General features: G+C 32.4%; 57 protein-coding genes and 4 pseudogenes (1 of these 61 running past the window's edge). 45 read left to right on the forward strand and 16 right to left on the reverse strand.

All coding sequences use genetic code 11. From position 1 onward, the window contains the following. The 8 genes and pseudogenes from IDG65_RS06425 to IDG65_RS06460 all read left to right on the forward strand — a co-directional run. Positions 1–479 (forward strand): annotated as a pseudogene (locus IDG65_RS06425) (transposase); the annotation flags it as partial. 165 nt (positions 480–644) lie between these two features. Continuing rightward, positions 645–812, forward strand: a complete 168-nt coding sequence (locus IDG65_RS06430; RefSeq protein WP_001789205.1) for a hypothetical protein — start codon at positions 645–647, stop codon at positions 810–812. Positions 813–866: 54 nt separating this feature from the next. Further along, positions 867–1,553, forward strand: coding sequence for a dethiobiotin synthase (gene bioD, locus IDG65_RS06435; protein ID WP_001217920.1), 687 nt, complete (start codon positions 867–869; stop codon positions 1,551–1,553). Further along, a complete protein-coding gene (gene bioA, locus IDG65_RS06440) occupies positions 1,531–2,889 on the forward strand; it encodes an adenosylmethionine--8-amino-7-oxononanoate transaminase (protein ID WP_001110077.1) in 1,359 nt (452 codons plus the stop codon). Before bioD ends, bioA begins: the two co-directional genes overlap by 23 nt. 1 nt (position 2,890) lies before the next feature. Continuing rightward, positions 2,891–3,898: a biotin synthase BioB gene (gene bioB, locus IDG65_RS06445; RefSeq protein WP_001046645.1), complete on the forward strand. Its 1,008-nt coding sequence runs from the start codon at positions 2,891–2,893 to the stop codon at positions 3,896–3,898. Continuing rightward, positions 3,876–4,991, forward strand: a complete 1,116-nt coding sequence (locus tag IDG65_RS06450) for an aminotransferase class I/II-fold pyridoxal phosphate-dependent enzyme (protein WP_000971538.1) — start codon at positions 3,876–3,878, stop codon at positions 4,989–4,991. The genes bioB and IDG65_RS06450 overlap by 23 nt, the downstream gene beginning before the upstream one ends. A gap of 10 nt (positions 4,992–5,001) precedes the next feature. Continuing rightward, complete coding sequence (locus IDG65_RS06455) at positions 5,002–5,694, forward strand: 6-carboxyhexanoate--CoA ligase (RefSeq protein ID WP_000286887.1); 693 nt, start codon at positions 5,002–5,004, stop codon at positions 5,692–5,694. A gap of 10 nt (positions 5,695–5,704) precedes the next feature. Continuing rightward, on the forward strand, positions 5,705–6,172 hold the full coding sequence (locus tag IDG65_RS06460; protein ID WP_000200948.1) for a QueT transporter family protein: 468 nt from the start codon (positions 5,705–5,707) through the stop codon (positions 6,170–6,172). A gap of 51 nt (positions 6,173–6,223) precedes the next feature. On the opposite strand, the gene hlgB is transcribed toward IDG65_RS06460, so the two are convergent. The 4 genes and pseudogenes from hlgB to sbi all read right to left on the reverse strand — a co-directional run bounded on the left by hlgB (position 6,224) and on the right by sbi (position 11,447). Beyond that, complete coding sequence (hlgB, locus tag IDG65_RS06465) at positions 6,224–7,201, reverse strand: bi-component gamma-hemolysin HlgAB/HlgCB subunit B (RefSeq protein WP_001056916.1); 978 nt, start codon at positions 7,199–7,201, stop codon at positions 6,224–6,226. Between the two features lies 1 nt (position 7,202). Further along, entirely contained in the window at positions 7,203–8,150 is a 948-nt protein-coding gene (gene hlgC, locus IDG65_RS06470) for a bi-component gamma-hemolysin HlgCB subunit C (protein WP_000916694.1), read from the reverse strand. A gap of 567 nt (positions 8,151–8,717) precedes the next feature. Beyond that, positions 8,718–9,646, reverse strand: a pseudogene (hlgA, locus tag IDG65_RS06475) (bi-component gamma-hemolysin HlgAB subunit A). Positions 9,647–10,136: 490 nt separating this feature from the next. Next, on the reverse strand, positions 10,137–11,447 hold the full coding sequence (gene sbi, locus IDG65_RS06480; protein ID WP_000792575.1) for an immunoglobulin-binding protein Sbi: 1,311 nt from the start codon (positions 11,445–11,447) through the stop codon (positions 10,137–10,139). 94 nt (positions 11,448–11,541) lie between these two features. Between sbi and IDG65_RS06485 the strand changes: the two genes are divergently transcribed. The 3 genes from IDG65_RS06485 (at position 11,542) to IDG65_RS06495 (ending at position 14,024) form a co-directional block, all read left to right on the forward strand. Continuing rightward, the gene (locus IDG65_RS06485; RefSeq protein WP_001789935.1) at positions 11,542–11,646 is read left to right on the forward strand and encodes a hypothetical protein; all 105 of its coding nucleotides are present in this window, start codon (positions 11,542–11,544) and stop codon (positions 11,644–11,646) included. A 498-nt stretch (positions 11,647–12,144) separates the two neighbouring features. Then, positions 12,145–13,011 (forward strand): cation diffusion facilitator family transporter, encoded by an 867-nt coding sequence (locus IDG65_RS06490; protein ID WP_000019126.1) that lies wholly within the window; start codon positions 12,145–12,147, stop codon positions 13,009–13,011. Between the two features lie 326 nt (positions 13,012–13,337). Continuing rightward, a complete protein-coding gene (locus IDG65_RS06495; RefSeq protein WP_001125208.1) occupies positions 13,338–14,024 on the forward strand; it encodes a 2,3-diphosphoglycerate-dependent phosphoglycerate mutase in 687 nt (228 codons plus the stop codon). 153 nt (positions 14,025–14,177) lie between these two features. Here IDG65_RS06495 and IDG65_RS06500 read toward each other — a convergent pair whose 3' ends face one another. Beyond that, positions 14,178–14,282: a putative metal homeostasis protein gene (locus IDG65_RS06500; RefSeq protein WP_000762708.1), complete on the reverse strand. Its 105-nt coding sequence runs from the start codon at positions 14,280–14,282 to the stop codon at positions 14,178–14,180. A gap of 173 nt (positions 14,283–14,455) precedes the next feature. Here IDG65_RS06500 and mdeA point away from each other — a divergent pair, with 173 nt between their 5' ends. The 4 genes from mdeA to IDG65_RS06520 all read left to right on the forward strand — a co-directional run bounded on the left by mdeA (position 14,456) and on the right by IDG65_RS06520 (position 18,223). Then, positions 14,456–15,895, forward strand: a complete 1,440-nt coding sequence (gene mdeA / locus IDG65_RS06505; RefSeq protein ID WP_000038949.1) for a multidrug efflux MFS transporter MdeA — start codon at positions 14,456–14,458, stop codon at positions 15,893–15,895. A 120-nt stretch (positions 15,896–16,015) separates the two neighbouring features. Further along, positions 16,016–16,795, forward strand: coding sequence for a transporter substrate-binding domain-containing protein (locus IDG65_RS06510; protein WP_000825938.1), 780 nt, complete (start codon positions 16,016–16,018; stop codon positions 16,793–16,795). Next, positions 16,776–17,495, forward strand: coding sequence for an amino acid ABC transporter permease (locus IDG65_RS06515; protein WP_000479573.1), 720 nt, complete (start codon positions 16,776–16,778; stop codon positions 17,493–17,495). Before IDG65_RS06510 ends, IDG65_RS06515 begins: the two co-directional genes overlap by 20 nt. Continuing rightward, entirely contained in the window at positions 17,492–18,223 is a 732-nt protein-coding gene (locus IDG65_RS06520; RefSeq protein ID WP_000615455.1) for an amino acid ABC transporter ATP-binding protein, read from the forward strand. Before IDG65_RS06515 ends, IDG65_RS06520 begins: the two co-directional genes overlap by 4 nt. A gap of 84 nt (positions 18,224–18,307) precedes the next feature. On the opposite strand, the gene fmhA is transcribed toward IDG65_RS06520, so the two are convergent. After that, positions 18,308–19,558 carry a FemA/FemB family glycyltransferase FmhA gene (fmhA, locus tag IDG65_RS06525; protein WP_001012231.1) on the reverse strand — a complete coding sequence of 417 codons (1,251 nt, stop codon included), beginning with the start codon at positions 19,556–19,558 and terminating at the stop codon, positions 18,308–18,310. Between the two features lie 254 nt (positions 19,559–19,812). On the opposite strand from fmhA, the gene IDG65_RS06530 reads away from it, so the two are divergent. The 22 genes and pseudogenes from IDG65_RS06530 (at position 19,813) to nreC (ending at position 39,850) form a co-directional block, all read left to right on the forward strand. Next, positions 19,813–20,175, forward strand: a complete 363-nt coding sequence (locus tag IDG65_RS06530) for a DUF4467 domain-containing protein (protein ID WP_000819843.1) — start codon at positions 19,813–19,815, stop codon at positions 20,173–20,175. A gap of 18 nt (positions 20,176–20,193) precedes the next feature. Further along, a complete protein-coding gene (locus IDG65_RS06535; protein WP_000162810.1) occupies positions 20,194–20,793 on the forward strand; it encodes a DsbA family protein in 600 nt (199 codons plus the stop codon). An 18-nt stretch (positions 20,794–20,811) separates the two neighbouring features. After that, positions 20,812–20,901 (forward strand): annotated as a pseudogene (locus tag IDG65_RS06540) (hypothetical protein); the annotation flags it as partial. Between the two features lie 162 nt (positions 20,902–21,063). Then, positions 21,064–21,315 (forward strand): type II toxin-antitoxin system Phd/YefM family antitoxin, encoded by a 252-nt coding sequence (locus tag IDG65_RS06545; protein ID WP_000584499.1) that lies wholly within the window; start codon positions 21,064–21,066, stop codon positions 21,313–21,315. Next, positions 21,315–21,581 (forward strand): Txe/YoeB family addiction module toxin, encoded by a 267-nt coding sequence (locus IDG65_RS06550; RefSeq protein WP_000113261.1) that lies wholly within the window; start codon positions 21,315–21,317, stop codon positions 21,579–21,581. The genes IDG65_RS06545 and IDG65_RS06550 overlap by 1 nt, the downstream gene beginning before the upstream one ends. Positions 21,582–21,615: 34 nt before the next feature. Beyond that, on the forward strand, positions 21,616–21,687 hold the full coding sequence (locus IDG65_RS14805; RefSeq protein ID WP_223200558.1) for a hypothetical protein: 72 nt from the start codon (positions 21,616–21,618) through the stop codon (positions 21,685–21,687). Positions 21,688–21,874: 187 nt separating this feature from the next. Continuing rightward, entirely contained in the window at positions 21,875–23,425 is a 1,551-nt protein-coding gene (adcA, locus tag IDG65_RS06555; protein WP_000727760.1) for a zinc ABC transporter substrate-binding lipoprotein AdcA, read from the forward strand. A gap of 185 nt (positions 23,426–23,610) precedes the next feature. Further along, complete coding sequence (locus tag IDG65_RS06560) at positions 23,611–24,078, forward strand: SRPBCC family protein (RefSeq protein WP_000153345.1); 468 nt, start codon at positions 23,611–23,613, stop codon at positions 24,076–24,078. Between the two features lie 86 nt (positions 24,079–24,164). Then, complete coding sequence (locus tag IDG65_RS06565) at positions 24,165–24,347, forward strand: hypothetical protein (RefSeq protein WP_000250735.1); 183 nt, start codon at positions 24,165–24,167, stop codon at positions 24,345–24,347. 202 nt (positions 24,348–24,549) lie between these two features. Continuing rightward, complete coding sequence (locus IDG65_RS06570) at positions 24,550–25,374, forward strand: formate/nitrite transporter family protein (RefSeq protein ID WP_000594640.1); 825 nt, start codon at positions 24,550–24,552, stop codon at positions 25,372–25,374. 233 nt (positions 25,375–25,607) lie between these two features. Continuing rightward, positions 25,608–26,144, forward strand: coding sequence for a GNAT family N-acetyltransferase (locus IDG65_RS06575; RefSeq protein WP_000169319.1), 537 nt, complete (start codon positions 25,608–25,610; stop codon positions 26,142–26,144). A gap of 232 nt (positions 26,145–26,376) precedes the next feature. After that, a complete protein-coding gene (locus IDG65_RS06580) occupies positions 26,377–27,108 on the forward strand; it encodes a sirohydrochlorin chelatase (protein WP_001014060.1) in 732 nt (243 codons plus the stop codon). Positions 27,109–27,172: 64 nt separating this feature from the next. Further along, positions 27,173–29,578: a nitrite reductase large subunit NirB gene (gene nirB, locus IDG65_RS06585; protein WP_001118711.1), complete on the forward strand. Its 2,406-nt coding sequence runs from the start codon at positions 27,173–27,175 to the stop codon at positions 29,576–29,578. A gap of 3 nt (positions 29,579–29,581) precedes the next feature. Further along, positions 29,582–29,896, forward strand: coding sequence for a nitrite reductase small subunit NirD (nirD, locus tag IDG65_RS06590; RefSeq protein ID WP_000448227.1), 315 nt, complete (start codon positions 29,582–29,584; stop codon positions 29,894–29,896). After that, positions 29,887–30,864: a uroporphyrinogen-III C-methyltransferase gene (gene cobA, locus IDG65_RS06595; RefSeq protein ID WP_000109715.1), complete on the forward strand. Its 978-nt coding sequence runs from the start codon at positions 29,887–29,889 to the stop codon at positions 30,862–30,864. The genes nirD and cobA overlap by 10 nt, the downstream gene beginning before the upstream one ends. Before the next feature lie 303 nt (positions 30,865–31,167). After that, complete coding sequence (locus IDG65_RS06600) at positions 31,168–34,857, forward strand: nitrate reductase subunit alpha (RefSeq protein ID WP_052997650.1); 3,690 nt, start codon at positions 31,168–31,170, stop codon at positions 34,855–34,857. After that, complete coding sequence (gene narH / locus IDG65_RS06605; RefSeq protein WP_000692652.1) at positions 34,847–36,406, forward strand: nitrate reductase subunit beta; 1,560 nt, start codon at positions 34,847–34,849, stop codon at positions 36,404–36,406. Before IDG65_RS06600 ends, narH begins: the two co-directional genes overlap by 11 nt. After that, positions 36,399–36,974, forward strand: coding sequence for a nitrate reductase molybdenum cofactor assembly chaperone (gene narJ / locus IDG65_RS06610; RefSeq protein WP_000606763.1), 576 nt, complete (start codon positions 36,399–36,401; stop codon positions 36,972–36,974). Before narH ends, narJ begins: the two co-directional genes overlap by 8 nt. After that, a complete protein-coding gene (gene narI / locus IDG65_RS06615) occupies positions 36,967–37,644 on the forward strand; it encodes a respiratory nitrate reductase subunit gamma (RefSeq protein WP_000934152.1) in 678 nt (225 codons plus the stop codon). The genes narJ and narI overlap by 8 nt, the downstream gene beginning before the upstream one ends. Before the next feature lie 19 nt (positions 37,645–37,663). Then, positions 37,664–38,116 carry a nitrate respiration regulation accessory nitrate sensor NreA gene (nreA, locus tag IDG65_RS06620; protein WP_000186930.1) on the forward strand — a complete coding sequence of 151 codons (453 nt, stop codon included), beginning with the start codon at positions 37,664–37,666 and terminating at the stop codon, positions 38,114–38,116. Positions 38,117–38,139: 23 nt separating this feature from the next. Then, positions 38,140–39,174, forward strand: a complete 1,035-nt coding sequence (gene nreB, locus IDG65_RS06625; RefSeq protein WP_000606549.1) for a nitrate respiration regulation sensor histidine kinase NreB — start codon at positions 38,140–38,142, stop codon at positions 39,172–39,174. Positions 39,175–39,196: 22 nt separating this feature from the next. Then, complete coding sequence (nreC, locus tag IDG65_RS06630; RefSeq protein ID WP_000706314.1) at positions 39,197–39,850, forward strand: nitrate respiration regulation response regulator NreC; 654 nt, start codon at positions 39,197–39,199, stop codon at positions 39,848–39,850. A 254-nt stretch (positions 39,851–40,104) separates the two neighbouring features. Here the strand turns inward: nreC and IDG65_RS06635 are convergent, their stop codons facing one another. Both IDG65_RS06635 and IDG65_RS06640 read right to left on the reverse strand, forming a co-directional pair. After that, positions 40,105–40,845, reverse strand: coding sequence for a MerR family transcriptional regulator (locus tag IDG65_RS06635; protein WP_000332060.1), 741 nt, complete (start codon positions 40,843–40,845; stop codon positions 40,105–40,107). Next, entirely contained in the window at positions 40,824–41,738 is a 915-nt protein-coding gene (locus IDG65_RS06640) for a DUF2268 domain-containing putative Zn-dependent protease (RefSeq protein ID WP_000276756.1), read from the reverse strand. The genes IDG65_RS06635 and IDG65_RS06640 overlap by 22 nt, the downstream gene beginning before the upstream one ends. 369 nt (positions 41,739–42,107) lie before the next feature. Between IDG65_RS06640 and IDG65_RS06645 the strand changes: the two genes are divergently transcribed. Continuing rightward, positions 42,108–43,277 (forward strand): nitrate/nitrite transporter, encoded by a 1,170-nt coding sequence (locus IDG65_RS06645; protein ID WP_000278556.1) that lies wholly within the window; start codon positions 42,108–42,110, stop codon positions 43,275–43,277. A gap of 107 nt (positions 43,278–43,384) precedes the next feature. On the opposite strand, the gene IDG65_RS06650 is transcribed toward IDG65_RS06645, so the two are convergent. Together IDG65_RS06650 and IDG65_RS06655 are read right to left on the reverse strand one after the other, a co-directional pair. After that, positions 43,385–43,813, reverse strand: coding sequence for an Hsp20/alpha crystallin family protein (locus IDG65_RS06650; RefSeq protein WP_075583661.1), 429 nt, complete (start codon positions 43,811–43,813; stop codon positions 43,385–43,387). Positions 43,814–44,027: 214 nt separating this feature from the next. Continuing rightward, positions 44,028–44,474 carry a MarR family winged helix-turn-helix transcriptional regulator gene (locus tag IDG65_RS06655; protein ID WP_000289212.1) on the reverse strand — a complete coding sequence of 149 codons (447 nt, stop codon included), beginning with the start codon at positions 44,472–44,474 and terminating at the stop codon, positions 44,028–44,030. 396 nt (positions 44,475–44,870) lie between these two features. Here IDG65_RS06655 and IDG65_RS06660 point away from each other — a divergent pair, with 396 nt between their 5' ends. Together IDG65_RS06660 and IDG65_RS06665 are read left to right on the forward strand one after the other, a co-directional pair. Further along, positions 44,871–45,236: a DUF3139 domain-containing protein gene (locus IDG65_RS06660; RefSeq protein WP_000727541.1), complete on the forward strand. Its 366-nt coding sequence runs from the start codon at positions 44,871–44,873 to the stop codon at positions 45,234–45,236. Between the two features lie 181 nt (positions 45,237–45,417). Continuing rightward, entirely contained in the window at positions 45,418–46,695 is a 1,278-nt protein-coding gene (locus IDG65_RS06665) for a cation:dicarboxylate symporter family transporter (protein ID WP_001173165.1), read from the forward strand. 498 nt (positions 46,696–47,193) lie between these two features. Here the strand turns inward: IDG65_RS06665 and IDG65_RS06670 are convergent, their stop codons facing one another. The 4 genes from IDG65_RS06670 to IDG65_RS06685 all read right to left on the reverse strand — a co-directional run bounded on the left by IDG65_RS06670 (position 47,194) and on the right by IDG65_RS06685 (position 52,297). Continuing rightward, positions 47,194–47,550: a DUF4889 domain-containing protein gene (locus tag IDG65_RS06670; protein WP_000791210.1), complete on the reverse strand. Its 357-nt coding sequence runs from the start codon at positions 47,548–47,550 to the stop codon at positions 47,194–47,196. Positions 47,551–47,827: 277 nt separating this feature from the next. Next, a complete protein-coding gene (locus tag IDG65_RS06675; protein ID WP_000071901.1) occupies positions 47,828–48,250 on the reverse strand; it encodes a pyridoxamine 5'-phosphate oxidase family protein in 423 nt (140 codons plus the stop codon). Positions 48,251–48,320: 70 nt separating this feature from the next. After that, positions 48,321–50,426: an AraC family transcriptional regulator Rsp gene (gene rsp, locus IDG65_RS06680; RefSeq protein WP_052997651.1), complete on the reverse strand. Its 2,106-nt coding sequence runs from the start codon at positions 50,424–50,426 to the stop codon at positions 48,321–48,323. A gap of 1,487 nt (positions 50,427–51,913) precedes the next feature. Then, on the reverse strand, positions 51,914–52,297 hold the full coding sequence (locus IDG65_RS06685) for a YbgA family protein (RefSeq protein WP_000664362.1): 384 nt from the start codon (positions 52,295–52,297) through the stop codon (positions 51,914–51,916). A 182-nt stretch (positions 52,298–52,479) separates the two neighbouring features. Between IDG65_RS06685 and IDG65_RS06690 the strand changes: the two genes are divergently transcribed. Beyond that, a complete protein-coding gene (locus IDG65_RS06690; RefSeq protein ID WP_001107109.1) occupies positions 52,480–53,922 on the forward strand; it encodes a sucrose-specific PTS transporter subunit IIBC in 1,443 nt (480 codons plus the stop codon). 85 nt (positions 53,923–54,007) lie between these two features. Here IDG65_RS06690 and IDG65_RS06695 read toward each other — a convergent pair whose 3' ends face one another. Both IDG65_RS06695 and IDG65_RS06700 read right to left on the reverse strand, forming a co-directional pair. Further along, the gene (locus IDG65_RS06695) at positions 54,008–54,952 is read right to left on the reverse strand and encodes a magnesium transporter CorA family protein (protein WP_000633068.1); all 945 of its coding nucleotides are present in this window, start codon (positions 54,950–54,952) and stop codon (positions 54,008–54,010) included. A 45-nt stretch (positions 54,953–54,997) separates the two neighbouring features. Next, positions 54,998–55,621, reverse strand: a complete 624-nt coding sequence (locus tag IDG65_RS06700; RefSeq protein WP_000656762.1) for a TetR/AcrR family transcriptional regulator — start codon at positions 55,619–55,621, stop codon at positions 54,998–55,000. 229 nt (positions 55,622–55,850) lie between these two features. Here IDG65_RS06700 and IDG65_RS06705 point away from each other — a divergent pair, with 229 nt between their 5' ends. From IDG65_RS06705 to IDG65_RS06720, 4 genes and pseudogenes are all read left to right on the forward strand, one after another. Next, positions 55,851–56,135, forward strand: coding sequence for a hypothetical protein (locus tag IDG65_RS06705; protein ID WP_000134547.1), 285 nt, complete (start codon positions 55,851–55,853; stop codon positions 56,133–56,135). Between the two features lie 150 nt (positions 56,136–56,285). Further along, positions 56,286–56,606: a DUF961 family protein gene (locus IDG65_RS06710; RefSeq protein ID WP_000805734.1), complete on the forward strand. Its 321-nt coding sequence runs from the start codon at positions 56,286–56,288 to the stop codon at positions 56,604–56,606. A gap of 13 nt (positions 56,607–56,619) precedes the next feature. Beyond that, positions 56,620–56,922 (forward strand): hypothetical protein, encoded by a 303-nt coding sequence (locus IDG65_RS06715; RefSeq protein ID WP_000386891.1) that lies wholly within the window; start codon positions 56,620–56,622, stop codon positions 56,920–56,922. Positions 56,923–57,096: 174 nt separating this feature from the next. Further along, positions 57,097–57,671 (forward strand): annotated as a pseudogene (locus IDG65_RS06720) (replication initiation factor domain-containing protein) (it continues 518 nt past the right edge of the window).

Here is a 57,671-nt window from a genome sequence, read left to right on the forward strand (position 1 = left end):
ACTTAGTTGAAGAAAAAATAATACCAGAGATAAAAGAAGATGGAGATAGCGATTTAACAATAGAAGAAATAGATTTAATTGGTAGTCATTTAGATAAAGAAATCGAAGATTTAAATCATTCTATTGAAAACGAAGATTGTGCTCAAATTAGAAAACAGACCCGTAAAAAAAGAACTGAGATTAAGAAGTTCAAAAAGAAATTTGATGATTATTCCGAAAGAAAAAGTAAATATGAAGAACAAAAATCGATTCTTAAAGATAGAAATAGCTTTTCTAAAACTGATCATGATGCAACTTTTATGAGAATGAAGGAAGACCATATGAAAAACGGCCAACTTAAGCCAGGATACAATTTACAAATAGCGACAAATTCTCAATTTGTTTTATCCTATGACCTATTTCAAAACCCGACAGATACTAGAACTTTAATTCCATTTTTAACAATGATTCAAAATACCTTCGGTTATTTACCGGAGTATAAATCCCCTCACTAGGGCAATAGTGAGGGGATTTGGTGTATTTAGATGTTCAATTTATTATGTAACTAATTATATCATTGATGAACAAGGCGCTCAACGTAATATTACAATTAATGGATTGTTTCACAACATGGTAAAGCTAGGATGTCTTTTTATTAAGAAATAATGCAATTATTAATTTTAACTGACATATTTTATCGAATCGCTGTTTATATCTGCCCGAATTCCGTAAGAAGCCTTAGTCATTTCAATAGCAAGGTCAAAATTTTGCCAAAATTTATAGTTATACTGAGAAGTTTAAATTCATGTTTTCTTGAAAAACATGCGCCTTAAATGTAAACTTATTAATTATAAAAGTTTACATTCGGATTGAGGTGCTTATTTTTTATGAGGATTTTTATTACAAGTACGAATACTGATGTAGGCAAAACCTATGTTACAAAGCATTTATACCATGCTTTGAAAACACGTGGTCATCGTGTTTGTGTTTTTAAACCATTTCAAACTGAGGAACGCCAAGACGGGACATTTCCAGATTTAGAAGTATTTAAAAATGAATGTGATTTAAGCTATGACATAACGTCACTTTATACTTTTAAGCAACCTGTATCACCACACCTTGCATTTAAAATGGCAGATCAAATTTTTCTAAATAAGCAGCGTGTATTAGATAAGGTAAAAGTTTTAGATAAGGAATTTGATTTTATCTTAATTGAGGGGGCTGGGGGAATTGCCGTACCAATATATGAAGGTACAGATGATTTCTACATGACTAAAGATCTAATCAATGATTGTGCAGATTGTGTCATCAGTGTGTTGCCATCAAAATTAGGTGCTATTAGCGATGCCATTGTTCACCAAGATTATGTTAATCAGAATGTATCAGCGAGTAATTTTTTAATAATGAATCGCTATACAGACAGCTATATTGAAAAAGACAATCAAATGACGATTGGAAAATTAACAAATAAAACAGTCTATACATTTGAAGAACATGCCACGTATGAAAATTTCTCAGAAGCATTTTTAAAACAATTAATAGGAGTTAAAAATGAATTACACACAACAACTTAAACAAAAAGACTCAGAATATGTTTGGCATCCATTTACACAAATGGGTGTATATAGCAAAGAAGAAGCAATCATCATTGAAAAAGGAAAGGGTAGCTACCTTTACGATACGAATGGCAATAAATATTTAGATGGTTATGCATCGTTGTGGGTCAATGTGCATGGTCATAATAATAAATACTTAAATAAGGTAATTAAAAAGCAACTCAATAAAATTGCCCATTCTACGCTGCTAGGATCATCAAATATTCCGTCAATAGAACTTGCGGAAAAATTAATCGAAATCACGCCAAGTAATCTAAGAAAAGTATTTTATTCTGATACAGGCAGTGCGTCTGTTGAAATCGCAATAAAGATGGCATATCAGTATTGGAAAAATATTGATAGAGAAAAATATGCCAAGAAAAACAAGTTTATAACGCTAAATTACGGTTATCATGGGGATACGATTGGTGCGGTAAGTGTTGGTGGTATCAAGACCTTTCATAAAATATTTAAAGACTTAATATTTGAGAATATTCAAGTAGAAAGCCCATCTTTCTATCGCAGTAATTACGATACTGAAAATGAAATGATGACAGCTATTTTAACGAATATAGAGCAAATTCTAATTGAAAGAAATGATGAAATCGCAGGGTTTATATTGGAACCGTTGATTCAAGGTGCGACAGGCTTGTTTGTTCATCCTAAAGGCTTTTTGAAAGAAGTCGAGAAATTGTGCAAAAAATACGATGTCTTATTAATTTGTGATGAGGTAGCTGTTGGTTTTGGGAGAACTGGAAAGATGTTTGCATGTAATCATGAAGATGTTCAACCGGATATTATGTGTTTAGGTAAGGCGATTACAGGTGGCTACTTACCACTTGCAGTTACATTGACATCTCAAAAAATATACAATGCATTTTTAAGTGATTCGCATGGTGTGAATACCTTTTTCCATGGTCATACATACACCGGAAATCAAATCGTTTGTACGGTTGCATTAGAAAATATAAGACTTTATGAAAAACGTAAGTTATTGTCACATATTGAAACGACATCATCAACACTTGAGAAACAGTTACATGCGCTGAAGCGTCATCGAAATGTTGGTGATGTAAGAGGACGAGGCTTAATGTTTGGAGTTGAATTGGTTACAGATAAAGATAGTAAAACGCCGTTAGAAATTGAAAAAGTTGAACGTATTGTACGTAATTGTAAAGAAAATGGGCTAATGATTAGAAATTTAGAAAATGTCATTACGTTTGTGCCAGTGTTAAGTATGTCAAATAAAGAAGTGAAAACGATGGTACGTATTTTTAAAAAGGCAGTACATAACATTTTAGATAGGAAGTGTTAATATGAATTTGGCTAAACGCATATTACAAGGGGAACAATTAACAAAAGAGACTGTATTGAAAATTTATGAGGATACTAATATTGATACCTTAGATTTATTAAATGAGGCGTACATTTTAAGAAAACATTATTTCGGTAAAAAAGTAAAATTAAATATGATTTTAAATGCTAAAAGTGGTATATGTCCTGAGAATTGTGGGTACTGTGGACAATCACGAGATATTAAACAAAAACAGCGATATGCTTTAATTCCAGAGGAACAAATTATCGATGGAGCAAAGGTAGCACATGATAATCATATTGGAACATATTGTATTGTTATGAGTGGTAGAGGGCCGAGCGATAAAGAAGTTGATCATATTAGTAACACTGTAAGAACGATTAAATCTCAACACCCGCAACTAAAAATATGTGCATGTTTAGGATTAACGAATGACGAACAAGCTAAGAAACTTAAGTCTGCTGGTGTAGACAGATATAACCACAATATTAATACAAGTGAAAATTACCATGATAACGTCGTGACAACGCATAGTTATAAAGATAGAACAGATACGATAGAACTAATGAAAGCGAATAATATATCACCATGTTCTGGCGTGATTTGTGGTATGGGAGAATCTAATCAAGATATTGTTGATATGGCATTTGCTTTGAAAGAAATGGATGCCGACAGTATTCCGATTAATTTTTTACATCCAATTAAAGGTACAAAGTTCGGTAGCATGGATGATTTAACACCAATGAAATGTTTAAGAATCGTAGCATTATTCCGATTAATCAATCCTACGAAAGAAATTCGTATTGCTGGAGGAAGAGAGGTCAACTTACGTTCGTTACAGCCATTAGCATTAAAAGCGGCGAATTCAATATTTGTCGGTGATTATCTAATTACTGGTGGGCAACCGAACCAATTAGACTACGATATGATTAATGATTTGGGCTTTGAAATTGATTATGACACTTGTGAAAATAAGGAAAACAAGAATGATGTTTCAAGAGCAAATTGATTTATTACAACAGAAAGGGTTATATCGGTCGCTTAAATCGGTAGGGTATATAGATAGACAGTATATTGAAGTAGAAAATAAGCGATGTACGAACTATACATCTAATGATTATTTAGGATTAGGACAAATAGCGTTTGATAAGGATGATTTCGAAAGATTTATGCGGAAGTATAGTTATCACTTATCAAGTTCAAGATTAATTAGTGGAAGTTCGACAGCTTATGAAGAGATTGAAACAATGTTAGCAGGTTGGCTCGGATATAATGCATGTACTATCTTAAATAGTGGTTATGATGCTAATTTGGCGTTATTTAATATTTTCAAAAATACAAATTGTGTCGTGTTTTCAGATCAAGAAAATCATGCGAGTATTATTGACGGTATTAAGTTAAGTGGTTTAGAAAAAGTGATATATAAGCATCTAGATATTGCTGATTTAGAAAAAAGGTTAGCGGAATACCCTAATCAAAATATACAAAAAATAATCATATCTGATAGTGTATTTTCAACGAATGGCGACGTTGTGGACATTGGTCAATTAGTCTCATTAAAGCATAAATATAACGCAACACTGATACTCGATGTTTCACATAGTTTTGGAATAGAGAATTACTCGAATTATCAAGGCATAGATATACTCACTTCTAGTTTATCTAAAGCATGTGGTGCATACGGGGGTGTGATTTTAAGTTCAAATGATGTGAAGGATATGTTAATTAATCACGGTAGACCACTCATCTACTCAAGTAGTTTGCCAATTTATAATTTGTATTTTATAAAAAGAAATATTGAAAAGTTAATAAATGCTGATGATAGACGCACTAAATTAAATAGTTTGATTAAATATTTTAACCAAAAGTTAAAAACACTCAATGTTAATTATAATAGTTCAAACTCGCCGATTAAGTTTATTGAGTTTGATGACATAGAAGCGGCTAAGAACATTCATCAAACATTATTAAAGCATCATGTGTTTACAAGTTATTTAAGGTATCCAACTGTGACTAAGCCAATGTTAAGAATATCATTGTCGTATTTTCATACTGAACAAGATGTAGATAGGTTGTTTGAAATTTTGCATCAAGAAGATTGAGGTGATCGTCATGTATAGTATAAAAATGCGTTCTAGCAATCAAGATGTTCATATTAGTGGTGCTGAAACGATTTGTGAGTTTGACAAAATAGAACAGACGGTACGAAGGTTTTATAATAAAGGTTTTTTTCATGAAAATGGGCAACCGGATTTTCTCAATATAAAAATACAAAAAATCATGGAACCGATTCAACAAATAAAAGCATTACAAATTACTGAGGATGATAAAGCAAATCTCCAACATTTAACACAAGAATGTGGTGTCACTGAACAAGCGCTAAATCAAGGGATGACATATATTAAAAATGAAACGGTTTATACAGGAGCTATTATTCTATCTGCTATATCTGGTAAACGTTTAGATTCATTTGGACAAAGAGGGATTAGGGCAACGCATTTTTCGTTTGAAGATATAAATAATAAAGGTGATCTTAATGAAAGAGTGACTGATGCCTTAGCAATTGCTAGTTGTATCAATGCGCATCCATATGTCAAAGGAGAACTTTGTGTGTCCGATGACTTAACGTATACGACAGGTTATTTTGCCTCTGCTAAAATTGGTTACCATCGATTATTTGATATTAAACCAGTTAATACGAGATATGGAGGCAGAATAATATTTGTGGACGATCGTATTGATTTAAATCATTACATATCATTTTTAGAAAGCACACCGAAGCAAGTTGTTTATGAAACGGTATAGGGGTTTTAGTATGACATCAAAAGATATTACTCAAATTAGTGTCATTGCTGCGATTTTAACCATTTTGGCAGTTTTGAAAATACCATCCATTATACCAGGTTTAGATTTTCAATTATCTGCACCGGCAGCATTATTGATATTAGCTTTCTTTGGAATTAAAAAGTACTTTTTAGGTGGATTATTATCTAGCCTATTATTACTAGTATTTGGTGTATTTAATCCAATTAATGTGATTATCTCTATTATATTTAGAGTTATAGCTATTGCAGTTGTTTATTTATTGAAAATAAATGTACTATCATTAGTTTTAGCAAGTGTATTAGGCAGTTTGGTATCTAGGCTACTATTATCTATTATTTTAAATTTACCTGTGTGGGTAGTGTTATTAAACGCGATTCCAGGCGTAATATTCACTTTAATTGTAGCTATTCCTTTATATCTCACATTGAGAAAAAGAATGGCAGTCTTACTAAGATAATAAATCAAAACACGGTCGTCACAATTATTGTTGGCGACCGTGTTTTACTAGCTATTTATTGTTTTCAGTTTCTTTTGTACCTAACAATTTCACTTTGTGATTTTCCCAATCAATTTCATATGTTGATTTAAATGTTCTAGTTTTAAAGTTTTTATAATTTGCGCCTGCCCAGTAGAACCCATTCCAACGAATTTGGTATAAATCCATTTCACGTTGATAAGTTACTGTAATTTTAGATTTTTTAGCGCCATCTTGTCTGTGTGATAGTACGCTTAAAAATTCTGGATTGAAGTTACTTCTAGATAATAATGGCATTTGGTGTTGCGCTATGAAGTTTTGGCCTGCATATGAACTGCTTTGTCTACCAGCTAAGAAGATTTCATTGCCATATGTTGGATGGAAGCTATCTCGGCCATAGGGGCCCCAACCATTATTCATAATTTTATGTGCTTCTACACCCCAACCGACATTTTTATAATTTGTGTTGCGACTTAAAGTTGTTCTGTAACTTTCTTGTTTGTAGTTAATTGTTTCAGAAAAAGCAGTGTTTCCGTTAAGTCCACCAGATAAACCATTAGAGATACTGATGTCACCACCAAATGTGTATCCTAAAGTGTTTTGCACTTGAAATTCTTCATTTTGATTTTTAGGTGCATAGTCTACTACATTAACCGAATCATTAGATTGTGAACTGATAGACACATTGTATTTTGCACCCCAATATATTTTTGAAAAGTCATAGTCTTTAGGGTTTGGTCTTTCATAACCTGAGTTAATATTACCTGCAGCTTTAAGTACTAAAGTATCTTTATCATAACTTTTATCTTTGATGAAATTAAATGTTAAAATCTGTGAAATTTTGAATTTATCTGAATCTGCTGTAGCTGTAGTTTTGTATAAAGTAACTTTATCATCTACTTTTTTGACGCTAACTGGTGTGATTTTGCCTTCAGCATTAGCAGTACCAGAAAGTAATAATAATGCCATAGATGTAGCAACGGATGATTTGACTAATTTATTCATGTTCATATCAATTCTGTCCTTTCACTTTGATTTCGTGTGTCTTCCAATTGACTTCATATTTCACAGTGTAGTTTCTATTTTTAAATGCATTATGGACTCTGTGACCATCTAAATAACTGTTGCCATAATGTGTTGATCTTTTAATGGCATGAGTGACATCCATATTTCTTCCATAAGTGATTTCAAATTCGCTCGTGTCGCCTGAACCTTTTTCATGAGATACTGTTGCGATAAATGAAGGGTTAAATCCACTTTGCACAAGAGGTGGTAATTCGCTGTCTGGAACAAAATAATCTCTTGGATCTTTGCTATTTGGTTTGTATCCTACGAATAAATCACTATCAAATGCTGACTTTTGACCTGATGCAGTGACGAATGAATTCGCTTTGACACCCCATAAAACACTTTTTGAGTTTTGTTGTTCCACTTCACTGACATAATTTTGTTGTGTATAGCTAATCGATTTAGAGTAGTTAAAGGATCCATTACCACCGAGTGATGGGGCTGATTGGAAATTACCGCCGATATTGTATCCTAATGTCTGGCTCACATTTGTAGATTCAATTTTATTTTTCGGTAAATAATTGATTAAAGAAACATTTGGATCATTTGTTTTTAACCCAATATTATATTGGAAGGGCCAACGCATAGATTTAATATGATTTGTATTTTTATAGTTATAATATGTTGTTCGAGAGCTAATGAATCCTTGCATCTTTAGGATCAAAGCATCTTTGTTATATTTTTTATCCTTCACAAAGTCGAATTGGATATTTTGAGTCACTCCCCATTTATTACTTGTTTTATCTTCTGTCCTTTTGATAATTTCTACATCGTTTCCTTTACCGATGTCTTCAGTATCATTGGCAGCTTTAGCATTTTCTAATAACGGATTGGCAAGAGGGGCAAGTAAGCTTACAGATATAGTTGTAGCTAATATTTTATTTTTAAGCATAAGTTTCACTTTCTTTCTATAATTTTATTTAACTTAATTAAATAATAATATATTTTGAACGTTATTATAATTAACTGTTCATTAACAATTGACCATTATCAACTTTTTTTACAATGGCTTTAAAAATGTCATAATTCCGTTCGATTTAACCTTTTTTGTTTGGAATGCTAAAAGCTAATTTTGTGAGAAATATAGTTAATAAAACCTTGGTATTGTTGACAGTTGTAAACAATTTAAGGTAACCGATTGCACGAATGTTTTGCTTTCATTTTTAATTAATGTTTGTAAAATACAAATTGTGCTTTTTTACGATTTTTGATGAATCCATCTAAAAGTTAATTGTTTATTAACTTGAGAATATTAATTTAAGCTTTCAACTTAAATTGCTTCATTTGTATTATTTGTGTATCTACTATGGTGCGATACTTTGTTCTTATAAAAATCAGTTGTTATTATTAAATTTAATGTACGATAAAATAATTTAATGTTATGAGGCTGATTCAATATGTTAAAAAATCCTGAGACAAGTATGAAGTGTCCCAGGATTTTTTAAAATGATTGAACTGTTTACTTAGGTGTGATGCTTTTAATTTTTACTTCATGTGTTTTCCAGTTCACTTCATATTTAACTGTAACGTTTCGGTTTTTAAAAGCATCATGTTTTCTATCAACGGCTAAACGATGTCTTGTCACGTAAGCATATGTAGCATCCATGTTTCTGCCGTAAGTGATTTCAAACTCGCTTTTATCACCTTTACCTTTTTCGTGTGACAATGTTGTAATAAATGATGGATTAAAGCCACTTTGAATTAAAGGAGGTAGTTGATTATCTGGGACGAAATAGTCTCTTGCTGCTGGACCAGTTGGGTCTTGGGCAAATAAGTATTGATCATATGCAGATACTTGACCATTCGGTGTAACGAATGAATTTGCTTTCACTCCCCATTTAACACCTTTAGAGTTCTGACTTTCTACTTCAGTAACATAGTTTTTTTGATTATAACTAATTGTTTTAGAGTAGTTGAATGAGCCACTGCCTCCGATTGATGGCGCTGATTGGAAGTTTCCGCCGATATTATAGCCTAATTTTTGACTAACATCTGCTGAATCAATTTTATTTTTAGGAAGATAATTGATTAAATCAACATTAGAGTCTTTCGTTTTCAAACTGATATTATATTGAAATGGCCATATCATTCTTTTAATATATGGATATTTTTTAAGTCTGAATATGTTGTTCTAGAGCTGATGAAGCCTTGCATCTTAACAACTAGGGCATCTTTGTTATATTTTTTATCTTTTACAAAATCAAATTGAATGTTTTGAGTTATAGCTAATCGTTTGCTAGTAATGTCTTGTGTTCTTTTGATGATTTCTGCACCTTGCCCGATATCTTCTATCTTATTTTCTGCTTTAGAAATTTCTATAAATGGATTAGCTAAAGGGGCGATTAAACCAACTGCTAAAGTTGCTGTTAATATTTTATTTTTAATCATAGAAATCACTTTCTTTCTATTTAATTTTAAGTTCATATATATAATAATCTATTTGTAAGCGTTTTCGAATTAACTGTTCGTTAAAAGTTAATTACTATCAACATGTATTGAAGAGACATTTTTAGCATTGTTAAATGATGTTTTTGCATTATGTTATGTTTAGAAGATTTATTGGTCGCAGGCGTTTATATAGCGACATAACTATGTTTTGCAAGTCTTATTCTATTGAATTAATGTTTAATTAAGGTGCTTGAAGTGGAAGGGGAATGAATTGCGCAATAGTTTGTGAAAATTTGAAGTTAATAAAGTTGAGCTGATTCAACTAAATGATGAACTATTCGTTAACGATGTAAGGATTATTTAACAAGTTGCAGGTAAAAAAGTGGGCTGACAAGTAGCGAAGAAACATTTAATTGATGGAAAATGAAAAAAGAACCGTAGATTCGATTGAGAATCAACGGTTCTTTTTAATCACGGTTTATTACGAAAATTATTTAAAAAATGATGTAAAACTAGAGAAGATATTTTTGATTGATGTTGCTGTTTCAGCTGTAGTTATAGCAGCTTTAACTACTTTTGGATTTTGATAAAATGCATATAATACTTTACCTGTGTTTAAAGTTTCAGTTACATAGTTTCTTACTTGTGCATATGATTTAGATACATAATTTTTTTGATCTTCAACTTTTAATGGTTGGATGTATGATTTGTATCCATTACCAAAAACTGATAGTACAGTTTTATCTATTGTACCTTTATATTTAAAATATTTATCAGTGTAGTACTTTGCTGTATCATATTTTTCTTTATAGCTTTTATAAGTATCTGTTAAATACTTGTAACCATAGTTAAATGAATCTTTTAATGATTGGTAGTAACCTAATAATTTAGATTGAGGAACCTCAACTTTTGGCGATTGAATTTGAGGGACTTCAACTTTTGGTGATTCTGCTTTAGGTTTTTCAATTTGTGGTGATTGAATTTGAGGAGCCTCAACTTTTGGCGCCACTTTCTTTTCAGCATCTTTTTGAGCTACTAATGCGTCTAATTGTTTCTGTAAGTGCTTTTGTACATCCATAGGTGCTTTATTAACTTCACGTTGTGCTAAACGTCTGTTTTCAATTGAATCATTTTTTTGTAATTTAGTAATGGCATCGTTTGCTGATTTCACACGCTCATCATGACGAACGATCGCTTTTTCAATTGAAACTTTTTCTACAAAGCGGTTATTTTTATCACGTAAATCTTTAGGTAATTTTGAGTTAGCTTCATATGCTGCTGATTTATCGTGTGGTGCTTTGTTATCTTGGAAATCTTTAATTGCTTTATCCGCATTTTCAATATTTTGACGTTCTTTAGCTTTAGAAGATTGTACTGATTCTACCCAAACTTGTTGGCTTCTATCAGGGTTTTCTTTAATTTGTGCAATGTAATTATTTTTTTCTTGTTCAGTTAAGTTATCATTTTTAAGAACATTGTAAAAAGCGTTTTGTTGTGCAACACGTCGGTCTGGGTTCTTGCTGTCTTTAAGTGATTCAGAGAATACTTCTTGTGCACGTTCTGGGTGTTCGCGTAATGTTTTGATGTATTGGTTACGTTGTTCTTCTGTGATACCTTTTAGGTGTAATACTTGATAAAAAGCTTTTTGTTGATCTGTTACGTAGTTGTTTTGAGTTGTTTGGTGCTTAGTTGAAGTTTGTTGCGTGTTTTCACTCGCTTTTGCTTCCCCATTTGAAATCATTGTAGCTAAAGTAATTGTTGCTGCCCCAACTAGCAACTTCGAGATATATTTATTTTTCATGTGTATTCCCTTTCTTTTTACATATTAAATTTATTGTATGCTTTTAGAATTTATCACATGAGAATACAAATGGAAATTAACTAATTATTAACTAATGTTAACTAATAGATTAACTAGTGTTAACTATGTAAAAAAGCGTTTAATTCAGAACATTCAGCGTATTTTAAGTAAGGAAGTACTATATGGAGAAATGCAATAGTTTGCTAATAAATAGAGGAGAAAATTGTGTTTCGAAGAGAGTTTGGTAGAGTAGAAATCTCATTTGATTTGTCACTGATGCACTTTTTCTTCTATATAATTAGGTCACGACATTAGATAGCTTCGCAACTAATGCATAGGGTCCCAACATAGCAACTTTCGAGGCGAAAGTTCACAAACAGGGAGAGTTGGGCGCCTTTCTAACAAATAAATTTGAAGAAGACGAAGGAACGCAGTTGGACGTAAAACGTCAACTGCATAAGCCTTTCTAGCTCATAAAATTCGCAGAAAATAAAGGAACGCATTAGATAGCTTCGCTACTAATGCATAAGCCTTTCTAGCTCATAAAATTCGCAGAAAGGCTAAAAAATATTTTTAGGGGTTGCGAATGAATAAATTAGTTTTATTTTATAAAAATTTATAAAAATTAAAAACGTTGTAAAATTAAAATAAATCATTCATAATATTGTTACTATACTAATTCAAGGTGGTTCAACGCATGTCTCATAATGAAAATCTTAAATTGGCGCAACGCGGTGCTTATTTGAGTTTGATTGTATATATAATCTTATCTATTGTTAAGTATGTCACAGGTTTTGTCTTTAACTCTGCAGCTGTAAGAGCCGACGCATTAAACAATATGACAGATATTATCGTTTCTTTAGCTGTTATTATTGGATTGAAAATTTCAATTAAACCTGCCGATCGAAATCATCCTTATGGCCATTTGAAGTCTGAAAATATTTCTTCATTATTGGTGTCATTTGTCATTATGTTTGTAGGTATCCAAGTAGTTATTCAAAATGCACCTCGTTTGTTCAAAGAAGATGACGTTGTACCTAACGCAATAACAATTATCGTCAGCTTAATCAGTGGTCTTGTAATGTTGATTGTATTTGCAGTCAATCAAAGACTAGCGAAAAGAACGAAAAGTAGTTCTTTAAATTCTGCCGCCAAAGATAATTTATCAGATAGTTTAGTCAGCATTGGAACGGCGATAGGATTAATTTTTACGCAAATCGGTTTCCCAATTGTCGATATTATTTTAGCAACATTGCTAGGCTTACTAATCGTTTATACTGGTTTTGGTATTTTTAAAGAAGCAATTTTTATGTTGAGTGATGGTTTCAATGAAACTGAATTAGAAGCGTATCGCAATGATATTTTAGAAGTTGATGAAGTACAAGAAGTTAAAAGTATTAAAGGGCGTTACCATGGAAGTAGTGTGTTTATTGATGTCACAATTGTTGTAGATGCTAACCTTTCCTTAGTAGCAGCGCATCAAATTTGTGACAATGTCGAACATCATTTGCACAAAAAAGGTATTTCCTCAGTATACGTTCACCCAGAACCAGACCATCTATAATGTATTTAAACGTCTTCATAGATATATAAATATCTGAGGAGGCGTTTTTATTACATTTATTTTTAGGTGCACCTAAAAATATTTTTTAAACCTTAGAAAAATGGCGAACAAAGGTGTATAATATGATTTGTTATTAGGTGGTTATTGATTCATTTATGAATTAAAAAATGAAAATGGGGAATAGGATTTATGTATTTAATGTTTAGTGATAATTGATTTAATCATTGAATTTTAAAACATATTGAAAAGAAAATTGCTAAGATTAAATCATCTTAAAATATCCCTGAAATAACGTCCTAAAGATTAAAGGAAAGAGGTTATAAGTTATGCCAAAATTAATTTTATGTCGTCATGGACAAAGCGAGTGGAATGCTAAAAACTTATTTACTGGATGGGAAGATGTTAATTTATCTGAACAAGGTATTAATGAAGCGACTAGAGCAGGTGAAAAAGTAAGAGAAAATAACATTGCCATCGATGTAGCTTTTACATCGTTATTAACACGTGCTTTAGATACAACGCATTATATTTTAACTGAATCTAAACAACAATGGATTCCTGTATATAAAAGCTGGCGTTTAAATGAACGCCACTATGGTGGATTGCAAGGCTTAAATAAAGATGATGCTAGAAAAGAATTTGGAGAAGAACAAGTACATATTTGGCGTCGTTCTTATGATGTGAAACCGCCTGCTGAAACCGAAGAACAACGTGAAGCTTACTTAGCTGATCGTCGATATAATCATTTAGATAAACGTATGATGCCTTATTCTGAAAGTCTGAAAGATACTTTAGTTCGAGTGATACCATTTTGGACAGATCATATTTCACAATATTTGCTAGATGGTCAAACGGTATTAGTTTCTGCACACGGAAATTCAATTCGAGCATTGATTAAATATCTTGAAGATGTGTCAGATGAAGATATCATTAATTATGAAATTAAAACAGGTGCACCGCTTGTTTATGAATTAACCGATGATTTAGAAGTTATAGATAAATACTACTTATAAAAAAAGAGCTGCATGTACACAAGGAGTGAGTGTATATGCAGCTCTTAAATATGTGAAGTAATGTAAGGAAATAGTTAAGTATAGAGTTTATATTAACGAGCTAGGGATACTCGAAAATATAGTTAGACATACAATATAGTCAAATTAAAACAATTATTTCGCTCTTTTGTGTTGCTTAATAATCTTTAAAGCACGCTTTCTTGTTTTAATGTTAGGGCTATTTAAATTACGACGAGCAGTCTGTAAATCTAATTTCATCTCTATCCCTCCTTGTAAATATATTATGACCGATAACTACTCATATGTAAATAGTAATGATTACGTTTTAAAGAAATTGTAATAAAGTCGTGCTAATTTTTTTGAAAATGGGTATAATTACCGGATATCTAAAAATGTGTGTCGTTTTTTAGATGGTGAGGGGGAAGCTTTAAATGTCGAAGAAACAAAAATTAACGATGATTATTACTATGCTGATGGGTGGATTTTTTGGATTATTAAATGAAACACTATTAGTGACGGCTTTACCAAGTATTATGAAAGATTTTGAAATTTCATATACACAAGTTCAATGGCTGACAACAGCTTTTTTATTGACTAATGGGATTGTTATTCCTTTGTCCGCGCTTGTTATACAACGTTATACAACAAGACAAGTGTTTTTAGTGGGTATTTCTATCTTTTTCTTAGGTACATTACTCGGCGGTTTGAGTCCACACTTTGCAACATTATTAGTTGCTAGAATTATTCAGGCGTTAGGTGCTGGAATTATGATGCCTTTAATGATGACAACGATTTTAGATATTTTTCAACCGCATGAGCGTGGTAAATATATGGGCATATTTGGCCTCGTTATTGGTTTAGCACCAGCTATTGGACCTACTCTTTCAGGTTACCTTGTTGAATATTTTAACTGGAGATCGCTTTTCCATGTTGTCGCTCCAATTGCAGCTGTGACATTTTTAATTGGATTTAAAACGATAAAAAATGTTGGAACTACAATTAAAGTACCTATTGATTTTATTTCTGTCATTTTTTCTGTACTAGGTTTCGGCGGGTTATTGTATGGAACGAGTTCAATTTCGGAAAAAGGTTTTGATAATCCTATCGTATTAGTTTCGATGATTGGAGGCGTTGTTTTAGTCGCATTATTTGTATTACGTCAATATCGGCTATCAACACCATTATTAAATTTTGCAGTATTTAAAAATAAACAATTTACAGTTGGTATCATTATTATGGGTGTCACAATGGTATCAATGATTGGTTCGGAAACGATTTTACCAATTTTTGTGCAAAATTTATTGCATCGTTCAGCTTTAGATTCTGGGTTAACTTTATTACCAGGAGCAATTGTTATGGCATTTATGTCGATGACTTCAGGTGCCTTATATGAAAAGTTCGGTCCAAGAAAATTAGCTTTAGTCGGTATGGCAATCGTTATTATTACCACTGGTTACTTTGTTGTAATGGATGAACAGACATCGACAATTATGTTGGCAACGGTTTATGCGATTCGAATGGTTGGTATCGCCTTAGGTTTAATTCCTGTTATGACGCATACAATGAATCAATTAAAACCTGAAATGAACGCACACGGTTCATCTATGACAAACACAGTACAACAAATTGCTGGTTCTATCGGAACAGCTGCATTAATTACTATTTTATCTCATGCAAGCAAAAACTTTTCTCCAACTATGTCAGACTATAATGGCATGAACAAAATTGAGATGATGAATCAAATTAAAGTTGATACGATGTTACATGGTTATCACGCTGGATTTTTATTTGCACTATTGATTACAGTGATTAGTTTCTTTTGTTCATTTATGTTACAAGGAAAGAAAAAAGAAGTTGATTCACATCAATAAATATAAGTTGCTAGCTATATAAAGCTTTTTAGCAAAAGTTCAACATATTGACTTATCCGGCATTTCAGATTAAAATATTTTTATTCCGATTAGAATAATAAGAATAAGGAGATATATTCTATGAAAAGACTTTTATTTGTGGTGATAGCTTTCGTTTTCATATTAGCTGCATGTGGGAACAATTCGTCTAAAGACAAGGAAGCTAGTAAAGATAGCAAGACAATTAATGTTGGTACTGAGGGGACTTATGCACCATTTAGTTTCCATGATAAAGATGGTAAATTAACTGGTTACGATATTGATGTTATTAAAGCAGTAGCTAAAGAAGAAGGTTTAAAACTTAAATTTAATGAAACTTCTTGGGATTCTATGTTTGCAGGTTTAGACGCAGGGCGTTTTGATGTAATCGCGAACCAAGTGGGTATTAATCCTGATAGAGAAAAGAAATATAAATTTTCTAAACCTTACACATTCTCAAGTGCTGTTTTAGTTATTCGTGAAAATGAAAAAGATATTAAAGATTTTGATGATGTTAAAGGTAAGAAGTTAGCACAAACATTCACATCTAATTATGGTAAATTAGCTAAGGATAAAGGTGCTGATATTACAAAAGTTGATGGCTTTAACCAATCAATGGATTTATTATTGTCTAAGCGTGTTGATGGTACATTTAATGACAGTCTGTCATACTTAGATTATAAAAAACAAAAACCTAATGCTAAGATCAAGGCAATCAAAGGTAACGCTGAACAAAGTAAATCTGCATTTGCATTTTCTAAAAAAGTGGATGACGAAACAGTTCAAAAATTCAATGATGGCTTGAAAAAAATCGAGGAAAACGGTGAATTAGCTAAAATAGGTAAGAAATGGTTTGGTCAAGATGTTTCTAAATCTAAATAGTGAACAACTACATGCACTTGATGCCGCAAAACAAGCTTTTGGGCCTATGCTCGAAGGTCTGGTGAAATATTCAATTCCGATTACCCTCGTAACATTTGTATTAGGGTTAATCATTGCATTATTTACAGCATTGATGCGCATTTCAACGAGTAAAGTTTTAAGAAGTATTGCACGTGTCTATGTATCTATTATTCGTGGGACACCTATGATAGTACAATTATTTATCATCTTTTATGGTATTCCAGAATTAGGTAGATTATTAACTAATGATGCAGATAATCAATGGACATTGGCGCCTGTGGTCGCTGCCATTATTGGTTTGTCATTAAATGTAGGTGCATATGCTTCAGAAATTATTCGTGGCGGTATTATTTCTATACCAAAAGGACAAACAGAAGCTGCATATTCTATCGGTATGACATATCGTCAAACGATACAGCGCATCATTTTACCGCAGGCAATTCGAGTATCTATACCTGCACTAGGTAATACATTTTTAAGTTTAATCAAAGATACATCATTACTAGGATTTATTTTAGTGGCTGAAATGTTTAGAAAAGCTCAAGAAGTTGCGTCTACAACATATGAATATTTAACAATTTATGTGTTAGTTGCGCTAATGTACTGGGTGGTATGCTTTATTATTTCAATAATCCAAGGTATCTACGAATCTTATATTGAAAGAGGGTATCGCTCATGATTCAATTGAACAATATCCATAAATCATTTAATGATGTTGAAGTCATCAAAGGTATTGATTTATCTGTTGACAAAGGTGAGGTTGTAACCTTAATTGGCCGATCTGGGTCAGGTAAAACAACGTTGTTACGAATGATTAATGCGTTAGAAATTCCAACTGAAGGTACAGTATTTGTTAACGGCAAAACATATACATCTAAAGATAAAAAATCACAAATAGAAGTTCGTAAACAATCTGGTATGGTATTTCAAAGCTATAATCTTTTTCCGCATAAGACGGCATTAGAAAATGTAATGGAAGGTCTTATTACAGTTAAAAAGTTGAAAAAGGCTGAAGCTCGTGAGAAATCTCTAGAATTACTTGAGAAAGTTGGTTTGACACATGTCAAAGATCAACGACCACATGCATTATCAGGTGGTCAACAGCAACGTGTTGCCATTGCGAGAGCATTAGCTATGAATCCTAAAGTGATGTTGTTTGATGAACCAACATCTGCACTTGATCCTGAACTTGTGAATGATGTGTTAAAGGTGATTAAAGATTTAGCGAATGAGGGCATGACAATGGTCATTGTGACACATGAAATGCGTTTTGCTAGAGAAGTATCTAATAACATTGTATTCATTCATGAAGGTGTAATTGGAGAACAAGGGGCACCTGAAGAGATTTTTAACAATCCAAAAACTGAAGAACTAAAACGTTTTTTAAATGTTATTAATGAAGAATAAACAAATAGAACCACGAATCTTGTTTGATTACGGCGAAGATGCCACTAGCAAGATTCGTGGTTTTTGATGTTACAGCATAAACTGTTAACGGCGTTTATGTTTTAAGTATGTTTGTAATTTGTAAAGCATAGGTTTGATTGGTTTAATAAAATCACCAATATATTCTTCGACGTGTGCGTTAAATCCTTTTTTGAATTGTTGTACGCCATAATCTTCTGATGACTCTGAAAAGTCACCGGTAATACCATAGAAATTATAGCGATCAATATGATGCGCTTTAGCAAACTTAATCATTTCCCACTGCAAATGGTAGGCACCCATATAAGCATTATATTTAGGGTTTGAACCACTAGATAAGTAATAAACTTCATGCTCATTGTAGATAAACAAAGCAGAAGCTAAGTTCAACACTGCACCATCTTGTTCAATTTGTTCTATTGTATTATCAATTTTTCGCTTATTACTGCTTAACTGTTGTTCTAACTGTGTTCGTTTCGTTTTATTTTTCTTTGAATTCGGACTTTCTTCCAATGCCTCTTCAACACCTGAGAGCTCAGCAGCTAATTGCTGTTGTTTCAATTGTAATGTTTTCAAATAATCATTTAAATCGATATAAGCTAACTTTAACATGGCGTGATCACCATATAGTTTTTGCATTTCTTCAAAGTATGGTAACTCACGGAATTTGAAACCGTGCTTTTCCTCAGCCATATGGAATAAGTCGAAAAAGGTTTGCGTTTCATCAATCGTTAACGTTTTAGTTTTGACACCAATATCATATGTTTTTTTAATATTACGTCTCGTTTGATAATCCATTTCTTTTAAAAGTTGGTCTTCAGTCTTATCTTTTAAATCTAACACTGACAGCCAACGGATTTGGCTCATTGAATCATAACCTACAGGGAAACCTTGGTGTTTATAACCTAATTTATCCATTGTTCTAACAAATGCTCGGTTATCATAAGACTTAACAATTTCACCGTCTGCATTGCGTAAATTTTCAATTAAATATGGATCTACAAGGACATATAAACAATTTTGTTTCTTTAAATATGACGTTAATGCTTTAAAGAAAAATGCTACTAATGATTGATTTGTATAATCCATCACTGGCCCGCGATGTGTATAAAAATATTTGAAAAATTTAAGTGTGCGTGCTTCTGTCAATAAGCATCCTGCAATCACTTGACCATTGTCATCTTTAACCCCTACAAGATGCACATCGCCTTTTAAATCAACTCTATGATTGTAATGAATAGCTGATTGTGTGTAATGTGAAAAATGCTTTGTTGTAAACGCATTGAACTCATCCGAAGTCAATGTTACAAAGTTCATTTTATCCCATCCCTCTCTGAATTGAACTGTAATTTTTGAATTTATTTATAATGCTATTTTTTTATTTTATCAAAAACTGATTGTAAATACACATAGAAAATGAAATATATTTTTCTTTGACTATACATAACTGTTATTTCTTTGGATATTTATATTAAATGCATTGGTAGTAGTTGTAGCGCATTGATGTTTGACGGTGTATAGTATTAATTATATTGAAAGTTAGTTGGAAGTTGATAGTAGGAGTGGGAGCATTGAAGCGATTTGTGGCGACGGTATTATTATTACTAGTCTTTATATCAGGATGTGGTAATGATAAATATGTGAAAGAAATAGATGAAGCAGTTAAAATTCAAAATCAAAAACAAGAACAACTTGCCAAAAAAGGCAACGGTGATCGTGTTGATCATTTTGAACGCAAAGATGCTAATATTTATGTCTATGATAAGGATAAAATTATCATTTTAGCTTATAAACCTTTGAGTAATGATGATGAAGTGCATTATTATGCATATGATTTTAGTGATAAACGTGTATCATATAAGCAAGATTTTGATTCGAGACGATATTATCAACAACATGATGCGGATTATCATGAAGAAAATATGACGAACTAGATATGAACAGGAGTTATTATGACTAAAAAATTACTAACATTATTTATAGTGAGCATGTTAATTTTAACAGCTTGCGGTAAAAAAGAATCAGCAACGACATCTTCGAAAAACGGCAAACCATTAGTTGTCATATATGGCGACTATAAATGTCCTTATTGTAAAGAATTAGATGAAAAAGTCATGCCAAAGTTGCGTAAAAATTATATAGATAATCACAAAGTGGAATACCAATTTGTCAATTTAGCTTTCTTAGGTAAAGACTCAATTGTTGGTTCGCGTGCGAGTCATGCAGTATTGATGTATGCACCTAAATCATTTTTAGATTTTCAAAAGCAATTATTTGCTGCCCAGCAAGATGAAAATAAAGAATGGTTAACAAAAGAACTATTAGATAAACATATTAAACAACTGCATTTAGATAAAGAGACGGAAAATAAAATTATAAAAGATTACAAGACAAAAGATAGCAAGTCTTGGAAAGCTGCAGAGAAAGATAAAAAAATAGCTAAAGATAATCATATAAAAACGACACCAACTGCATTTATTAATGGCGAGAAAGTTGAAGATCCATATGATTATGAAAGTTATGAGAAGTTATTAAAAGATAAAATCAAATAGTCTTAATTGTTGAGATAAGTAAGTGATACCAATTTTTTAGGACAATATGAAAAGGCAATTTCTATTAGCAATATGATAGAGATTGTCTTTTTAATGTATGAAGTCTAAATGGGTGGAAATTATCATGTAAACATTTTTTAGTAGGGAATCAGTACAGGATAGGTATTGATTCTTCCCCGTGCAAAATCTTGATTAGTAATTTTTTTGTGTCGCTTGTTTTATTGTACAGATATTTGTACAATTGAGGTGTGTTAAAAGGAGGCGATAAATATGATTATTAAAAATTATTCATACGCTCGACAGAATTTAAAGGCACTTATGACAAAAGTAAATGATGATAGTGATATGGTAACTGTAACATCTACTGATGATAAAAACGTAGTAATCATGTCAGAATCAGATTATAACTCCATGATGGAAACACTTTACCTCCAACAGAACCCAAATAATGCTGAGCACTTAGCTCAATCAATTGCAGATCTAGAACGTGGGAAAACTATAACGAAAGATATAGATGTATAATGGCTAGGTTAAATATTACGTTTTCGCCTCAAGCCTTTGAAGATTATAAGTATTTTCAGCAGAACGATAAAAAAATGGTGAAGAAGATTAATGAGTTACTTAAAAGTATTGACAGAAATGGTGCATTGGAAGGTATAGGTAAGCCTGAAAAGTTAAAATCGAATCTGACTGGGTATTATAGTAGACGTATCAATCACGAACATAGATTGGTTTATACAGTAGATGACAAGCATATAAAAATAGCATCATGTAAATACCATTATTAAATCTAAAAGTCACACTATAAAAATAGGGTAAGTTATTTTAGGACAATATGAAAAGGCAATTTCTATTAGCAATATGATAGAGATTGTCTTTTTTCTTATATTATGACGTTCGTAAATACTATAAAGTTTTCTGTATCATATTTGTACAATAGTCATGTATTAGATAAAACGAAAAGTGGTAAATACCTAAAGTATGATTCGACTTTATATTATTTATAAAAACAGTGCTTGTATTTTAAGTAGCATGAGTATATAATTTTAAAACGTAAAGATTACTATTTAGGAGGGTGACTATGAAAAAGAAATTAGGTATGTTACTTCTTGTACCAGCCGTAACTTTATCATTAGCCGCATGTGGGAATGATGATGGAAAAGATAAAGATGGCAAGGTAACAATTAAAACGACAGTTTATCCATTGCAATCATTTGCAGAGCAAATTGGTGGAAAACACGTGAAGGTATCATCAATCTATCCAGCAGGGACAGATTTACATAGCTATGAACCAACACAAAAAGATATATTAAGTGCAAGCAAGTCAGACTTGTTTATGTATACAGGGGATAATTTAGATCCGGTTGCTAAGAAAGTTGCATCTACTATCAAAGATAAAGATAAAAAACTGTCTTTAGAGGATAAATTAGATAAAGCAAAGCTTTTAACTGATCAACACGAGCATGGTGAAGAGCATGAACATGAGGGACATGATCATGAGAAAGAAGAACATCATCATCATCATGGTGGATATGATCCACACGTATGGTTAGATCCTAAAATTAACCAAACTTTCGCTAAAGAAATTAAAGATGAATTAGTGAAAAAAGATCTAAAACATAAAGATGACTATGAGAAAAACTACAAAAAATTAAACGACGATCTTAAGAAAATTGATAACGATATGAAGCAAGTTACAAAAGATAAGCAAGGTAATGCAGTATTCATTTCACATGAATCAATTGGATACTTAGCTGATCGTTATGGTTTTGTTCAAAAAGGTATTCAAAACATGAATGCTGAAGATCCATCACAAAAAGAATTAACTAAAATTGTTAAAGAAATTAGAGATAGCAATGCTAAATATATTCTTTACGAAGATAATGTTGCGAATAAAGTGACTGAAACAATTCGTAAAGAAACAGATGCGAAGCCTTTAAAATTCTACAACATGGAGTCTTTAAATAAAGAACAACAGAAAAAAGATAATATTACGTATCAATCATTAATGAAATCGAATATTGAAAATATCGGTAAAGCTTTAGACAGTGGTGTTAAAGTGAAAGACGACAAAGCTGAAAGTAAACACGATAAAGCAATTTCTGATGGGTATTTTAAAGATGAGCAAGTTAAAGACCGTGAATTAAGCGATTATGCTGGTGAATGGCAATCTGTTTACCCTTACTTAAAAGACGGTACGCTTGATGAAGTGATGGAACATAAAGCTGAAAATGATCCGAAGAAATCTGCTAAAGATTTAAAAGCTTACTATGACAAAGGATATAAAACTGATATTACTAACATTGATATAAAAGGAAATGAAATTACATTTACTAAAGATGGTAAGAAACACACTGGTAAATATGAATACAATGGTAAGAAAACATTGAAATATCCTAAAGGTAACCGTGGCGTGAGATTTATGTTTAAATTGGTCGATGGTAATGATAAAGACTTACCGAAATTCATCCAATTTAGCGATCACAACATTGCACCTAAAAAGGCAGAACACTTCCATATCTTTATGGGTAATGATAATGACGCGTTATTAAAAGAAATGGATAACTGGCCAACATATTATCCTTCAAAATTAAATAAAGACCAAATCAAAGAAGAAATGTTAGCGCATTAATTCAACAGGTTTGCACACTCTACTCAACTGTTAATAGCTGAATAGAGTGTGTTTTTTATTTCGTAGTTATCAATTTCAACAGAGGGAATGATTAATATTACTATAGTTTATAACAAATGATTTGGTAACATATGTTACTCAATGCATGTTAAGATGAGTAAATATAAAAGATAGGGAGTGGGAAGATGACGATTAAAGTTGAAGATAATAAAATTATTTTTTCAAGAACGATAGAAGCACCGATTGAAAAGGTGTTTGATGCCTATACGACAAAAGCATTATTTGAAAAATGGTTTCATCCAAAAGACGCTAGTACCAAAGTGTTTCGCTTTAATGCTGTTTCAGGCGGTGATGCATTTTATGCGATTAAAACACCTACAATGACCAGCTATACATTAGCAGAATATAAAACGGTTAAGCGTCCATATTTAATTGAATATATTGACTCATTTGCGACACCTCAAGGTGCAAAAGATACGAAAATGCCAAGCATGAAAATTACTTTGTCATTTTCCAAGAGCAATACAACGAAAACGACAGTTACATCAACATCGGTATTTCCAACAAAAGAAGCCGCTCAACAAGTCGTAAACATGGGTGTTGAGCAAGGGATGAATCAAACATTAGATCAACTTGATGCTTTATTGAAATAAAGTTGTTGAAAATATGTAAAAATTTTTATATGCCATTCAGTTTATAATAATAACGTAATATTATTAATTGAATGAAGGATGATTCGATGGTACAACGTTACATTAAAGTATTAATATTATATATTTTTACTACACTTTTATCTTCAATTACTGTTACTTCGAAATGTGTACCAAATAAAGTTGTTAGATTTATTTTGCGTACAGTCGTAGGCTACGGTATATTTGCATATGGTTTACATTACTTTTCAAATTTAAAAAAGAATAAGTAATACTTACATAAAGCGAGATGAGCGCAATTAAAATGATACCAATTGTTTTATGTCGCGATATCTATCTCGCTATTTTTATGAGTAAATATTAGTTTTGAATTGGTAAAAAGAATTTTCTGAATTTTAATCTATGAATTACATCTAAATACTAATATAATTAATAGGTAAAATTTATTTGATAATAGTAAATGGGGGAAGTGCTGTGATAAAAAATAATAAAACAGTTGAAGATACGTATTCAACTAAAGCAATCGTAGACTCAATATCATCATCTGTTCAAATGAAACAAGTGATGGTACAGCAAACACCAGGACGATACATGCTAAAATCTATGATGGCAGGTTTCTTATTGTCCATTGTTACTGTTTTTATGTTTGGTATTAAAACACAATTCGCAAGTACACATGTTGATGGTCTCATTAATTTAATGGGAGCAATTGCTTTCAGCTTAGGATTGGTCTTAGTTGTACTAACGAATTCTGAATTATTAACAAGTAATTTTATGTATTTTACAGTTGGCTGGTATTATAAAGTTGTTTCTCTTAATAAGATGATGTGGATTTTATTATATTGTTTCCTTGGAAATATTTTAGGTGGTTTTGTATTATTCTTCTTAATGAAATATGCACATGTTATGACACCAGAAATGACACAAGCTTTAACTGCCTTAGTTCAGAAAAAAACAGTCGATTCGACTTGGTTGAATATTTTTACAAAAGGTATTTTCTGTAACTTCTTTATTAATATCGGTATTTTTATTTCTATGCAATTCAAAGGCGGATTGACAAAAGCATTCTTCATTGCTTGTGGCGTTATAGTCTTTGTATACATGGGATATGAGCACGTTGTATTCAATGCTGGTTTATATGCAGGTATGGTGTTCTTCAACCTTGATGCAGTTTCATGGTTACACGTTTTAAAAAATATCGTTTTTGCTTTCTTAGGTAACTTTGTCGGTGGCGGTATTTTTGTAGGTCTCGTTTATGCTTTCTTAAATGGTAAGCGTAATCGTTTAGAGCAACAATAATTAAGATGTAGTGATTAAATAGCGTAACAATGAATCATTCTTCCAAACCATTCATGAATTTGAATGGTTTTTTTACGTTGAGAGAGTAATTTTTAATAAGTTTCATGAGAGTATTGGTGTATTCAGATGAAGCATACTTTCTGACATGTGATAAATTTATTGATACACTTTGATGGATATTTATTTTAAAAATAAAATATGGTTAAATCATTTAAAAAAGAGTGGGGATTAATATGACAAAAACGATGATTCGACTCGCAAGTGAACAAGATGCAGAAAAATTGCAACAACTCATGCATGAAGCATTTACGCCTCTAAGAGAACTTGGCATAGACTGGCCTTCAGTAAATGCAAATTTAGATGCTGTGAAAGAAAATATAGATAAAAATACTACATTTGTCATGACAATTGATGATGAAATTATATCTACGATTACGGTCAGATATCCTTGGGGAAGTGTGAAAAGCATTTCGGGCTATCCTTTTGTCTGGTGGTTTGCGACAAATCCTGAGTATGAAGGGAAAGGCTATGGTAGCCAATTACTTACTTATGTTGAAGAAACATTTTTGCGAGATACGTTAAAGTCAGCGGCAGTTACTTTAGGTACATCTGCAAGATTGCATCCGTGGTTACTTAAAATTTATGAAAAAAGAGGTTATGAAATATACAGCGAACATGAAAATGATGATGGCGATTTAGGTGTAATCATGCGTAAAGTATTAATACCTGAACGTTTTGAAGAAACGATTCTAGGCCAACCACCATTTTAAGATAATAATATACACTACAAGCGACCGATATATTGATGCTTGCTCAAATGAATGAATGTTGAGTAGGGATTAACATATTGGTCGCTTTTTTGATTTAACAAAAAGGGAAAATTTATAAGGAATATGCATGACTACAGGCATCAGGGAATTCCCTGATTTTACATTATAATGTGATTCTTTTCACAAAAACGAAATGATTTGGTATACAATACGTGTGAAAGGGTTGGTAAATGTGAATGGGAATATCATTGTTGCACATGGCATGAGGCACGGACGACAGAATCAAGCGTTAGAAGCATTTATTTCTGAATTAGTAAAAGATGATATACATCACTATGATATTGCATTTTTAGAAAGTGAGCATCAGGATTTAGAAACAGTAATGACGACGTTGATTAAAAGTGGCGTTAAAAAGCTTAAGATTGTACCTTTGCTTCTCTTTAGTGCCATGCACTATCTCAAGGATATACCGAATATCGTTCATGAAATGACACAGCGTTATCCAGACATAACGGTAGAAGTAAGCGAGCCACTTGGTACACATCCTTTAATGAGACGATTAATTGAACAACGTATTTGTGACGCATTAGCAGGTGACGAACAACAAGTTGGAGTTATGGTTGTTGCACATGGCAATATTAATGGCAAGTTTACAAAAGCACATGAAGAGTTACAGACATGCGTTCAACATTTGCAGATTAATAAACCTACTTATGCGAGAACGCTATATGGTGAAATCAGTTTTATACATGATTTAGAAGATATTGCGAGACAGTATCAAAAATTGATTGTCGTACCTTTATTTTTATATGACGGAAGACTTGTTAACAAAGTGAAGCAGCAAATGAATGACATGGTTATTAATACAGATATACACATCACACCTTCAATTAACTTCGACCCAATTTTAAAGCAAATCATTAAAGATAGATTAGAAAGCTTAATGATTCCAATGAAAATATAAAAGCACTAACGAAAAATTAAACCTTTTTTTGAAATAAATATTATGTAGTAAAGGGGCATATTTTATGGCAAAGCAAAAACTAGTAATGATTGGTAACGGTATGGCGGGCATTCGAACAATCGAAGAAATATTAGAGCGTGCCAATGATTTATATGATATTACAGTAATTGGTAAAGAACCTTATCCTAATTATAATCGCATCATGCTTTCAAATATTTTACAAAATAAAATGACAGTTGAAGAAACAATTATGAATCCATATGAGTGGTATGAGGAACATGGTATCGAGTTAATTACAAATGATCCTGTAATTGAAGTAGATAGAGCAAATCAAAATGTAACGACTGCAAATGGTATTGAAGTAGCATACGATAAATTAATATTTGCGACAGGATCTAAAGCATTTGTCATTCCAGTGCCAGGTTCGACCTTACCAAGTGTTATTGGCTGGAGAACAATTGATGACACTGAAAAAATGATGGACATTGCTAAGACTAAAAAGAAAGCGATTGTTATCGGTGGGGGCTTATTAGGTTTAGAATGTGCACGTGGTTTATTAGATCAAGGTATGGAAGTAACAGTGTTGCATTTGGCTGAGTGGTTGATGGAAATGCAGTTAGACCGTAAAGCTGGAAATATGCTTAAAGCAGATCTAGAAAAGCAAGGTATGAAGTTTGAAATGCAAGCCAACACAACTGAAATCTTAGGAGAAGATGATGTTGAAGGTGTTAAATTGGCTGATGGACGCGAGATTCCGGCAGACTTAGTTGTTATGGCAGTAGGTATTCGACCATACACAGAAGTAGCCAAAGAATCAGGTCTAGATGTTAATCGTGGTATTGTTGTCAATGATGTGATGCAAACAAGTGATAGCAATGTATATGCAGTCGGTGAATGTGCAGAACATAACGGTAAAGTTTATGGTTTAGTTGCACCTTTATATGAACAAGGTAAAGTATTGGCAGATCATTTAACGAATAAAGAAACAGATGGATACAAAGGTTCCACTACATTTACATCATTAAAAGTTTCTGGTTGTGAGCTATATAGTGCTGGTCAAATTGTTGAAAATGCTGAAATCAAAGGTATTGAAATATTTAATAGTGTTGATAATAACTATAAAAAAGTATTTTTAAAAGATGGAAATGTGGTCGGTGCAGTCTTATATGGTGATATCGATGATGGTTCACGCTTTTATAACATGATGAAAAAAGGTGAATCTACTGAAGATTACACACTGGTATCATTGCTTACTAAAGGTGGAGAAGAGGCATCGCTATCAATTGCTGATATGGCTGATGATGAAACAATTTGTGGTTGTAATGGTGTTGATAAAGGTACTATAGTAAATGCTATTACGGAAAATGGCTTTACAACAGTTGAAGAAGTAACGGCTAAAACAAAAGCGGGGAATTCATGTGGTAAATGTAAACCGCAAATTGCTCAAATATTGCAGCACACCTTAGGAGATGACTTTGTTGCCGCAAAACCTGCTGGTATATGTGGTTGTACTGATTTGACACGCGATCAAATTGTAACGCAAATAAGAGCAAAAGGTTTAAAAACATCTAAAGAAGTTCGACATGTTTTAAACTTTAAAAATAAAGGTGGATGTCCAAAATGTCGACCAGCAATCAACTATTATTTAAACATGGTTTATCCACATGATCATGAAGATGAAAGAGAATCAAGATTTGCTAACGAACGTTACCATGCGAATATTCAAAATGATGGTACATTTTCTGTTATACCTCAAATGCGTGGAGGTGTTACAGATGCAGACCAACTGATTCGTCTAGGAGAAGTGGCTAAGAAATATCATGTGCCACTAGTTAAAGTGACAGGTTCGCAACGTGTTGGTTTGTATGGAGTTAAAAAAGAAGAATTACCAAATATATGGGAAGACTTAGGTATGCGTTCAGCATCAGCTTATGGTAAGAAAACACGCTCAGTTAAAAGCTGTGTCGGCAAAGAGTTTTGTCGATTTGGTACGCAATACACGACACGACTTGGCATTCGTTTAGAAAAAACATTTGAATACATCGATACACCTCATAAATTCAAAATGGGTGTATCAGGCTGCCCAAGAAGTTGTGTTGAATCAGGTGTTAAAGATTTTGGTATTATCTCAGTTGAAAATGGATTCCAAATCTATATCGGTGGTAATGGTGGTACAGAAGTTGAAAAAGCTGAATTTTTAACAACTGTAGAAACAGAAGATGAAGTAATCAAATTATGTGGTGCTTTGATGCAATATTATCGCGAGACAGGTATTTATGCTGAAAGAACAGCACCGTGGTTAAGAAGACTAGGGTTTGAAAATGTTAAAGAAGTGTTGCTTGATCCAGAAAGACAGAATGAATTATTTGAACGTATTATGGATGCTAAAAAAGCAGTCGAAGCTGAACCTTGGGAAGCAATCACTAGTAATGCGCAAGCTCGAAAAATCTTTGAAGTGGAGAAGGTGTAATACATGGAAACGAAAGAGAAAATCAAAGTGACAACTTTAGATGAATTGACACCCTTAATTGGTAAAAAGGTTATTGTCAAAGGCAAAGAAATAGGATTGTTTTTAACTGAAAGTGGTACAATTCACGCGATTCACAATATTTGTCCGCATAAACAAGGGCCATTGTCAGAGGGAACAGTGAGTGGTGAATATGTATTCTGTCCACTCCATGATCAAAAGATTGATTTAAATACTGGGATTGTACAAGAACCTGATGAAGGTTGTGTAGATGTTTATGAGGTAGAAGTTACAGACGGGAACGTATATATATGTCTGTAGATGAATATGGCAAGGTTTACTTGATAGGTGCGGGACCAGGTAATCCGAATTATTTGACTAAAAAGGCTGAGCGTTTAATACGTGAAGCGGAAGTTATACTATATGATCGATTAGTGAATCCGTTGATTTTACAATATGCGAATTTGACTACTGAAATTATCGATGTTGGTAAAAAGCCGTATGCAAAACACATTCAGCAAGAAAAAATAAATGACTGTATCGTGGAAGCAGCACGTCGATATAACAAGGTTGTGAGGCTTAAAGGTGGCGACCCAGCAATATTTGGACGAGTTCAAGAAGAAGTTGACACACTAAACAACTTTAATATTGCGTTTGAAATTGTACCTGGTGTGACATCTGCGAGTGCTGCAGTTGCTACTTTGCAGACAGGTTTGACAATGCGTACAGTTGCTAAAAGTGTGACATTTTCTACAGGTCACTTTAAAGATTCAGAAGAAAATGAAGTGGATGTCAATTCCTTAGTGAATGGTGGTACGTTAGCGATTTATATGGGGGTAAAACGTTTAGGGAAAATTATCACACAGATACAACAGTACACAGATATTGATTATCCGATAGCGATTGTCTTTCAAGCATCGTGTTTTAACGAGTTTGTTGTTAAGGGGCATTTAAGTAATATTATTTCAAAATTGCAACACTATTCAATTGAGGCGAAACCAGGTATATGTATTATTGGGGAAGTTGTTGGTTATACTGAAAACACTCCTAAATCATATGATCCTACGAAGCAATTTTATGTAGTAAGTGGTGCTAAACATGACGCCCTTATCCTCTGTGAACATTTATATGACGAAGGTTATGGCTGTTTGCTAAACCCAAATGATTCATCGAATGGCACATATCATTCGTCGCAATATGATTACTATGATGCGTTTATTAAGCAGCAAGAAAATGTAACATATATTTCAACCGATCGTGCAGATGCTAAAACAGTGTTATGTCACTAATTTATAAAAAATGAATAAGTAAGGTTTCAACCGAGAGAATATATTCGTGTTGAAGCCTTATTTGTCGTTGTGCCAAATTTGAACGATTTAGATTGGCAATAAACATGGTCACATGTGATTGTGTAAAATTTCAATAAAATCCAATTATTGATAGGGAAAATCCTTAAGTAATTAGGTAATTCCCTAATATTTTATATTTGTGAAAAAATGTACAATCTAATTAAAGCAATAGTCTTGGGCATTTTTAGTATTTAAAAACACGACATCTACACATCGTATTTTTATACGTAGGAGGATATAAATATGGGAAAATTTGGATTGAATTTCTTTAAGCCAACAGAAAAATTTAATGGGAATTGGTCGATCCTAGAAAGTAAAAGTAGAGAATGGGAAAAAATGTACAGAGAACGTTGGAGCCATGATAAAGAAGTAAGAACAACGCATGGTGTTAACTGTACTGGATCATGTTCATGGAAAGTCTTTGTGAAAAATGGTGTGATTACCTGGGAAAATCAACAAACTGACTATCCTAGTTGTGGTCCGGATATGCCTGAATATGAACCGAGAGGCTGTCCTCGTGGTGCATCATTCTCTTGGTATGAATACAGCCCACTTCGAATTAAATATCCATATATTCGTGGGAAGCTTTGGGATTTATGGACTGAAGCATTAGAAGAAAACAATGGCAATCGTGTGGCTGCATGGGCTTCTATTGTTGAAAATGAAGACAAAGCCAAACAGTATAAGCAAGCCCGTGGTATGGGTGGACATGTGCGTTCAAATTGGAAAGATGTTACGGATATTATCGCAGCACAATTACTATATACAATTAAAAAATATGGTCCAGATCGAATCGCAGGATTTACACCTATTCCAGCGATGTCGATGATTAGTTATGCAGCAGGTGCTCGATTCATCAATTTGCTTGGTGGTGAAATGCTTAGTTTTTATGACTGGTATGCAGATTTACCACCTGCCTCTCCACAAATTTGGGGAGAGCAAACAGATGTGCCTGAATCAAGTGACTGGTATAACGCATCATACATTATTATGTGGGGCTCTAATGTACCACTAACGCGTACGCCAGACGCACATTTTATGACAGAAGTTCGCTATAAAGGAACAAAAGTTATTTCAGTAGCACCTGATTATGCAGAAAATGTGAAGTTTGCTGATAACTGGTTAGCCCCGAATCCTGGTTCAGATGCTGCAATTGCTCAAGCGATGACACATGTTATTTTACAAGAGTATTATGTTAATCAACCGAATGAACGCTTTATTAATTATGCGAAACAATATACAGACATGCCATTTATCATCATGTTAGATGAAGATGAAAATGGATATAAAGCGGGTAGATTTTTAAGAGCAAGTGACTTAGGACAAACGACAGAGCAAAGTGAATGGAAACCGGTAATCCACGACACAATCAGTGACAGTTTAGTGGTACCTAATGGCACAATGGGGCAACGTTGGGAAGAAGGTAAGAAGTGGAACTTAAAACTAGAAACAGAAGATGGTTCTAAAATTAACCCTACATTATCAATGACAGAAGGTGGATATGAATTAGAAACAATTCAATTCCCATACTTTGATAGTGATGGAGATGGGATATTCAATCGTCCAATTCCAACTCGACAAGTCACTTTAGCAAATGGTGACAAAGTCCGTATTGCTACAATTTTTGACTTAATGGCAAGTCAATATGGCGTGCGTCGTTTTGATCATAAATTAGAATCAAAAGGATACGACGATGCAGAATCAAAATATACACCTGCTTGGCAAGAAGGCATTTCAGGCGTAAAACAAAGTGTTGTCATTCAAGTAGCGAAAGAATTTGCGCAAAACGCTATCGATACTGAAGGGCGTTCAATGATTATCATGGGTGCGGGTATTAACCATTGGTTTAACTCAGATACGATTTATCGTTCAATCTTAAACTTAGTTATGTTATGTGGCTGTCAAGGTGTGAATGGTGGCGGTTGGGCTCACTATGTGGGACAAGAAAAATGTCGCCCAATTGAAGGATGGAGTACTGTCGCATTTGCGAAAGACTGGCAAGGACCACCACGTTTGCAAAACGGAACAAGTTGGTTTTATTTTGCTACAGACCAATGGAAATATGAAGAGTCAAATGTAGATCGTTTAAAATCTCCATTAGCTAAAACAGAGGAGTTAAAACATCAACATCCAGCTGATTATAATGTGTTAGCAGCTAGACTTGGTTGGTTACCATCATATCCACAATTTAATAAAAATAGCTTGTTGTTTGCAGAAGAAGCTAAAGATGAAGGTATAGATTCAAATGAAGCGATTTTGCAACGTGCAATTGATGAAATGAAATCAAAACAAACACAATTTGCAATAGAAGATCCTGATTTGAAAAAGAATCATCCAAAATCATTATTTATATGGCGTTCAAACTTAATTTCAAGTTCTGCAAAAGGTCAAGAATACTTTATGAAGCATTTACTTGGCACAAAATCAGGGTTATTAGCTACACCAAATGAAGATGAAAAGCCAGAAGAAATTACGTGGCGTGAAGAAACAACAGGTAAGTTAGATTTAGTGGTCTCTTTAGACTTCAGAATGACGGCAACACCGTTATATTCTGACATTGTTTTACCGGCAGCAACTTGGTATGAAAAACATGATTTATCATCAACGGATATGCATCCATATGTACATCCTTTCAATCCTGCCATTGATCCATTATGGGAATCACGTTCAGACTGGGATATTTATAAAACATTGGCAAAAGCATTTTCAGAAATGGCAAAAGACTATTTACCTGGAACGTTTAAAGATGTTGTGACAACTCCACTTAGTCATGATACAAAGCAAGAAATTTCAACACCATACGGCGTAGTGAAAGATTGGTCGAAGGGTGAAATTGAAGCGGTACCTGGACGTACAATGCCTAACTTTGCAATTGTAGAACGCGACTACACTAAAATTTACGACAAATATGTCACGCTTGGTCCTGTACTTGAAAAAGGGAAAGTTGGAGCACATGGTGTAAGTTTCGGTGTCAGTGAGCAGTACGAAGAACTAAAAAGTATGTTAGGCACGTGGAGTGACACAAATGAAGATTCTGTCAGAACGAATCGTCCACGTATTGATACAGCACGTAATGTCGCTGATGCCATACTTAATATTTCATCAGCTACGAATGGAAAGTTATCACAGAAATCATATGAGGATCTTGAACAACAAACTGGTATGCCATTGAAAGATATTTCTAGTGAGCGTGCTGCTGAAAAAATTTCGTTTTTAAATATAACATCACAACCACGTGAAGTTATACCAACAGCAGTATTCCCGGGATCTAATAAGCAAGGCCGACGTTACTCACCATTTACAACGAATGTAGAACGTTTAGTGCCTTTTAGAACATTAACAGGACGTCAAAGTTATTATGTGGATCACGAAGTTTTCCAACAGTTTGGTGAAAGCTTACCAGTATATAAACCAACGTTACCACCAATGGTATTTGGTGATAGAGATAAGAAAATTAAAGGTGGTACAGATGCTTTGGTACTGCGTTATTTAACGCCTCATGGAAAATGGAATATACACTCAATGTATCAAGATAATAAGCATATGTTGACACTATTTAGAGGTGGTCCAACGGTTTGGATATCAAATGAAGATGCTGAAAAACACGATATCCAAGATAATGATTGGCTAGAAGTGTATAACCGTAATGGTGTTGTAACGGCAAGAGCAGTTATTTCGCATCGTATGCCTAAAGGTACAATGTTTATGTATCATGCACAAGATAAACATATTCAAACGCCTGGGTCAGAAATTACAGATACACGTGGTGGTTCACACAACGCGCCGACTAGAATCCATTTGAAACCAACACAACTAGTCGGAGGATATGCACAAATTAGTTATCACTTTAATTATTATGGACCAATTGGGAACCAAAGGGATTTATATGTAGCAGTTAGAAAGATGAAGGAGGTTAATTGGCTTGAAGATTAAAGCGCAAGTTGCGATGGTATTAAATTTAGATAAATGCATAGGATGCCATACGTGTAGTGTGACATGTAAAAACACTTGGACAAATCGTCCAGGTGCTGAGTACATGTGGTTCAACAACGTAGAGACTAAGCCAGGTGTAGGGTATCCGAAACGTTGGGAAGACCAAGAACACTACAAAGGTGGTTGGGTACTAAATCGTAAAGGGAAACTTGAATTAAAATCTGGAAGTAGAATTTCAAAAATTGCATTAGGGAAAATATTCTATAATCCAGATATGCCACTAATTAAAGATTATTACGAGCCATGGAACTATAATTATGAACATTTAACAACTGCGAAATCAGGTAATCATTCTCCAGTTGCTAGAGCGTATTCAGAAATTACGGGGGATAACATTGAAATTGAATGGGGACCTAACTGGGAAGATGACTTAGCAGGTGGTCATGTTACAGGTCCAAAAGATCCTAACATCCAAAAAATAGAAGAAGATATTAAATTCCAATTTGACGAAACATTTATGATGTACTTACCACGTTTGTGTGAACATTGCTTGAATCCAAGTTGCGTTGCATCGTGTCCTTCAGGTGCTATGTATAAACGTGATGAAGATGGCATCGTGCTAGTTGACCAAGATGCTTGTCGTGGTTGGCGTTACTGTATGACAGGTTGTCCATATAAAAAAGTATACTTCAACTGGAAAACGAACAAAGCAGAAAAATGTACTTTCTGTTTCCCGAGAATTGAAGCGGGGATGCCTACAGTGTGTTCTGAAACTTGTACAGGACGTATGCGTTATTTAGGTGTTTTATTATATGATGCAGATCGAGTTCATGAAGCAGCTTCAGCAGTAGACGAGAAAGATTTATACGAAAAACAATTAGATATATTCTTAAATCCATTTGACGAAGAAGTCATTGCACAAGCTGAAAAAGATGGCATTAGTTATGATTGGATTGAAGCTGCACAAAACTCACCAATTTATAAGTTAGCGATTGAATATAAACTAGCATTTCCATTACATCCTGAATTTAGAACGATGCCGATGGTTTGGTATTGCCCACCACTTAGCCCAATTATGAGCTATTTCGAAGGTAAAAATACAAATCAAAATCCGGATGCGATTTTCCCAGCCATTGAAGAAATGCGCTTGCCGATTGAATATTTAGCGAATATTTTCACGGCAGGAGATACAAAACCAGTAAAAGAAGCATTGCAGCGTATGGCAATGATGAGAAGTTACATGCGTTCCCAAGTTACACAACAACCATTTGATACATCACGTTTAGAGCGATTAGGTTTAACTGAACGACAAACTAAAGATATGTATCGCTTATTAGGACTAGCTAAATATGAAGATCGATTCGTTATTCCAACGTCACATAAGGAAACATATTTAGATACGTATCATGCTCAAGGTAGTACGGGATATAACTATGGTGGCGAACACTTTGGTGATAACTGTGAAGGTTGTGGTGTTGCAGTAGGTTCAGGAAAAACTGGTCAAGAAATTTATAATGAGAATTTCTATGGAGGGATTTTCCGTGATTAATTTCGATAATTTTAAAAAGTATCAAGAAAGTTTTGGATATATAGCGCAACAGCTATGCTTTCCGGAAAAATTAACATTTCATCCAAAGACTTTTGAAGAAACAATTTCGAAAGATCATCCAGGCTATGACGATTTAATAGCATTTAGAAATGTAATGATGACATTTTCTTTATCAGAAATCAAAGCGATTTATACAGATACATTTGATTTTACGAAAAAAGCACCATTATATATGACGTATAACAAGTTTGATACACAAAAAGAACGTGGGCAAATGTTAGCGAAACTAAAGGTATTGTACGAGATGTTTGGACTAGAAATGGTAGACAATGAACTTTCTGATTATCTACCGTTGATGTTGCAATTTTTACAAGTGGCAGAATGGAGAAATGATCCAAGAGCTGAAGAGAATATTCAATTAATCATTATGATTATTGAGGATGGAACATATGTGATGGCGAATGCACTTGGTGAAGATAACAATCCATATGCCTATGTGATTCAAGCGCTTAGAAAAACATTGAAATTATGTTTGACATCACCAAAAGGAGTGAAACATCATGCTTAATCAGTTTTTATGGGTTATATTTCCGTATTTATGTTTAGTTGTCTTTGTCGCAGGTCATATTGCACGTTATCGTTATGATAAATTTTCGTGGACAGCAAAATCTAGTGAATTAATTGAAAGAAAAAGATTGATGTGGGGTAGTTTATTATTTCACTTAGGTATTATTCCGGTATTTTTTGGACATGTTGTAGGATTATTAATACCTAAGTCGTGGATGGATGCTGCCGGTGTGTCTGAGCATTTATATCATATTGGTGCTGTTTATATAGGGAGTATCTTTGGTATAATTACATTGGTAGGGATGTTTTTATTAACAGCGAGACGTGTTACTACGAAAAGTATTCGCAGATTAAGTTCAGCGTCCGATATCTTTGTTAACTTCTTATTATTACTTATTGTATTTATGGGATGTTATGCAACATTAGTAACAAATATACAGCATCCAGATTTTAACTATAGAACTTCATTATCAATTTGGTTTAGACAATTATTTATGTTGAAACCAGATGCATCATTAATGAGTGGTGTACCAATTGCATTTAAAATTCATATATTATTAGGTTTCACTATTATGGCTTGTTGGCCATTCACACGTTTAGTACATGTTTGGAGTGTACCTTTGACATATATAAATCGCAGATATATTATTTACCGTAAGAATAAAGTGTAAGTATAAGAGGTGAAAGGATTTGACACCAGAAGCAATTATTGAAGATCGTAGATTTCAAGAGACATTAGATAAAATACGCAAAGAAGAAGGTTATGATTTTGCGGCAATCGCTTTCTATGAATCTAACAAACCATCATCTCCAATAAAATGGCACTATGTTTCAGGTAATAAAAATAATCGGTTTAAATTAATTATTTTAAGAAAAGGCCGTGGATTAGCTGGAACTGTTATGAAAACAGGGAAGCGTATGATTATAGCTAATGTCGGTTTAGCATTGGGACCAGAAGAAAAGATTGACTATCCAATTTTATTAAGCGAATCATTAACAGCAGTTTTAGCAGTGCCGCTTTGGTATAAGAATCAAGTGTATGGCGTACTATTATTTGGTCAAAGAGATGGACGTCCTTTACCAAAAATATTTGATAACGATGATATTCAACGTAAGTTTGGTATTTTCAATGATGATAAATAATGAGATGAATTAGGGTGTAGGTCATGATTAATGAGGACAGTATACAATTAGAAGCTTTATTAAAAAAATACTATGAACATTCAATCGAAAAAATAGTATTTGCCGACGATAGTGGTAAAATTATTGCAATGAATGATGCTGCTAAAGATATATTATCTGAAGAAGATAATTACAGTGCTGTGGCGAATGCGATTTGTCACAGATGTGAAGGGTATACAAATGCCTATGATGTACAATCATGTAAAGATTGTTTCTTAGAGTCCATGCAAGTACAAGCTACGAATTTTCAAGTGTTTATGAAGACGAAAGATCAAAAAGTGATGCCGTTTACTGCAACTTATCAGCTTATTGATCAGGATAGAGGGATTCATGCATTTACGCTTCAAAATGTCTCATCACAGATTGAACAACAAGAAAAATTGCATCAACAACGTATGATGCGTAAAACGATTTCCGCACAAGAAAATGAGCGAAAACGAATTTCTAGGGAATTACATGATAGTGTGATTCAAGAAATGTTAAATGTAGATGTTCAATTGCGATTGTTGAAATATCAAGAAGATACAGCAAAGCTTTTGGAAGACGCAGAAAATATTGAATATATTGTCGCTAAATTAATTGATGATATACGTAATATGTCGGTTGAATTAAGACCCGCTTCTTTGGATGATCTAGGCCTTGAGGCAGCTTTTAAATCATATTTTAAACAGTTTGAAGAAAATTATGGAATAAAAATCATATATACATCAAATATTAAAAATACCCGCTTTGATAGTGATATTGAAACGGTTGTTTATCGAGTAGTGCAAGAAGCTATTCTAAATGCGTTGAAATACGCTGATGTAAATGAAATAAATGTAGGTATCCGTCAAACTGGGCGACATTTGGTTGCTGAAGTGATAGATGCGGGAAATGGTTTTGATCCAAGTTCTAAGCCTAAAGGTTCTGGACTCGGTTTATATGGAATGAATGAGCGAGCTGAATTAGTCAGTGGTAGCGTCAACATCGAAACGAAAATTGGTGAGGGTACCAATGTTACATTGAACATTCCAATTTGAAACATACATTGGGGGAATAAAATTGAAAATAGTCATTGCCGATGATCACGCTGTTGTCCGTACGGGGTTCTCTATGATTTTAAATTATCAAAATGATATGGAAGTTGTTGCAACGGCTGCAGATGGCGTCGAAGCTTACCAAAAAGTAATGGAATATAAACCTGATGTGTTACTAATGGATTTAAGTATGCCACCAGGTGAGTCAGGTCTTATCGCTACGAGTAAAATTGCTGACAGTTTTCCTGAAACTAAAATACTAATATTAACAATGTTTGATGATGAGGAGTATTTGTTCCATGTGTTGCGTAATGGTGCGAAAGGTTACATATTGAAAAATGCACCTGATGAACAATTATTGTTAGCTATTCGAACTGTATATAAAGGTGAAACATATGTAGATATGAAACTTACAACATCTTTAGTGAATGAATTTGTATCTAATTCAAATCAGGACACTGCAAACACATCAGATCCTTTTAAAATATTATCAAAACGAGAACTAGAAATATTACCACTTATTGCCAAAGGTTACGGGAATAAAGAAATTGCAGAGAAATTATTTGTTTCTGTAAAGACAGTAGAGGCACATAAGACGCATATTATGACAAAGCTTGGCTTGAAAAGTAAACCAGAGCTCGTTGAATATGCATTGAAAAAGAAATTATTAGAGTTTTAATGTTTGAAAATAATACCATACAAAGCGCCAGAGGAAACGGGGAATCTTCTGGCGCTTTTGTATGTTTCGAAATATATATTTTTTTATAAATCGAATGGAACCTAATCCTTTCTCCTTTCGATAACCTATACTAATTCGCTTTGCAAAGGTACAACTTTTAATATAGTTATTGATTTAGAGAATAAATGATTAGTTTTCTACTTTGAACAATTATTTTAGTTGGTGTATTCAGTGTTGTAGCATCTGTATGAGGATTAAAAATTGTCGCTCTTATTCACATTGCTCAAAAAATAATTAACAGCTTCTGAAATGTATGATGCTAAATTTTGATTATCATATGAATTAAAGTAATCTTTGAAACGCGTATCATCTTCATATGTTTTAGCAATACAGCATAATGTTTCATCATCAAAATCAGCGATAGTATTCATAAAAGATTTCCATTCTGTCACGATATCATTACAGTCTTGGATTGGATAATGACTCAAAGACATATGATTAAATTTATTGAAGATTGTTGACAATTTCTGTCTGATATCCTGTGATTGTAAGTTATCTTTACGTCTAATAAATGATTGATATGCTTTCGTATGACCATATTTTATAGATGCTTCTTTATCATATTGTGACTGTAGTGTCTTGTTTAAAATGCTGGTATCTATTAGAGAATGTCCTTTAATAAATTCACATACAGAGCGTCTAATTAATTGTAAGTCAGAAATCTTTTTATCTAACTTGCTTATTTGCTCTGATAATAACTTTCGCAATTGTTCATTATCATATGAAATGTATTGTTTTATTTTAGCGATATCAAAATCAAAAGACTTGAGTATTAAAATCTTTTGTAATTTTTCTAAGTCTTGCTGTTTATAAACGCGATAATTTTTATCATTTTTATCTGGAACTAATAATCCTATTTCATCGTAATAATGTAAAGTTCTTTTAGTTACACCTGTAATTTCAATAATATCTTTTAAAGTGTATGTGTATGCCAAAATTCAGTCACCTCATTTATTATTTTTTGTGCTGGAAGTGTTGTGGCAACTTCAATAGGTATGTTTGATTTTTGTAAAAAGTATTTCACCAAGTGATAGCCACATGCATAACCGGCAGCATGAGATAAGCCAACGATAGGCCTACCTTGAAGTTTATTAATATCATCACCATAGAGATAAGGCATCGATTCAAATATATGCTTTAAATGTAAATGATTATAAATAGTATTTTTAATTTTTACGTTATCACGACTCCAATTAGTATTTGTTACCCACGGTCCAATATGCGCTTTACCATACAATGATTCTACATAGTTTTCAGCTAATCCTTCTGCAATAATCAATTCAATCAAACTTCCGCCATCCCAATCAATATATTGATAGCGCATATTATGATTTACTTCATGTGCAATTAAGCTTTTCATAGAATTAATTGTACTTGTACTCGGCACTAAATAAATCATAATATAACCTGGTATGCCACCATCACCACCACGATTTTTATTTAGATACATAAGTGGTTTTTGGCTATCTCCAAGTAATACTGTGAAATGATAGTTAGAAACTTGAGATGAGATACTATAATTTGCAAATTGATCTATAGCAACTTTTAAATATTTTTCACAATTAATCCAGAAATCATTATTCAGGTATTGTATTGACATTTGGTCAGTTTCAACCAGTTCTTCGGGAGACTTATGAAATACATCTAAAAGTTGAATCGCACTCATTGTCTGCTTGTCATCATTATGAATAGGAATCTGCTGCACCTCAAATTTCTTTTTAAAAGGTACTAATATTTCTTTAGTGAAAATTGAATCACGTTCGTTTAATGGTGCCTTGAGTATTTTCTTATAGACGGAATCTGATCTAATAATATTGATTTTATACATGATAAACCTCCTTACGCTGTCAGCATAAAGGGTAACGTAACGTGATTTTCAAGCAGTAATTGTAACTAATTGAAAAAAATTAAGAAAAGTATGTGAGCGTTCCTTAATAATATGATTAAAATGATGACAAAATAGTGTCTAAATGCATCGTAAAGGGACATTGTATAGGGGAAATCACACCATAAATAAGGGAAAATCCTTATGTTCACTTTTTCACAATCATAATAAAATATATATGTAGTCAATACTTTGTCTATATTGAATGTTTTCATATAAATGAAAGCATTTTTAAATAACATTGACCTCTAACATATAGGCAGAGTATTGATATCTATTAAAAAATAAATGATTTTGGTGAAGGTGAAACGTATGTACAAAACAAAAGGTGGCTTTCAACTTACATTACAAACATTAAGTTTAGTGGTTGGATTTATGGCTTGGAGTATTATTGCTCCTTTAATGCCTTTTATTAAACAGGATGTCAATGTAACTGAAGGTCAAATATCAATCATTTTAGCGATACCAGTTATTTTGGGATCAGTGCTCCGTGTGCCATTTGGTTATTTAACAAATATTGTTGGTGCTAAATGGGTATTCTTTACAAGTTTTATCGTATTGTTATTCCCGATATTTTTCTTGAGCCAAGCACAAACGCCGGGGATGTTAATGGCATCAGGATTTTTCCTTGGCGTAGGTGGCGCAATTTTCTCTGTTGGTGTTACATCAGTTCCTAAATATTTCCCTAAAGAAAAAGTAGGTCTAGCAAATGGTATTTATGGTATGGGGAATATCGGTACAGCAGTTTCTTCATTTTTAGCACCACCGATAGCGGGTATTATTGGTTGGCAAACAACAGTTAGAAGTTACTTAATTATTATCGCTTTATTTGCATTAATTATGTTCATTTTTGGTGACACACAAGAACGTAAAATTAAAGTGCCATTAATGGCTCAAATGAAAACATTATCTAAAAACTACAAATTATATTACTTAAGTTATTGGTATTTCATTACTTTTGGTGCTTTTGTTGCATTTGGTATTTTCTTACCTAACTACTTAGTAAATCATTTTGGAATTGACAAAGTAGATGCTGGTATTCGTTCAGGTGTATTCATTGCGCTGGCAACATTCTTGAGACCAATAGGTGGTATACTAGGTGATAAATTTAATGCAGTTAAAGTACTGATGATTGATTTTGTTATTATGATTATCGGTGCCGTTATTTTAGGTATTTCAGACCATATCGCATTATTCACTGTAGGCTGTTTAACAATAAGTATTTGTGCAGGTATTGGTAACGGCTTAATTTTTAAATTAGTACCATCATACTTCTCAAATGAAGCAGGATCAGCAAATGGTATCGTATCAATGATGGGTGGTTTAGGAGGATTCTTCCCACCGTTGGTCATCACATACGTAGCTAATTTAACAGGTTCAAGCCATTTAGCATTTATTTTCTTAGCGGTATTCGGCTGCATTGCATTATTTACAATGCGCCATTTATATCAAAAAGAATATGGTTCATTGAAACACAGTTGATATGTAATACGAAGCATTCTTAAATTTAAATGACAAAGCCTTAATATCATGCGCAATATTCGTAGCATGATATTAAGGCTTTAGTAGTGTATTCATTTTAAATTTAACTATGAAATTGGAATAGATGTTGATGAAGTAGTGTCATTGCTTGGTTTGATTTTAGGCAGGGTAATAGTTAATAGCCCATTTTCAAAACTAGCAGTAATATGTTGCTTATCAACAGCTTCAAAATCAAATTGACGCATTAATGATTCGAAGTTACGCTCATCTAAAATGAGTTGTTCAGATTTGTGTTTTGCGTTTCTAGTAGCTTGAATAGTGAGCGTATTATTATTGAAATCGATACTAATATCTTCTTTATTTACACCTGCTAGTTCAGCTTCTAAGTAATATAATTCGTCTGTTTCATATATATTCGTTACAAATGAAGGTGTTGAAAAGTAATTAAATACTTGTTTACCTAAATCTTTAAATGTATCACTTGGATTACCGTTAAAAAAGTTTTGATTCTCGAATTGATTGAAGTTCAATATCATCACTTCCATTATATAAATTTGTATTACAAAGCCATTATATGAGTAGTATTAAAAAAGATAAAGTAAAAGGGGAGATAAAAAGTTATAAATGGGTAGATTTGTGCCTGATAAGGAATCAGGGCAAAAGAGCTGAGCATCGAGATTTATACAAGCAATAAAGATAATGAATAAACATAGCGATGCATACTTCTGCCCATCACCTTATGATAGGGAGTTACTTTTTGTCGGAATTGTCGAAATTTTTCGAAACAAAATTCCGCAAATTATTAACAATGTCTGATGCTTCTCGTTCTGAAATGTTGAATTCATTAAATACTTTAACAGAAATTTCAGCAAGAGGACTTTTTATTGCTTTACCTTGCTCTGTTAGAGAAATTTGTAGGTTTCTTTCATCTTTCTCTTCACGTGTTCGAACAACGTAATCTTTCTTTTCTAATTTCTTTAGTAATGGTGTCAGTGTTCCAGAATCTAAGAATACACGTTCACCTAATTTTTTGATGTTAAGTTTTTCATCATTTTCAATCGCCATTAAAACAATGTAACCAGTATAGGTTAAATCATAATCCTTAAGATAGTTTGTGTATTTTTTAATTATTTCTTTTGAAGAAACATAAAATAAAAAACACAACTGTTTGCTAAGATAGCTGTTTTCTACATACATCCAATCACTCCTTGTTAAAATAAACAATATTATGAAGTGTAATAGTTGTCAAGTACTGATTTCATCGCAATTATCGAATTGTCTATAATTGAATTTAAATGTTAAATAATGCAAAACATATCAATATCTTAGTATTTTCATCGGTAATGACTGATATGACTGATTTTTTAAATTGAAAAAAATGGAATTGTATCATTCTTAATTGTTAAAAGTAGTCAATTATTTTGATAGATAGTAAAATGAAATTTGTTATTAAATTTTTTCAAAGCATCGTGTATGTAATTCGATTTCTATAATAATATTGAGAAGAAAAAAATTGTTACAATCTGGTAAAAACTCTTTATTAAATAAATTGATTCGTTCATACTGAATAGATAAGCAAAAAGGAGTTACATAATGAAGAAGAAAAAAAACGTGATTAAAGTTATCATTATATTATTTATTTCATTAATTGTTGCTGTAGCATTTTTCTTTGGTCTGAAAACATATCAAGGCCATAAGAATATTCAACTTATTGACAGTTACTTGGAAGAGAAAAGTCTAAAAGATAAAATTAAATCAGAAAAAACAGAGTATAGTGCTAAAAAAGGTCTCTTCTATAAGGAAGTTACATTTAAAGATGAACCTGGTGTAACTTATGTTGTGCAACCTATCAGTACTAATAAAGGATTATTTGTTGAAGGCTTTGATACAGAAACTAAGAAAAGTTTGAAAACTGCAAAGCATAAATATTTCAATCAAAATTATAAACCATCAAAATAGTGAAGCGTATAACTGGTATAACAGTTTAGTGCCTTCAATTTTAATTATTTGAGGTAAACAGTTTTTGTATGGAAATTAGTGATTTTTGACATCTATAAAAGATAAATATTTTAATTTTTTATAGATAATTATCAATTTTCTGATATAATTGAGTGATGTCAGATGAAGGGGAGTTTGTACTATGGCTCTATTCAAGAGAAAAATTAGCCTACCTATGCAAGTTGTTATTGCATTAGTGTTAGGTGTTGTCGTAGGACTTTTATTATATGGACAAGAAAACGTAGCAAATTACATTAAACCATTTGGTGACGTATTTTTAAATTTAATTAAAATGATCGTTATACCAGTTGTATTTTGCTCGCTAGCGCTTTCTATTTCGAACGTTGGGGAATCGAAAACTGTAGGGCGTTATGGCTGGAAAACAATTTTATACTTTGAAATTATTACAACAATCGCAATAGGTTTAGGGATTATCTTCGGTAACCTATTTAAACCAGGTGCTGGATTAGACCCAACAAAATTACCTAAAGGTGATATTTCTAAATATCAATCAACTGCACATGCAGCAGAACAATCTACATATGGAAATCATTTTATTGATACCATTGTACATATTATTCCGACAAACTTTTTTGAAGCTTTAAATAAGGGTGAATTATTACCTATTATCTTCTTCGCAGTATTCTTTGGATTAGGATTAGCTGCAGTAGGTAAAAAAGCAGAACCAGTTAAAGAATTTTTAAGCGGATCGCTTGAAGCTGTGTTCTGGATGATTAATAAAATTTTAAAATTAGCACCACTTGGAGTGTTTGCATTCATTTGTACTACAATTATTACATTTGGTGCATCCGCATTATTACCACTATTAAAATTAGTATTAGTTGTTGTCTTTGCAATGGTGTTCTTTGTATTCGCTATACTAGGACTAGTTGCATGGATGTGTGGTATTAATATCATGAATATTATTAGAATCTTGAAAAGTGAATTGCTTTTAGCATTTTCTACATCAAGTTCGGAAGCTGTACTTCCTGTAATGATGAAGAAAATGGAAAACTTCGGTTCTCCAAAAGAAATTACTTCTTTTGTTATACCAATTGGTTATACGTTTAACTTAGACGGATCAGCACTTTATCAATCTATTGCAGCATTATTCGTTGCACAGATGTATGGAATGCACTTAACATTATCAGAGCAAATTGTGTTGATGTTAACATTAATGATTACGTCTAAAGGTATGGCGGCAGTACCAGGAACTTCAATCGTTGTTTTATTAACAACATTAGGTGCCATGGGCTTACCGGCACAAGGTTTAGCATTAATTATTGGTGTTGACCGTATCTTAGATATGGTACGTACATGTGTAAACGTTATTGGTAACGCATTATCAACAATCGTTATAGCTAAATGGGAAAACGTATATGACAAAGCAAAAGGTCAAGAATATTTAAAATCAATTTAAAAAATACTATCTGACATTTAAAGCCCCTTACAACCTTTGGTTGTTAGGGGCTTTTATGCATGCGCTAAAGCGCAGGCGAACCGAAACGAAGTGACCTCAGGTTGTTAGGGGCTTTTATGCATGCGCAAAGCGCAGGCGAACCGAAATGAAGGCAACCTCAGGTTGTTAGGGGCTTTTATGCATGCGCTAAAGCGCAGGCGAACCGAAACGAAGTGACCTCTGGTTGTTAGGGGCTTTTATGCATGCGCTAAAGCGCAGGCGAACCGAAGCGCAGTGACCTCAGGTTGTTAGGGGCTTTTATGCATGCGCAAAGCGCAGGCGAACCGAAACGAAGTGACCTCTGGTTGTTAGGGGCTTTTATGCATGCGCAAAGCGCAGGCGAACCGGAAATAGACTGACACAGTAATTCTTAAAAAGCAGCAGTAAGATAATTTTCAATTAGAAAACATCTTACTGCTGCTTTTAATATCTTATATATTATTCAAAATTAAAGCTTAATTAGTGTTTCATGTGCATTTTGCCCATGTCATGAATTTTCATCATTAAACCATGTGGTACATCGTCATGATCAACTTTTTTTACTTTAACAATTTTATCAGAATCTGCTAATTTATAAACAATTACAAAATCACCTTTTTTAACTGAAACGTCTGCATCTGAAGGTAATTTAACGTTCTTCTCAATGCTTTCATCTTTTTCACTAATCATTTTTTCAATTGTAGCATTGTCTTTCATAATTCCATAATATGTATCTTTCTTTCCACCAGTCATCATCATGATTACTAGTACAATACATACAATCAACATGATGGCAATTAAACTAATACCAAGACCAAACCCTTTTTTATTTTTCACGGTTCATCAATCTCCTTAAATGTAGTTAATTCTGTTATACCTAAAAGTACAACAGTTTGCAAATGCAGTATTTATATTACATAAAATTAATTTAAAAAGACACACCTTAATCACAATAAATGTGAATAAAATGTGTCTAAAATATTGTTATATAATAAAAATATAGTTAAAAGTATTAAACGCTTTCAAAATCGAAATATATATAAATAGGATACTGTTGAAATTTATAGCTAACATGTTCAATTGCTGGCTAATTTTAAAACTAAAAACTTACATATTATAAATCAATTTTAATAGGTGTATCTAATGATTTATCATTCATTAGCTTAATGGATTGCGGAACTACTCTTAAAACACATAACTCTGGGTCTTCTTTTGAACTGAAAAAGCTTTTGTCTTGTGTTTCCCATAGCCAATCAATCACTTCTTGTTCTGTAACGATTTCGATGGTCGCTTCCATCTCAACGAAACTACGATTAGTTGTGTCGTTATAGCCTAACAAAACATATGCTGCTGGATTATCTTTAATTTCTTTGACCTTAGCAGAATGGATATTCGTTTTAGTATATAAAGTAAGACCATCATTATAAAAGACCATATATCTACTATTAGGTTTGTTATTATATGCAGTTGATAATACACCAACTTTTGACGTTGCTAACACGTTTTCAATTGCTTGAATTGCTTGTGAGTTACTCATCCTACATCATCTCCTTATGATATAAATAGCCTTTAACGTAAGAAACTAAACACAAGAGGACTGTTAGTATTTAGCTTGGTTTAAAGCAAATATATTTAACCTCGTCGTGATTTAACTTGAGTTCAAATGTACGACCAGTTTCTTCTTGAACTGCAAGCTCCGTTTTAGGGTAATTCGTTTTGTCTAATTCATCTAAAATTTCTTTTTCTATATAAACAAGTTGATCGCTTATTGGAAGCAAATGTTGAATTGAACCATGTTCATGATTCAATGTTTTAATAATCATCAAAGAGTCTTGAGGTAATTCATTATGGAAAATGAAATCTTGTTTTACGTCTGACATATATCGATCATTAATTTTATTGAATAATAAGAAATGGTAGTTATTATCTTTACGACTCAATACATAATTATTTGTAATTTCAATGTCTTCGTTAACAAAAGGTCTAAACATTTTATATAAATGCATTAATGGTAGGGGGCTACCATATTTGTTGTACAAGGAAATATAATTTGAATGGTCATCTAATAATTGATAGCTAATGCCACCGCCATATCGTAATAATGCGATTAAGTGATACACTATGTCAGATAATTGAATTGGATTCTTACCATCATTAGTATATTTAAACCCGCTTACAGACAGGTTATTATATACAAATTGTGTTGATGATATACCTGAATCTAAAATAAATTTCTTATACTGTTCAAAATGTGTGTCAGTTTGATGATAGTGTTGATTTTTAGTGATAAGATGTGTTGCAGTTTTTGAATTTTCAATATCAATAAAGTAATAATGGAATTTAAGACGCTGCATGACATCATAAACTTGTTCCACGGTTGAATAAGTTTCTAAAAAGCCATCGACTGTCACACTATATTTAATTTCTTTATTTTTGTTTTTAATTTTAAGATGACATAAATGAATTTCTTCTGCTGTCATAGAATTAGAGCAAAATACGAGCATAAATTTAACTAATTTCTTGCTTGTCTTATAGTCTTGATTGCCTTGTAAAAATGTTAGTATTAATTGCTTCATCGTTTCGAATTGTTGTGTTGATTTAATAGCGATTGCTAAACCTATATTTTTTTCGAAAAGCTTTTCAAAACATCTATTTAACAGGTTGTAATTCGTTTGGCTAATCTCAATATCGTGAATATCGTCAATGAAAACGACAGGTTTTGGTAAGTGCTCAAAGTTAATATCGTAATATTCATTGAAAATAAATTGAAATAGTTCATTGAAATTACTGAATCGAACAAATACTTTGGCACGCTGACTTCGATCTTTCGGATTAAAATCATCTATATGAATATCTGTTGTATTTGTAGCCAACTGAGCTGTTAAATCAATTGTTGAAATTAACTCAGTGAATTGTGATACGTTATCTTGTTGGAAGTGTATTTGTGGTGGTTCAGTAATCTTGGAAACGAGTGAACGGAACTGTTTAGGACTAAAATGCAAGTAATTCTTAAATTGATTTGCAAAATTTGTATGACTGTTAAAACCAGCCAATTCAGAAACAGTTGTAATAGAATGTTTTGTAGAAAGTAATAAATTGATGGCGTTAACAAGTTTAATACTTGTAAAATAATCTTTAAAATTCATACTCAAATATCGAACAAAAAGATTAGAACAATATGATTCAGAGATGTTGCAATGCATCGCTATATCTTTTAAAGACAAGTGCGCATCAATATTGTCATGAATATAGTTTACACAATCTATAAACACTGGATTGCTTAAAGCAATATTTGGTAAATATTCATGATCTATTCTTATAAAAGCTTCTTTAAGTAAAGTGTCTATAATACTTTGACCTATATTTTTTCCCATTAAAGAAGAACTTGTTGGTGTACTGATTAAATTGGCAATTAATGACTTAATATAATTACTTGATTGTAATAAATGACGATCTAAATAACCATTAAAGAAATCATCATCTTGTTGATGAAAATAAAAAACGGGTATCATTAATTCGATTATATTTTCGCCGTGGTTAATATTATAAATATCACCATGGTTAATTAAGATAATATAATTACTTACGTCTTTGGTTTCACCATTAATCGTAATATTGAGTTTACTTGTAAGTGAAAATAGCACCATAATATTATTAATATTACGACTTGGTATTGTCGATAATGTATGATGTATTTTAAGTTGGCATGTCATATTTCTCTCTCCTGCCTAATATATATTGAAATCTATCATTTAAATGTAAAACATGGAAATTTTTAAAATCATGGATAGTATACCTATTATAGTTGAATATTTTTGAAAAGGTAATAGTGAAAAATAAAAGAAATTAATGAAAACTCCTAGGAAAACGCTTGTTTTTATGCATTGTGCACAATATAAAAGTAAAATTAGAAAGATAGTAAGCAAAATTTGGAAATTTTCGATAGAGTCTAATTAAATTATTTGGTGCATAATTAATATAGATTTCAAACCTATGTATTTCAAAAAACAATACATAGCCATTTTGAACTTACTTGCTAATCTTTTATTGATATTCAACTATGTTATAAAAAAAGCAAATTGACCAAAATGGAAGTTTGAATCAAAAAACATTAAATGTACCCATGACTTAAATTTTATCGCCATTATTTAAGTTTGGACATACACTTTTGTCATCAAACGCTGAAAATTAGTACGATTGAAATCACTTCTTGTTATAAAAATTCTTAGTAGCCCTGTTACAAAATATTCGCTACAAATTATTCAAATCAACAACAATAACCATCAACTAAGAAATTTTAAACAATCTACTGAAAAATAAAGCGTTTAAAAGTTCTGTTTAGAAAACATCAAGATAAGTATAAACATCTAGAAAAGTGAACATCTAAGAAAATCCATCTAGTTATTGCCGTAACAATTAGAATAATCATTTGAAAAAGTGCATTAGACAACGAAATTCACCATCAAGATAATGAAGCAACAAGAAACAGCACACATCAATGAATTAACACCTTAGATTCATCATGAGAAAATGCATGGCACAACTAGATTTACCATCAAGATAATTCTTAAGCAGCGAAGAATTAACATCTAGAAATGCATAAACATCTTAGATTTTACATCAAGAGATGCGATAACTATAAACAACTAGAAACGTCACCAAGATAGTGCAACAACAAAGAATCAGCATCTTGAAATCGCACTAACATCTAAGAATCAACATCAAGTATTATATTAACATCATAGATAACTTCATCAAGACAGGCATCCACATCTAAGAAACTCATCTAGAATAGCTAACACCTAACATCAAAGAATATTCATCAAGAACAGTATCTAACAGAACTTTTTGACTATATATGAATTAATTATGTTACTAGCTAAATCATCTATTATTAACTTTCACACTCAATTTCTACATCTAATATCAATTTATTAACAATAGAATTAGCAGCAACAAGATATTACTTAAAATTACTCCCCCGAATTTAAAATATAAACAATGTAATAATTAAGGGTATAAATTGATTTATGCTGTAACTAATTAAATGTGTATGGTATCTTCTAACATCATGAAACGCATTTTAATATAGATATGTACATTTAAACCTTGAGAGATAGATTATAGTAAACTTTAGTACAAAGTATGAATTGCTGAACTCCAATGACTACTATTTGTCCGTTACAACTAAAGTTTCAATCTATCTCTTTCTTTTTGTGTTTAAAACACGACTTTGTAGTAAATATTGAACATCATATTTATTAGCAAGTTCTGCTAAAAAATCTAATAAAGTTTGGGTGTCGATTTTACCATTAATAAAATCAGCTTTAAGTAGTTTTGATTGTTGTCTTTCTTCTTCATTCGCACATTTTTTAAAATATCCCCACATATGATCAAAAGCATTACATACACTTCCTATACTTGGTTCAATTAACAAAGCATCATCAATCATTTGTTGGACTTGATGAAGTGATAAATCCGTTTTTAAAGCATTCCTTATCATTTGGTAAGACTGTTGACTGTGTAACAATACATGATATTTTTCCTCACGCCAAAGCTGTTCGATATGGCCACGTTCTTTCATAAAATTACCTCCGATAATTAATGTTAATATACATGCATATAGTATAGCAATAAAAATGAATGCGCTATCAAAAATGGTGTAGGTGTTTATATAAAATGATAATAGAGTGTTGCAAATATTTTTGGAACCGGTTACAATAAAGTGGAATAAATGGAACCGGTTCTAATTAGGAGGCTAAATATATGAATTATAAGCAATCCGCAGAAGATATTTTGAACGCGATAGGCGGAGAAGAGAATTTAGATGCAATGGCGCATTGTGCAACGAGACTACGATTAGTTTTAAATGATGAAAGTTTAGTAAATGAAGAGGCGCTAAACAATATGGATGTAGTTAAAGGGACGTTTTCTACTGGGGGACAATACCAAATTATTATTGGGTCTGGTACAGTCAATAAAGTATTTAGTGAACTGGAAAAATTAACTGGAAAAGAAGCATCAACCACTTCGGAAGTCAAAGCACAATCTGCTAAAAATATGAATCCGTTACAGCGATTTGTAAAAATGCTTTCAGATATCTTTGTTCCGATTATACCAGCCATCGTTGCTGGTGGTTTATTAATGGGGTTAAATAACATTTTGACTGCGAAAGATTTATTCTTTTCAGGTAAATCATTGATAGATGTCTATAGTCAATTTGCTGGATTAGCTGAAATGATAAATGTTTTTGCGAATGCACCATTTACATTATTACCAATTTTAATTGGATTTAGTGCAGCAAAACGTTTTGGTGGCAATCCGTTTTTAGGTGCTGCATTAGGTATGATATTGGTTCATCCATCGCTAATGAGCGCATACGATTTCCCAAAAGCAGTTGAAGCAGGTAAGGCTATTCCATATTGGGATGTATTTGGTTTGCATATTAATCAAGTAGGTTATCAAGGACAAGTGTTACCTATGCTTGTAGCAGCTTATATCTTAGCTTCAATTGAAAAAGGGTTACGCAAAGTTATTCCAACGGTGTTAGATAATTTGTTAACACCATTGTTATCTATTTTTATAACAGCATTTCTAACATTTTCATTTGTAGGTCCAATCACTCGACAATTAGGTTACTGGTTATCAGATGGTTTAACATGGCTTTATGAATTTGGTGGTGCAATTGGTGGATTAATATTCGGATTATTGTATGCTCCGATTGTTATTACAGGTATGCATCATAGCTTTATAGCTGTAGAAACGACATTAATTGCAGATGCCACAAAAACGGGTGGATCATTTATATTCCCGATTGCGACAATGTCTAATGTTGCACAAGGTGGTGCAGCAATTGCAGCGTTCTTTATTATTAAACAAAATAAGAAGTTAAAAGGTGTGGCATCTGCCGCAGGTATTTCAGCATTACTTGGTATTACAGAACCGGCTATGTTTGGTGTTAACTTAAAACTAAGATATCCTTTTATTGGCGCTATCGTTGGATCAGGTATTGGTTCAGCATATATTGCTTTCTTCAAGGTTAAAGCAATCGCATTAGGAACTGCTGGATTGCCTGGATTTATCTCAATCAATCCAGTACATGCAGGATGGTTACACTACTTTGTTGGTATGACAATATCATTCATCGTTGCCATAACAGTTACTTTAATTTTATCTAAAAGAAAAGCAAATAAAGAAGTTGTAGAATAAAAAAAGAGGTATGACAGTAATCAAAGTATCAGTCATTGCAAATGCAATAGGGTGAAACTTTAAGCTGTCATACCTTTTAATTTAGTTATAATTTCTGTTTTCGCCATAAGAAAATACTAACAATTACGACAAGAATTAATGAAATACCTACCACAATAATCCAAGATATATAACTATGGTCATCAATTGGCAACGGCACATTCATACCGAAGAAACTAAATACGAGCGTTGGTAACGTTAATAGTACCGTGAAAAGTGTTAATGTCTTCATAATCGTATTCATATCATTAGATAATAAGGAAGCGTATGATGTTGTGATACTTTCTAAGATACGTTGATGTAATTCTGTTGTTTCGATGGCTTGGTTATTTTCAATGATTAAATCTTCTAGTAATTCTTCATCTTCTTCAAAACGTTTAATTGCAGGTAAACGGAATAACTTTTTAATAATTGTATCGTTACCTTTTAAGGCAGCTAAAAAGTATACTAAACTTTTTTCAACTTCCATTAATTTGAAAAGTTGTTTGTTAGTAATGTTATTTTTTAGTTCTTTCTCAATACGAATTCTACTTTTATTAAGTAATCGTAAGTTACGATTATAATGGTCGGCAATAGTAGTTAAAATTTCTAATGCAAATCTGCTGTGAAATTTTAAATTAATATCACGCTTAGGTAAATTTTCTAAAAATTCATTTTCAGCGTCACAAACTGTTACGATAATACCGTTGCCAATAATAATGCCTAATGGAATCGTTACAAAAGATAGAACGCTACGATTAGTTGAATTGACGATAGGTAAATCAATAATGATTAATGAGTAACCAGTATCTTCGTCATATTCAATACGGGAACTTTCTTCTGAGTCCAAAGGGTCACGTATAAAGTCTTCAGGTATATTATATTGTTCCATAAGATTTTCAATTTCTTCTCGGTCTGGTTCTACTACATTAATCCATGACGCTGTATGATCTAATGGTGTTTTTATAATATGTTTATCTATATCTTCAGAATGTCTGAATGAAGTAATCATGATATATAGTTCCTTTCTAAAGGATTTAGGAAAAGCGAGTATTACTTAAGTTAGTGAATCAAGGTTTGATTTATGCAAACGGTTTTCTGCCATTATTCTTAATGGACCATTAAAAACAATATTATGCACATGTTTAGCTAATTCATCAACTGAAATGGGCTGTTTGTCCATTACCCAGTATTTAATAATTGAAATTGTTGCTCCGGAAACGTAACTGTAAAAATACATCTCTGGAATGCCTCCGATAGAATGATTGATACTAATATAACGTTGCATATTATTTTTAATATGTTCGTTGATTTTCAATTCTAATTGACTCGTGCGTTCCAATTGTAAAATAGTATGATAAAACTCTAAATTATCATGAATATGCTGGAAAATATTTTTGAGTATATCATTTACAAAAGTATTCGCAATGTCTTCAATTGAAGAACCGCGTAACAAATCAAATTGAGTATATGTCGTTAGTTCTGAAATATACTCATCTTCCATATCTGCGAGTAACATATATTTATCCTCGTAATGTAAGTAAAATGTCCCTCTATTGATATCAGCGCGTGTTGTTATGTCGCGAATGGTAATCTTTTCTAAATCTTTTTCTTGTAGTAATTTAGTGAACGCTTGTTTAATGGAGGACTTTGTCTTTCTAATTCGCCTATCTTCTTTCAAAAATAAATCAACCTCCTTGTGTTATTGAACAATGTGGGTGTATTTGTCTATTAATAAACGTATTGATGAACATTGTGTATTGTTTATTCCCACTTACATATTATAATAGACAACATGCGAAATATTCAACACATTGTCTAATAAGGAGGTAATTAATAAAATGAATATATTTCAAAAGGTGGTGTAAACTCTAGTTAACAGTTAATTCTTATGAAAGGAATTGATAATTATGACTGAGTTTACACCTTTTTTTGATGGTTCAAATCAATTAAATTATCGTAAATTTGTAATTTTAAGATTTCATGGTGTTTCTAAAAGAAAAATTTGTAAAATGTATAATTTTGCATATTTTCGTATATTAGAAGTTTGTGAAATGGCAAAAAAGAATGATTATCGATTTACTTATAAGGATTATAAATTTTTAAAACAATATGGTGTGTCTAATACATTTATTTGTAAGATGTATCATATTTCAATTGAAGACTTAGAATTTTTTGAGGTGATGAACCGATAGGTTTGATTAAAAATATGATAGGTCAGGAGAAGCATAGACACTCCATTATCAAAAATGCAGTGGTACGGATTTGCGGGAGTTATTCCTATTCGTGCGACCCTTTAGAAGTCGTTTAATTTTATTAAAAATTTTGTAAAGGATGGATATATTATGAAACCAGTATTGGATATTAAAAAAACTTTAGGACAATTAAACTTTTTAGGTGTAGATGAAAAATATAAATATGAAAATGGAGAGCGTACTGATAAAACTGTTTATGCATATAAATTAGCGAGTCAAGAGCAAGGTGAACAAATCACTGTTAAAACGCCTAATAAAGTAGAATTAAACTATTTACAAGAATGCGAATTAGTTGAACCAGACGTTAAAATGTATGTTCAAATGTCAGGCGATTTTGGAACTATCGCATATAGCTGGAATGCAGAAGATATTAAAGTAGTTGGTTCTAATAGTGCACTTAAACAAAAATAATTAGGTGATGTAAATGGATTATTATACAGCAGATAGATTATATCGCTACACAAATAGTTCAAATTTGAGTGAACCTATTTTAAACTATGTTGCTAGTCGTATAAATTGGGGCGATAAAGTTTCATTAATGACTTTAGCTAAAGAAATACAGTCTAAATTTAATGATAGTTACGTTAAAGAAAATACGGTAAAAGGTCGGCCTAAAATTTACGCTGACCTTTGTCTATTGTGTATGAGCTTGAGTGAAGCAGGACATGGCAGAATGCTACAAGTGAATTTGGAAGATTGTATTTATATTGGCGATATTGATGTTTAACATATAGTATTAGTGATTTAACATGACCGTGTAGCTTTTAGCGTATGCAGGCGCAGAAATGCAAGCACGGAGTGCGTTAAGCATTTGGGCGGAGCCTGAGACAAATACGCGTTAAGAAAGCAAGAACGGTCATGTATCAAATCGCTTGCGATTTGATAGGAGGCATAAATAAATATGACTTTAAAAAGCCAGTGTACCCCCCTTACTAATAGGGGGGGTAGAGCGTACAAATAAAAGTGCCGTGGAGGCAGTTGTTGACTGGGTTCAGGTCACTTTCCATATAGCCCCTATTTCAGCAGTGATTGAGGACGTTATCGGTTTGCCTATAACGTTGTTCAAAAAACGAAATAGTGGCATTTACTTTTATAATCGTGGTTATGAATTTTCAAACATTAAATTGTATTATTCAAGTGATGATGAATCAATGGGCATTCACTTACAGTTAACTGGTACAGGTTGTAGAGAGTTTGAACATCATTTACAACAGTTGAATAAAACTTGGCAAGATTTTTTTGATAAATGTTTATCAGTTAATGCAAATTTTACAAGAATTGATATTGCAATTGATGATTATAAAACATATTTAAAAGTGCCTTTATTAATTAAAAAGGCTGAAAAAGCTGAGTGTGTTTCACGTTTTAGAGCTGGAAGCGCAATAAACGGTTTTAATTTGTCAGACGGAAGAAGTAAAGGCGCTACTTTTTATATTGGCTCTAAACAAAGCAATTTATATTGTCGTTTTTATGAAA

It is taken from the genome of Staphylococcus sp. EG-SA-17 (genome assembly GCF_017151845.1).
GTDB lineage: Bacteria > Bacillota > Bacilli > Staphylococcales > Staphylococcaceae > Staphylococcus > Staphylococcus aureus.

Coding starts and splice junctions, on each gene's coding strand:
- IDG65_RS06430 (WP_001789205.1), top strand. CDS start 645: ATGCAATTATTAATTTTAACTGACATATTTTATCGAATCGCTGTTTAT.
- bioD (WP_001217920.1), top strand. CDS start 867: ATGAGGATTTTTATTACAAGTACGAATACTGATGTAGGCAAAACCTAT.
- bioA (WP_001110077.1), top strand. CDS start 1,531: ATGAATTACACACAACAACTTAAACAAAAAGACTCAGAATATGTTTGG.
- bioB (WP_001046645.1), top strand. CDS start 2,891: ATGAATTTGGCTAAACGCATATTACAAGGGGAACAATTAACAAAAGAG.
- IDG65_RS06450 (WP_000971538.1), top strand. CDS start 3,876: ATGATGTTTCAAGAGCAAATTGATTTATTACAACAGAAAGGGTTATAT.
- IDG65_RS06455 (WP_000286887.1), top strand. CDS start 5,002: ATGTATAGTATAAAAATGCGTTCTAGCAATCAAGATGTTCATATTAGT.
- IDG65_RS06460 (WP_000200948.1), top strand. CDS start 5,705: ATGACATCAAAAGATATTACTCAAATTAGTGTCATTGCTGCGATTTTA.
- hlgB (WP_001056916.1), bottom strand. CDS start 7,201: ATGAACATGAATAAATTAGTCAAATCATCCGTTGCTACATCTATGGCA.
- hlgC (WP_000916694.1), bottom strand. CDS start 8,150: ATGCTTAAAAATAAAATATTAGCTACAACTATATCTGTAAGCTTACTT.
- sbi (WP_000792575.1), bottom strand. CDS start 11,447: ATGAAAAATAAATATATCTCGAAGTTGCTAGTTGGGGCAGCAACAATT.
- IDG65_RS06485 (WP_001789935.1), top strand. CDS start 11,542: ATGTTAACTAATAGATTAACTAGTGTTAACTATGTAAAAAAGCGTTTA.
- IDG65_RS06490 (WP_000019126.1), top strand. CDS start 12,145: ATGTCTCATAATGAAAATCTTAAATTGGCGCAACGCGGTGCTTATTTG.
- IDG65_RS06495 (WP_001125208.1), top strand. CDS start 13,338: ATGCCAAAATTAATTTTATGTCGTCATGGACAAAGCGAGTGGAATGCT.
- IDG65_RS06500 (WP_000762708.1), bottom strand. CDS start 14,282: ATGAAATTAGATTTACAGACTGCTCGTCGTAATTTAAATAGCCCTAAC.
- mdeA (WP_000038949.1), top strand. CDS start 14,456: ATGTCGAAGAAACAAAAATTAACGATGATTATTACTATGCTGATGGGT.
- IDG65_RS06510 (WP_000825938.1), top strand. CDS start 16,016: ATGAAAAGACTTTTATTTGTGGTGATAGCTTTCGTTTTCATATTAGCT.
- IDG65_RS06515 (WP_000479573.1), top strand. CDS start 16,776: ATGTTTCTAAATCTAAATAGTGAACAACTACATGCACTTGATGCCGCA.
- IDG65_RS06520 (WP_000615455.1), top strand. CDS start 17,492: ATGATTCAATTGAACAATATCCATAAATCATTTAATGATGTTGAAGTC.
- fmhA (WP_001012231.1), bottom strand. CDS start 19,558: ATGAACTTTGTAACATTGACTTCGGATGAGTTCAATGCGTTTACAACA.
- IDG65_RS06535 (WP_000162810.1), top strand. CDS start 20,194: ATGACTAAAAAATTACTAACATTATTTATAGTGAGCATGTTAATTTTA.
- IDG65_RS06545 (WP_000584499.1), top strand. CDS start 21,064: ATGATTATTAAAAATTATTCATACGCTCGACAGAATTTAAAGGCACTT.
- IDG65_RS06550 (WP_000113261.1), top strand. CDS start 21,315: ATGGCTAGGTTAAATATTACGTTTTCGCCTCAAGCCTTTGAAGATTAT.
- adcA (WP_000727760.1), top strand. CDS start 21,875: ATGAAAAAGAAATTAGGTATGTTACTTCTTGTACCAGCCGTAACTTTA.
- IDG65_RS06560 (WP_000153345.1), top strand. CDS start 23,611: ATGACGATTAAAGTTGAAGATAATAAAATTATTTTTTCAAGAACGATA.
- IDG65_RS06565 (WP_000250735.1), top strand. CDS start 24,165: ATGGTACAACGTTACATTAAAGTATTAATATTATATATTTTTACTACA.
- IDG65_RS06575 (WP_000169319.1), top strand. CDS start 25,608: ATGACAAAAACGATGATTCGACTCGCAAGTGAACAAGATGCAGAAAAA.
- nirB (WP_001118711.1), top strand. CDS start 27,173: ATGGCAAAGCAAAAACTAGTAATGATTGGTAACGGTATGGCGGGCATT.
- nirD (WP_000448227.1), top strand. CDS start 29,582: ATGGAAACGAAAGAGAAAATCAAAGTGACAACTTTAGATGAATTGACA.
- cobA (WP_000109715.1), top strand. CDS start 29,887: ATGTCTGTAGATGAATATGGCAAGGTTTACTTGATAGGTGCGGGACCA.
- IDG65_RS06600 (WP_052997650.1), top strand. CDS start 31,168: ATGGGAAAATTTGGATTGAATTTCTTTAAGCCAACAGAAAAATTTAAT.
- narI (WP_000934152.1), top strand. CDS start 36,967: ATGCTTAATCAGTTTTTATGGGTTATATTTCCGTATTTATGTTTAGTT.
- nreB (WP_000606549.1), top strand. CDS start 38,140: ATGATTAATGAGGACAGTATACAATTAGAAGCTTTATTAAAAAAATAC.
- IDG65_RS06640 (WP_000276756.1), bottom strand. CDS start 41,738: ATGTATAAAATCAATATTATTAGATCAGATTCCGTCTATAAGAAAATA.
- IDG65_RS06645 (WP_000278556.1), top strand. CDS start 42,108: ATGTACAAAACAAAAGGTGGCTTTCAACTTACATTACAAACATTAAGT.
- IDG65_RS06650 (WP_075583661.1), bottom strand. CDS start 43,813: ATGATATTGAACTTCAATCAATTCGAGAATCAAAACTTTTTTAACGGT.
- IDG65_RS06655 (WP_000289212.1), bottom strand. CDS start 44,474: ATGTATGTAGAAAACAGCTATCTTAGCAAACAGTTGTGTTTTTTATTT.
- IDG65_RS06660 (WP_000727541.1), top strand. CDS start 44,871: ATGAAGAAGAAAAAAAACGTGATTAAAGTTATCATTATATTATTTATT.
- IDG65_RS06665 (WP_001173165.1), top strand. CDS start 45,418: ATGGCTCTATTCAAGAGAAAAATTAGCCTACCTATGCAAGTTGTTATT.
- IDG65_RS06675 (WP_000071901.1), bottom strand. CDS start 48,250: ATGAGTAACTCACAAGCAATTCAAGCAATTGAAAACGTGTTAGCAACG.
- rsp (WP_052997651.1), bottom strand. CDS start 50,426: ATGACATGCCAACTTAAAATACATCATACATTATCGACAATACCAAGT.
- IDG65_RS06685 (WP_000664362.1), bottom strand. CDS start 52,297: ATGAAAGAACGTGGCCATATCGAACAGCTTTGGCGTGAGGAAAAATAT.
- IDG65_RS06690 (WP_001107109.1), top strand. CDS start 52,480: ATGAATTATAAGCAATCCGCAGAAGATATTTTGAACGCGATAGGCGGA.
- IDG65_RS06695 (WP_000633068.1), bottom strand. CDS start 54,952: ATGATTACTTCATTCAGACATTCTGAAGATATAGATAAACATATTATA.
- IDG65_RS06705 (WP_000134547.1), top strand. CDS start 55,851: ATGACTGAGTTTACACCTTTTTTTGATGGTTCAAATCAATTAAATTAT.
- IDG65_RS06710 (WP_000805734.1), top strand. CDS start 56,286: ATGAAACCAGTATTGGATATTAAAAAAACTTTAGGACAATTAAACTTT.
- IDG65_RS06715 (WP_000386891.1), top strand. CDS start 56,620: ATGGATTATTATACAGCAGATAGATTATATCGCTACACAAATAGTTCA.